The organism is Thiomonas sp. FB-6 (genome assembly GCF_000377645.1).
Taxonomy (GTDB): domain Bacteria; phylum Pseudomonadota; class Gammaproteobacteria; order Burkholderiales; family Burkholderiaceae_C; genus Thiomonas_A.
Map to the genome: position 1 here is coordinate 1 of NZ_KB898483.1, position 53362 is coordinate 53362.

Here is a 53362-nt window from a genome sequence, read left to right on the forward strand (position 1 = left end):
CAGACCTCCCCGGGTATTGCGCACCCACCGTCACGCTTATGCCTGTCGGATCTACGCCGCATCGTTCCGTGCAAGTTTCGGGCTTTGATGATCTTGGGCACCTCACCCCGATGCGTCGCCTCGTATCCGCTTCCTGTTCGTCAGGCCAGCGCTTTGCCATCCGGCTTCCTCCAGACCCGCGGTCGCCCGCGAAACCCTTGCCTTCGGCTAACCGTTCCCCTTGCCGGGCCGGTAGAGGACTTCCACCTCCAAGTAGGTGCGCCCTGCCGGGCGCACCATGAAAATGCCCGCTTGCGCGGGCATTGAAATCCTGGCGGAGAGAGGGGGATTCGAACCCCCGAAGGGCTATTCACCCTTACACGCTTTCCAGGCGTGCGACTTAAACCGCTCATCCATCTCTCCGGGAAGCCCGACATCGTAGCAGCAGGCGGCCCGGGTGTGGCGGACGAAGCGTTCCCCGAGGCTCAGGATTCGGTAGCGTCCAGGGCGTCGGCGAGTTCGCCGGCGCGGCGGGCCGCGGCCTGCAAGGCCTGGTCGAAGGCGCCGGCAACGTCGCGCGCGGTCAACACCTCCAGCGCGGCGGCGGTGGTGCCGCCCTTGCTGGTGACCTGCTCGCGCAACTGCCCCGCGCTCAGCGGGGAGGATTCGGCCAGCGCCGCGGCGCCCGCGATGGTGCCCAGCGCCAGGCGCCCGGCGGTCGCCTCGGGCAGGCCCAGGCGCACGCCGGCGGCGGTCATCGCCTCGAGCACGTAGAACACGTAGGCCGGGCCGGAGCCGGACACCGCGGTCACGGCGTCGAGTTGCTGCTCCGCGTCCACCCAGGCGAGTTGCCCGGTGGCGCCGAGCACGCGCTCGGCCAGTTCGCGTTCGGCCGCGCCGCAGGCCGGGTTGGCGTACAGCCCGGTGACGCCGCGGCCGATCAGCGCCGGGGTGTTGGGCATGGTGCGCACCACGCGCGCGGCCCCGCTGCGCGCGGCGATGGCCCGGCAACGCACCCCCGCCATGATGCTCAATTGCAACGCTTCGGCGCTCCGCGGACTGCGTTCGCGCAAGACTTGCGCCGCCTCGGCGAATTGTTGCGGTTTGACCGCCCAGACCAGCACGTTCACGCTTTCCAGGCTCGCATCGGGCTCGGCCAGGGCCTCGATGCCGAACTGTTCACGAAGCCGCCGGCGCTGGGCCTCGAAGGGTTCGACCACGCGCAGGCTCGAGGCCTCGACGCCCGCGGCGCGCAGGCCGCCGATGATGGCGCCGGCCATGTTGCCGCCGCCGATGAAGCCGATGGTGAGGGGTTGCATGGGGCGCATTATCACCGCTGGCGCGCAGCGCCAGGAAGCCGCGTACGCGCGCGGCTCGCCCAACATATAGAAACCTTAAGATACCTATGGTTTCGTTCTGGAAATGAACATTCAATTCATAATCGTTGACTTTTTCACGAATTCTTCAAGGCGTTGGCGCAACTCCTCGACACATCGGCTGGATCCGCGCGAAACTGGCTTCGCCAGTGCGGGCGCATCGCCGAAGCGCGCACCTGCGGGTGCCGAGGTGCAATCGTGTGCCGATGGCCCACCCCCCGACGCCCCCGTGCTACACCCGGCAAGATGGCGAAATGCCCCATAAGGGCACACATTGCACAGGCTCAATATGTCGCTGGACTGATTCGTGGGCGACAATGCATGCTTGCTCTTGTCGCCGCCGTCTTCGGGCGGCGCGCGGTCAGGCGGCCTGTACGGCCCTTGCGCTCGGCCTCAGGGGCCGGCGGTTCCGCCCTGACGTGATAAACCGACTTCCGGAGGTTGCCCACCATGAAAGATGCCGCCAGCGCCCTCGATCGCGTCGACCGGCGCATTCTCGCCCTGCTGCAGGACGATGGCCGCATGTCCAATCTGGCACTGGCGCAGGCCGTGCACCTGTCGCCCACGGCCGTGCTCGAGCGCGTGCGGCGCCTGGTGCGCGAACAGTACATCCTGGGCTACGAGGCGCGCCTGAACCCCCACAAGCTGGGCGCGTCCCTGCTGGTGTGCATCGAGGTGCTGCTCGACCGCAGCAGCCCGGAAGCCTTCGACCGCTTCAAGGAAGCGGCCCGCGAGCGCCCCGAGATCCTCGAGTGCTACATGGTGGCCGGGGGCTTCGACTACCTGCTCAAGACCCGTGTCAGCGACATGGACGCCTATCGCGAGTTCCTCAACAAGGTGCTGCTGGCCCTTCCCGGCGTGCGCGAAACCCGCACCTACGTGGTCATGGAGGAAATCAAGAACACCCAGGCACTGCAGGTGGAGTAGTTCAACCCGCCCGGGCAGGAGCCCGCGCGGGCTCCTGCGGTGCCGCGGGCGGCGCATCGGCGTGGGAAGCGGGATGTGAACCGGGACGTGAACCGGGATGTGAATCGGGCAGCGCCTGGTCGATCTTGCGCACCCCGGGAAGTTCGCAATCCAGCACCGCGCGCCGCAGTGCCTCGATGGCCGCGGTGCGCGTGAAGGTCTTGCGCCAGGCCAGCACCACGCGGCGCGTGGGCACCGGCTCGAGGAAGGGCACGTAGCAGATGGGCCCCGCTCCCTTCGCGTCGGCCTCGACCTGCGCCGACATGCGCGGCAGGATGGTGATGCCCATGCCCGAGGCGACCATGTGCTTGATGGTCTCCAGCGAAGACCCCTCGAAACTCTTGCGGATGCCGTCCGAGCCCGGCGAGAACCGTGCGAACTCGGGGCACACCTCCAGCACGTGGTCGCGGAAGCAGTGCCCGGTGCCCAGCAGCAGCATGGTCTCGTCGCGGATCTCTTCGCTGCGCACCGGCTTGGCATGCGCCAGGCGGTGCCCGCGCGGCACCGCCACCAGGAAGGGTTCGTCGTACAGCGGCGTGGTGGCCAGCCCGTGGTCCGGGAAGGGCTCGGCCAGCACCGCCACGTCGAGCTCCCCGTTGCGCAGCATTTCCAGCAGGCGCACCGTGAGCTGCTCCTGCAGCAGCAAGGGCATCTGCGGGGTCAGCTCGATCACCCGGCGCACCAGCGGCGGCAACAGGTAGGGCGCCACCGTGTAGATCACGCCCACGCGCAAGGGCCCGGCCAGCGGGTCCTTGCCCCGCTTGGCGATTTCGCGGATCGCCGAGGACTGCTCCAGCACGCGCTGCGCCTGCTCGATGATCTCCGCCCCGATGGGGGTGATGCTGACCTCGCTGCCACCGCGCTCGAACAGCTTCACGTCGAGCTCTTCCTCGAGCTTCTTGATGGCCACCGACAGCGTCGGCTGGCTCACGAAGCAGGCCTCCGCGGCGCGCCCGAAATGGCGCTCCCGGGCGACGGCGACGATGTAACGCAGTTCGGTCAGAGTCATAGCTTCCATTAAAGCACAATTCGTGCAGAATGCTTGAAAGCTATCGGCGCGCCCTCAGGCCGCGAGCCAGTCCATGCCCCCGCCCAGCCAGCGCTGCAGGTGCTCGCGCGCGGCCTGCGGATGTTCCCGCAGCAGCGAGGCCGCGGCTTCGCGTGCCAGCTCCAGCAGGTCCTCGTCCTCGCGCAGGTCGGCGTGGCGCAGCCCCTGCAGGCCCGACTGGCGCTGTCCCAGCAGTTCGCCCGGGCCGCGCAGCTCCAGGTCCTTCTGCGCCAGCACGAAGCCGTCGCTGGTCTCGTGCATGGCCTGCAGGCGCGCCCGCGCGGTCTGCGACAGCGGCTCGGAGAACAACAGCAGGCATTGCGCGGCCTGGCTGCCGCGCCCCACGCGCCCGCGCAACTGGTGCAGCTGCGACAGCCCGAAGCGCTCGGCGTGCTCGATGACCATCAGGCTGGCCGAGGGCACGTCCACCCCCACCTCGATCACCGTGGTGGCCACCAGCAGGCGCAGGCGTCCGGCCGCGAAATCCGCCATCACCTGCGCCTTGAGCGCCGCCGGCATGCGCCCGTGCAACAGCCCCACGCAGTCGGCCTGCGCGCCCAGCAGCTCCTGCAGTTCGGCGTGGGCGTCCAGCGCGGCGCGCAGCTCGGGCTGGCCGCCGCGCGGGCCGCTCCCCGCCTGCGCGGCCCCCTCGCCGCCTTCGCTGGGCTCGCTGGGCTCGATCAGCGGACACACCCAGTAGGCCTGGCGCCCCTGCAGCACGAGCTCGCGCACCCGTTGCTTGACGGCTTCGCGCCGCTGGTCGGAGAACACGCGGGTGCGCACCGGCTGGCGTCCCGGAGGGGAATGCGCGATGGTGGAAATGTCCAGGTCGCCGAACACGGCCATGGCCAGGGTGCGGGGAATGGGCGTGGCGGTCATCATCAGCAAATGCGGCTGGCGCTGCTCGCCCGTGCCCTTGGCGCGCAGGCTCAGGCGCTGGGCGACGCCGAAACGGTGCTGCTCGTCCACCAGCGCCAGGCCCAGGCGCGCGAACTGCACCTTGTCCTGGATCACCGCGTGGGTGCCGATGACCAGCGCGGCCTCGCCGCTGGCGGCGCGGGCCAGCTCCGCCTCGCGCTCGCGCTTGCGCTGCGCGCCGCTGAGCCAGGCCACCCCCACGCCCAGCGGCTGCAGCCAGCCGGCCAGGCGCTGCAGGTGCTGCGCGGCGAGGATGTCGGTGGGCGCCATGAGCGCGCACTGGAAGCCGTTGTCGATGGCCTGCGCGGCGGCCAGCGCGGCCACCACCGTCTTGCCGCAACCCACGTCGCCCTGCAGCAGCCGGTGCATCGGCTGCTCGCGCTGCAGGTCCACGGCGATCTCGGCCACGCAGGCCGCCTGGTCGGCGGTCAAGGCGAAGGGCAGCGCCGCCAGCAGGCGCTGCACCAGCCCGCCGCCGCGCTCGGGCATCGGCCAGGCGCGCTGCTCGGCGCGGCGCGAGCGCGCCATCTGCTGCGCCAGTTGCTGGGCCAGCAACTCGTCGAATTTCACGCGGCGCCACGCCGGGTGGCTGCGCTGCTCCAGCTGCTCCAGCGGCAGCTCGGGCGGCGGCGCGTGCAGCTGTTGCAAGGCCTGCGCGATCGGCGGCAGGCGCAGGCGCTCGAGCAGCTCGGCCGGCAGCCATTCGCGCGCGTCCAACCGGCGCAGCGCCGCCGCCACCGCCTTGCGCAGCCAGGCCTGGCTGATGCCGGCACCGGCCGGGTAGATCGGCGTCAGACTCTGCGGCAGCGCGTCCGCGGGGGTGGCGACGCGGCACACCGGGTGCACCATCTCGAAGCCGAACAGGCCGCGGCGCGGCTCGCCGCGGATGCGCAGCTCCTTGCCCGGCGCGTACTGGCGCGCCCAGTTCGGATAGAAGTGGAAAAAGCGCAATTCCAGGCGCGCGCCCTCGTCCTCCACGCTCACGCGCAACACGCGGCGCCGCGCCGCCATGAGTTCGGCCTGCACCACGCGCGCCTGCACCACGGCCACGCGCCCCTCGCGCAGTTCGGCGATGGGGGTGATGCGGGTTTCGTCGACGTAGTGCAGCGGCAGGTGCAGCGCGAAATCCCAGTCGCTGCGCAGCCCCAGGCGCTCGCCCGGCGAGACTGGCGCCGCCTGGCCGCCGGCGCGCGCCGGCGCCGCGCGCTTGCGGGGGGGAGCAGGAGCGGCGGCGGACATCGGCGGCTCGGTCGGCGCGTGGAAGGCGGGCTCAGTGCAGCTCGGGGTCGGCCACCCGCCCGGCGCTCAGCAGCAAGGCGCCCACGCGGGCCAGCGCGTCCAGGGTCTGCTCGAACACCTCGGCCGGCGTCCGCCCGGGCCAGAAGCGGCGCACGGCACGCTGCACCATGGCCGTGTCCTCGAACCAGCGCGCCAGTTGCTCGCGCGCCGGCGGCGCGGCCAGTTCCATGACGTGGAACTTGAGCAGCACGCGCAGCGCGTGGGCGGCGTGGCGCTGCGGGTCGCCCTCGAACACGTCCAGGCGCGTGTGCGCGCGCTCCAGCGCGGCGCCCGGCTGGGCGAACACGGGGCCGTGGCCGGGGATCACCAGGCGCGGCGCCAGTTGCTCGATGCGCCGCAAGGTCAGGCGCTGCGCGGCGAAGCCGTCGCCGCCGTCGATCTCCGGGAACAGCACGCCGAAACCGTGTTCCCACAGCGCATCGCCGCTGATCAGCACGCGCGCGTCGGGCTGGAACAGCATCAGCGCGTGGTCGTCGTGGCCGCCCGCCGCGTGCGCCTGCCAGGGCAGGCCGCCCAGCCACAGCGTGTCGCCCGCCGCGTAACCGGCGTCGGCGCGGAAGGGCTCGGCCTGCTGGCCGGCCTGCGCCACCGCCGAGTCCGCCTGCTCCCAGGCCCCGGCGCCGGGCAGTTCCCCGGCCGGCACCAGGATCGGGCAGGGGGCACCGGCGCCGTGCTCGCGCTGCAGCGGCGCGTTGCCGCCGCAGTGGTCCGAATGCAGGTGGGTGTTGACGATGCGCCGCAGGCGCCGGCCGCCCAGCGCGGCGCGCACGCCCTCGCAGGTGGCGCGCGCGCGGCTCACGTGCCCGGTGTCCACCACGCTGGCCGACTGCGCGTCGTCCCAGGTGACGACGGCGTTGGCGCTCAGCCAGTCGTGCACCAGCACGTGGATGCCGGGGGGAAGCAGGGATTGCGGACTGGAATTCATGGCGATTTCGCAGCATACGGCGGCGCGCACGCCCCCGTCGTGCGCGCCGGGTTTGGCGTCGCGCCGCGCCTGACGCAGTGGACTAGCATTGGACAAGCCCTCGCCCCCACGGCCGCTCGCGCGGCAAGCTCGCATGGAACGCGCCCAGCCCTTCTCGTCGGATTTGCATGCCGTCTACGCGCAGCAACGCGACGCGTTCCGCGCCGATCCCTACCCATCGTGGGATTTGCGCGCCGACCGCCTGCAACGCCTGCTGGCCCTGCTGCGCGACGGCGAGACCCGCATCTGCGAGGCCATCGACTCCGATTTCGGCCAGCGCGCCCATGCCGAGACCCAGGCGCTGGAACTGGTGCCCTCACTGTCGGCGCTGCGCCACGCCTTGCGCCACGGGCAGGGGTGGATGCGCACGCGGCGCGCCAGCCCCGGCATCTGGTTCCGCCCGGCCGGCGCCCGCGTGCTGCCGCAGCCTCTGGGCGTGGTGGGCATCATCGCGCCGTGGAACTACCCGCTGTACCTGGCCGTCGGGCCGCTGGCCTCGGCGCTGGCGGCCGGCAACCGGGCCATGCTCAAGCTGTCCGAGTACGCCCCCGGCTTCGCGAGCCTGTTCGGCGAACTCGTGCGCGAGCGCTTCGATCCGGATGAACTGGCCGTGTTCAGCGGCGGCGCCGAGCAGGCGGCGGCGTTTTCTTCGCTGCCGCTGGACCACCTGCTGTTCACCGGCTCCACTGCGGTCGGGCGCCAGGTGATGAGCGCCGCCAGCGCCCGGCTCGTGCCGGTGACCCTGGAACTCGGCGGCAAGTCGCCCGCGGTGCTGGCGCCCGGCGCCGACCTGCGCCTGGCGGCGCGGCGCATCGTCTACGGCAAGCTGGTCAACGCCGGCCAGACCTGCGTGGCGCCGGACCACGTGTACGTGCCCCGAGCGCAGTTGCAGGCCTTCGCCGAGGAATGCGTGAAGGCGGCGCGGGAGATGTACCCGCAGGGCCTGCTCAGCCCCGATTACTGCAGCATCATCGACACCCGCCACTATCTGCGCCTGGGCTCCATGCTCGAGCAGGCGCGCGAGGCCGGCGTGGCGCTGCAGCCGCTGTTCGAAGGCGAACAGGCGCAGGACACGCGCCACCGCCTGGCGCCGGCGCTGCTGCTCGACCCGCCCTCGCGCCTGCAGGCCATGCAGGAGGAGATCTTCGGCCCGCTGCTGCCGCTGCTGAGCTACGACTGCACCGACGAGGTGATCGCGCGCATCAACGAACAGCCGCGCCCGCTGGCCCTGTACTGGTTCGACGAGGACGCGGCCCGCATCGAGCGCATGTTGCGTACCACCCACTCGGGCGGCGTGACCCTGAACGACACCCTGATGCACGTGGCGCAGGACGAACTACCCTTCGGCGGTGTCGGCCCCTCCGGCATGGGCCACTACCACGGCCGCTGGGGCTTCGACACCTTCAGCAAGCTCAAGCCGGTGCTGACCCAGCGCCGGCTGGCCGGCACCACGCTGGTGCGCCCGCCCTACGGCAAGACCTTCGCGCGCCTGATCGCGGTGATGAAACGCTGGGCCTGAGCCGTCCCTCGCACAGGGGGAGAAGCCGGCGCTTGGGGATTGCGGACAAATTCGCGTAGAATGGAAAGTTCCGGTTTTTGGCCACCGGAAAATGGCTTTGGAACTTTGCGGCGGACGATGCCTCTGGCACCGGCCGGCCGCACGCGAAACGGCTTCCTGCCCGCCGGTTCGCGCGACTCCGAGGCTCCGGGCAGAGCCCGCCTTCCCAAGAGCGGGACAAACGGCCCCATCGAACCATCGTATCCACCACCATGAAAACCTTCAGCGCCAAGCCGGCCGAAGTGAAGCATGAATGGTTTGTGATCGACGCCACGGACAAGGTCCTCGGTCGTGTCGCCAGCGAAGTGGCGCGCCGCCTGCGTGGCAAGCACAAGCCCATCTATACGCCTCACGTCGACACGGGTGATTTCATCATCGTCGTCAACTCCTCGAAGATCCGCGTCACCGGCAACAAGGCCGAGGACAAGGTGTACTACCGCCATTCGGGCTACCCGGGCGGTATCCACGCCACGCGCTTCAAGGACATGCAGGCGCGCCACCCGGGCCGCGCGCTGCAGCTGGCGGTCAAGGGCATGCTGCCCAAGGGCCCGCTGGGCTACGCGATGATCAAGAAACTCAAGGTCTATGCCGGCGCCGAGCATCCGCACAGCGCGCAGCAACCCAAGACCCTGGACCTGTAAAGGAACGGCGATGATCGGCAACTGGAATTACGGCACCGGCCGCCGCAAGAGTTCGGTGGCGCGCGTGTTCATCAAGAAGGGCAGCGGCAACATCACGGTCAACGGCCGTGCGCTGCAGGAGTACTTCGGGCGCCAGACCTCCATCATGGTGGTCAAGCAGCCCCTGGTGCTGACCGAGAGCGAAGCCCTGTTCGACATCAAGGTCAACGTGCGCGGCGGCGGCGAATCGGGCCAGGCCGGCGCGGTGCGCCACGGCATCACCCGCGCGCTGATCGACTTCGACGCCGCGCTCAAGCCGGCGCTGTCCAAAGCCGGCTTCGTGACCCGCGACGCCCGCGAAGTGGAGCGCAAGAAGGTCGGCCTGCACGGCGCCCGCCGTCGCAAGCAGTTCTCCAAGCGCTGATGCCCCTGGCGGGGCCCGTTCCCCGCCTCGCATCCCGGCGAAAGCCCGCCTCCCTCAAGGAAGCGGGCTTTTTTGTATGCGCGAGGGTTTGCGCGCGGCCGCGCCGGGCCTAAGATGGGCCGTGCTCAACCATCACTGGCCGGCGCCCGCGGGTACCGGCCGCCTGTGCGAGGGGGAAATGCATGGGAATGCTCGCGTGGCTGCGCAGGCACGTGCAAGGGGTACCGGGCGCGTCCGATCCCGCGCTGGACGCCGACAGCGCCTTCGCCGAGGCCGGTCCGCAGACCCGCTTCGGCATGCGCCCCGGGGCCACCGTCTCCGGGCTGGATTTCTACCAGGCCATCGAGTTCCAGCGCCGCTGGAAGCTGCGCCTGTCCGCCTACGTGCGCGGCGAGGCCTGCGCGCGCCAACCCTGGCGCGACATCGCGCGCGACGACCGCTGTGAACTCGGGCGCTGGCTGCAGCAGGCCGGCTCGCTGCAAGGGCGCAACGCCGTGCTGGTGCAGCGCCTGCGCGAACAGCACGCGCAGTTGCACCGCGCGGCCGCGGAGATCGTGCGCCTGGCCGACGCCGGACAGCGCGACACCGCGCTGCAGGCCTTGCGCCACGGCGACTTCGCGCACGCCTCCCACGCGACCGTGGCGGGGCTGAGCGAGCTGTTCATCGCGCTCAACGAACCCGCCGGCGAAGCCGACCGGCGCCACTGAGTCCCGCATTCGTGGGCAGGCTCGCGCTTGCGCCGCTACCATTTTCCTTTCGGCCGCCCGATGCCGGCGGCCCGCAACCAGGAATTCGCGAGGGAATCGGCTCATGGGCGCTGTAAAGGTCGGAATCGTCGGCGGCACCGGGTACACCGGGGTGGAACTGCTGCGCCTGCTGCTGGCGCACCCGGACGTGGAACTGCGCGCGATCACCTCCCGCAAGGAGGCGGGCCTCGCCGTCAGCGACATGTACTCCAGCCTGCGCGGCCACACCGAGCTGCGTTTCACCACCCCCGACGAGGCGCCGCTGCGCGAGTGCGACGTGGTGTTCTTCGCCACCCCCCACGGCGTGGCCATGCAGCAGGCGCGCGATCTGCTGTCCGCCGGCGTGCGCATCGTCGACCTCGCGGCCGATTTCCGGCTGCGCGACACCGCCACCTTCGAGCGCTGGTACGGCGTGCCCCACGCCTGCCCCGACATCCTGCGCGAGGCCGTCTACGGCCTGCCCGAACTCAACCGCGAGGCCATCCGCGGCGCGCGTGTCGTGGGCAACCCGGGCTGCTACCCGACCACCGTGCAGATCGGCTTCGCGCCGTTGCTGCGCCGCGGCCTGGTCGATCCCGCGCACCTGATCGCCTCCTGCGCCTCGGGCGTGTCGGGGGCCGGGCGCAAGGCCGAGATCGGCTACCTGTTCTCCGAGGATTCGGACAATTTCAGGGCCTACGGAGTCAAGGGCCACCGCCACGGCCCCGAGATCGAGCAGGAACTGCGCCGCCTGTCCGGGCTGGACGACGCAGACGCCTCGCTGCGCTGCGTGTTCCTGCCCCACCTCGTGCCGATGATCCGGGGCATGCACAGCAGCCTGTTCGCGCGCCTGAACGACGCCGGCCAGGCGGCCGACCTGCAGGCCCTGTACGAGGACTTCTACGCCGGCGAACCCTTCGTGGACGTGATGCCCGCGGGCAGCGCGCCGGAAACCCGCAGCGTGCGCGGTGCCAACCTGCTGCGCGTGGCCGTGCACCGTCCGCAGCCCGACACGGTGGCCGTGCTGGTGGTGCAGGACAACCTCACCAAGGGCGCCTCCGGGCAGGCCGTGCAGAACATGAACCTGATGCTGGGGCTGCCCGAGACGGCCGGGCTGCGCGGCATCGCGCTGATGCCCTGAGCGGCCCGCGCCTGAAAGCCCCTTTTAGCAACATGGACGCTCGCGCGGCAGGCGCGGCGCCGGCGCCCTAAAATAGAGGCGTCAACAGGAGAAGTCCCCATGAGCGCAGTGATCCAGGATGCCCAATCCGTCGCAGCCCCCGAGCCGCTTTTGTTCACCGAAAGCGCCGCGGCCAAGGTCAAGGATCTGATCGACGAGGAAGGCAACACCGCGCTGAAGCTGCGCGTGTTCGTGCAGGGCGGCGGCTGCTCCGGCTTCCAGTACGGCTTCACCTTCGACGAAGCGGTCAACGAGGACGACACCCAGATGGTCAAGGGGGGCGTCACGCTACTGATCGACGCGATGAGCCTGCAATACCTGGTCGGCGCCGAGATCGACTACAAGGAAGGCCTGGACGGCGCCCAGTTCGTGATCAAGAACCCGAACGCCACCACCACCTGCGGCTGCGGCTCCTCGTTCTCGACCTGAAGCCCGGCCGCAAGGCCGCCGCAGTCCCGAAAGCCGCCCAAGGGCGGCTTCTTTGCGTGCGCCACGGCCCACCGGCGCACGCCCCAGATGCTCAGGCCGGATCTCAGGCCGGATAGATCGCCCCCAGCACCCGCGGGCCCCGCGCGCCGGTGACCGCCGGCAGGTTGCCGGGCAGCCCGTCCAGCGTGCGCGCGGCCAGCCAGGCAAAGGCCGCGGCTTCCACCTGCTGCGGCTCCAGGCCGCGCGAGCGGGTATCCAGCAGTTCGCAGCCGGGCAGCAGCCCGCGCAGGCGCCGCAGCAGGTCCAGGTTGCCGGCGCCGCCTCCGCAGACCAGCAACTCCCCGGCCCGCGGCATGTGGCCGCGCAGGTCGGCCGCCACGCTGGCGGCCACCATCTGCGCCAGCGTGGCCTGCACGTCGCGCGCCTCGGCGGCCTCGAAGCCTTGCAGGCGGCGCTCCAGCCAGGCGGCATCGAAGTACTCGCGCCCGGTGCTCTTGGGCGCGGCGGCGCGGAAGTAGTCGTCGTCCAGCAGGCGCCGCAGCAGTTCGGGCAGCAGCTCGCCGCCCTCCGCCCAGGCGCCGCCGGCGTCGAAGTCACACCCCAGGTGGCGCTGCGCCCACAGGTCGAGCAACGCGTTGGCTGGGCCGCAGTCGAAACCCAGCACGCGGCCATCCGCGTAGAGCAGGCTGAGGTTGGCGATCCCGCCCAGGTTGAGCACGGCCAGGTCGGCGCCGTCGCGCCCGAACACCGCGCGGTGGAAGGCCGGCACCAGCGGTGCGCCCTGCCCGCCGGCCGCCACGTCGCGGCTGCGGAAATCGGCCACCACGGTGATGCCGCAATGTTCGGCCAGCCAGGCCGGAGCCCCCAGTTGCAGGGTGTAGCCCCGTTCGGGGCGATGGCGCACGGTCTGCCCGTGGGCCCCCACCGCGGCCACGTCGGCGGCGCGCACGCCGGCCTGGCGCAGCAGCTGTTCCAGCGCCTGCGCGTACAGGCGGCTCAGCTCGATACCCGCCAGCTGGGCGCGGTGCAGTTCATCGGGGCCGGCATGGTGCAGCGCGGCGAATTCCTCGCGCAGCGGCCCCGGCATCGGCAACTGCACATGCCCGAGCGGGTGCATGGCCTGCTCGGCGGCACTTGCGGGTGCGCCCGGTCCGGGCCGCGGCCCGAGCTCCAGCAGCACGGCGTCCACGCCGTCCAGCGAGGTGCCGGACATGAGCCCGGCGTACAGCCTGGGCGCGGCCATCGCGCTTGCCGCGCCGGGGTTCAGCCGCGCGGCGCGGAGCGGCCGGCCTGGGCCAGATCCGCGTCCTGCGGCAGCAGCGCCAGCAGACGGGTGCTCGGCGCGGTGCTGGCCAGGAACTGCGAACGCAGCCCCTCGGGCAGATGCGTGCCCTTCGGCGTGTAGTGCGCGATGTCCAGCGGGTTCTCGGGCTTGCCATGCACGAAGAACTGGAAGTACAGGTGCGGCCCGGTGGACCAGCCGGTGTTGCCCGACAGCGCCACCACCTCGCCCTGCTTGACCGGCTCGCCCACGTGCACCTCGAAACGGCTCAGGTGGGAGTAGAGGGTCGCGAAGCCGCCCGGGTGCTCCACCTTCACGTACTTGCCGTAGCCGGTGCCCCAGCCCGCGTAGACCACGCGGCCGTCGGCGATGGTGCGCACCGGCGTGCCCACCGGAATGGCCAGGTCGATGCCCTTGTGGAACTCGGGCTTGTGGAAAATCGGGCTGATGCGCCAGCCGTAGCCCGAGGTCAGGCGGTCGTAGGGCAGCGGCGACAGCAGGAAGGCGCGCGTCAGGCTGCTGCCGTCGGGCGCGTAGTAGGCCGCGGCCTGCGCGTGCCCGCTCGGATCGAACCAGACGGCGCCGTGCTCATGTCCGTCCACCGAGACCTGCGCGGCCAGGATGCGTCCCACGCGCACCACGCGGTTGCCGGCCGTGTACACGCGCCAGGCCACCGTGAAATGGTCGCCGGGACGCAGGTCCTTGCGGAAATCCACTTCGCCGCCGAACAGGCCCACCAGCTGGGAGGCCACCTGGTCCGGCACGCCGGCGGCGTCGGCAGCGCCGAACAGCGAGGAATGCACCATGGCGCTGGCCACGCGGGTCTGCGCCTGCGCCTGCTGGGTGAGCAGCTGGTCGTCGAAGCCGCCGCCTTCACGCGCGCGGATGCTCAGCTCGCGCCAGGCCACGGCGTCGCCGGCCACGTGGGGCTCGCGCGGCGCCAGGCCCGGCAAGGCGGCCGTCAGCGATTGCAAGGTACCCAGCGAATCCACTTCGGCGCTGACCATGGTGCCGCGGTGGAGCAGCAGTTCCTGCAGATGGCGGTCGCGCGCCAGCACCCGAAGTTGCGACGGGTCGGTCACCTGCAGCCTGCGCAACAACGAAGCGGCCGAATCGGAAGCCTCGACGTAGGCCGTCGAATACAGCGTGCGCGGCGCGCTCTCCAGCGCCTGCACCTGCGAGGACAGGTCGATGGCCACCGGCTGCTGCACCAGGCTGGGCGCCGGCAGCTGCGGCTGCGGGCCGTATTCGACCAGGGCGAAGGCGCTGACGCTGCTGAGCAACAACACGCCACCGACGCCGGCCGCCACGCGGCCCGGGTGGGTTTCCACGGACTCGCGCACGCGGGCGAGCACCTGGCGCAAGCGAGAGGAGGTCTGAATCCAGAACGACGACATGCGCACTCCTGCCATTGCGAGTCGCAAACCAAAAACCATCCGCCCCCGGGGGCTGCACGCAAAGGCGTCGCAGCGCGGCCGAGGCCGGGTCCAATACACTTCATGCGGCGCCTGCGTCGGCGCGAAGCCTTCCGCCAACGGAGCGGCGTCGAAAACGACCCGCCCGCAGGGCCTGCGATCCCAGGGATGCAGCCAGGCCCGATGCGCACAAGGGGCCAAGTCTAACAGCGGGGCCCGGCCCAAATGTCAAAAAATTCCTATGTCCTCTACGCCCAGCCCTGACCTGCACGAATCCGAAGCCGCCCGGCTGCCCGACGCGGTCCGCCACGCCCTCGCCGTGACGCGCCGCGGCTGCTCCGAATTGCTGGTGGAAAGCGACTGGATCGCCAAGCTGCAACGCAGCCAGGCCAGCGGCAAGCCGCTGCGCATCAAGCTGGGCCTCGACCCCACCGCTCCCGACATCCACCTGGGCCACACGGTGGTGCTGAACAAGCTGCGGCAACTGCAGGATCTCGGCCACACGGTGATTTTCCTGATCGGGGATTTCACCTCGCGCATCGGCGACCCCTCCGGGCGCAACACCACGCGGCCGCCGCTGACCATCGAGCAGATCCAGGCCAACGCCCAGACCTACTACGCGCAGGCCAGCATGGTGCTGGACCCGCAGCGCACGGAAATTCGTTACAACTCCGAATGGAGCGAGGCGCTGGGCGCCGACGGCATGATCCGCCTGGCCGCGCGCTACACCCTGGCGCGACTGCTCGAGCGCGAGGACTTCACCCAGCGCTTCCGCGCGGGCATTCCCATCGCCATGCACGAACTGCTCTACCCGCTGATGCAGGGCTACGATTCGGTGGCCCTGCAAAGCGACCTGGAACTCGGCGGCACGGACCAGAAGTTCAACCTGCTGGTCGGACGCGACCTGCAGAAGGAATACGGCCAGGAGCCGCAGTGCATCCTGACCATGCCCCTGCTCGAGGGCCTGGACGGCGTGGACAAGATGTCCAAGTCCAAGGGCAACTACATCGGCATCCAGGAAGCGCCGGCCAGCATGTACGCCAAGCTGCTGTCGATCAACGACACCCTGATGTGGCGCTACTTCGAGCTGCTGTCCTTCCGCCCGCTGGAGGAGATCGAGCGCCTGCGCGCCGAGGTGGAAGCCGGACGCAACCCGAAGGACGCCAAGGTGCTGCTGGCGCGCGAGATCGTCACCCGCTTCCACGATGCGGCGGCCGCCGACGCGGCCCAGGCCGATTTCGAGCTGCGCGCGCGCGGCGGCGTGCCCGAGGACATCGCCGAGATGCGCATGAGCCTGCCCGAAGGCGGGCTGGCGCTGCCGGCCGCGCTCAAGCAGGCCGGGCTGGTGCCCTCCACCGCCGAGGCGCTGCGCATGCTCGAGCAGCGCGGCGTGCGCGTGGACGGCACGGTGGCGGAAGACCGCAACCTGCGCCTGCAGGCCGGCACCTACGTGCTGCAGGTGGGCAAGCGCAAGTTCGCGCGCGTGGTGCTCGGCGCCTGATCAGAGCATCGGCGCGGCGGGGCGGTCCAGCGCGCGCTCGGCCACCAGGCCCGCCGCTCGATGCTCCTGGAAGCCCAGCTCGGGGTGGGCGTGCAGTTCACGCCGAAGGCGGGTCAACTCCGCATGGCAGGCGTTGAGAAAGGCCAGCGGAGCGTCTGAATTCCACATCGGCAGGCGTCGCGGCCCTGCAAACCACCGGGGCTCCGGCGCGGTTCGTGCGTCGCGCCGGCGCGCCACGGCGCCGCCGGGCGCGGCTGGTCCGTGGCGGCACGGACCTTGTCTATGATGTGCGTCCCATCGCCGTGCCTTGCATCGGGCATCTCCCGCCGCGCCTTGAAACCCGCCGCCCCGAAGCCTTCCGAGCCGCCCGCCGCGGACCTGGCCGCGCGCAGCCTGCGCAGCGTCTGGCATCCGTGCACCCAGATGAAGCGGCACGAGTCAGCACCGCCCCGTGTGATCGTCGGCGGCGAGGGGGTCTGGCTGGTCGACGCGCAGGGCCGGCGCCTGATCGACGCCGTCAGTTCCTGGTGGGTGAACCTGTTCGGACACGGCCAGCCGGACATCAAGGCCGCCATCGCCGCCCAGATGGAGCGCGTGGAGCACGTGATGCTGGCCGGGCTCACCCACGAAGGCGTGGTGCGCCTGTCCGAGCGCCTGGCCGCGCGCACCGGCCTGGGCCACGCGCAATACGCCAGCGACGGCGCCTGCGCCAACGAGATCGCCCTCAAGCTCAGCGCGCATTACTGGCGCAACCTCGGCCGCCCCGAGAAAAACCGCTTCGTCTCGTTGGGCGGCAGCTACCACGGCGAGACCGCCGGCGCACTCGGAGTCACCGACGTGGAGCTGTTCCGCTCCAGCTACGCGCCGCTGCTGCGCATCGCCGCCACCGTGCCCGCGCCGCGCCTGCGCGGCCTGGAGGACGCCGCCGCGGTGCGAGCCGAGGTGGACCGCGCCTGTGAGGCGCTCGAGTCCTGGCTGCGGCGCGAGGCCGCGCATACGGCGGCGCTGATCGTCGAGCCCCTGGTGCAATGCGCGGCCGGCTTCGTGTTCCACCCGCCCGAGTACCTGGCCCGGGTGCGCGAACTGTGCACCCGCCACGAGGTGCACCTGGTGGCCGACGAGATCGCCGTCGGCATGGGGCGCACCGGCCGCTTCACCGCCTGCGAGCAGGCCGGCGTGCGCCCGGATTTCCTGTGCATCGGCAAGGGGCTCACCGGCGGCTTCCTGCCGCTGTCCGCGGTGCTCAGCACCGAGGAGGTCTATGCCGCCTTCTACGACGACGACCTCGCCCGCGGCTTCCTGCATTCGCATTCCTACACCGGCAACCCGCTGGCCTGCGCCGCCGCGCTGGCCACGCTGGACCTGCTGGACGACGCGCGCCTGGGCGCCAACGCCGAGCTGGCGCGGCGCCTGGACGCCCTGTTCGAGCCCCTGCACCGCCACCCGCGTCTGCGCCACGCGCGGCACATCGGCATGATCTGGGCCTGGGACGTGCACGAGGCCCCGGCCGATTTCGCGCGCCGCTTCGGCCTCGAGGCGCTGGAGCGCGGCGCGCTGCTGCGCCCCATCGGCTCCACGCTGTATTTCATGCCGCCCTACGTGATCGACGAGGCCGCCGCCGGGCAGTTGCTGCGGGCCACGCTGGGCGCGCTGCAGGCCAGCCTGCGCGACGGCGCCGCCGCCGGTGCGCAGGGCGGACAGGCGCTGGCCTGAAGCCCTTGCCCCGCCTCCACCGAGGTCGCCCCTCCCATGCTCCCTAGCCCCTGCCCCGCCTGGCTGGTCGCCGGCACCGACACCGAGATCGGCAAGACCCTGGCCGCCTGCGCACTGCTGCACCTGCTGCGCCAGCGCCATGCCCGCGTGGTCGGCGCCAAGCCGGTGTCGGCCGGCGCCGGTGCCGGCGGGGTCAACGAAGACGTGGCCCGGCTGCGCGCCGCCAGCACCCTGGCCGTACCGCCCGAGCTGGACAACCCCTACGCGCTGGAACAACCGATCTCCCCGCACGCCGCGGCCATGCGCGCCGGCACGCACATCGACCTGCGGCGCATCGCCGAGGCGGTGCGCAGCCTGCGCGAGCAGGCCGACGCCGTGGTGGTGGAGGGCGTCGGCGGCCTGCTCGTGCCCCTGTCCATGCAGGAAGACGGCGGCGACCTCGCGCGCATGCTGCGCCTGCCGGTGATCCTGGTGGTGGGGCTGCGCCTGGGCTGCCTCAACCACGCGCTGCTCACGCAGGAAGCCATCGCCGCGCGCGGCCTGCCGCTGGCCGGCTGGATCGCCAACCGCATCGACCCCTCGATGCTGGCGCCCGAGGACAACGTCGACCTGCTGCGCGCACGCCTGCGCGCGCCCTGCCTGGGCGTGATCGAGCACATGCCGCGCCCCGACCCCGCCGCCGCCGCGCGCCAGCTGCTGTGGTCGCCGTGATGCCGGAAGACTCCCGCAGCGCCTGGGATTTCGGCGCCGAACTGCGCGCGCTGGACGCCGCGCAACTGCGCCGGACCCGCCGCGTGGTCGAGGCCTACGACGGCGCGCGCCTGCGCATCGACGGGCGCGACATGCTCGCCTTCTGCGGCAACGACTACCTGGGCCTGGCGCAGCACCCGGCGCTGGTGCAGGCCGCGCGGGAGGCCGCCGGGCGCTGGGGCGTGGGCGCCACCGCCTCGCCCCTGGTGTGCGGCCACAGCCGCGCGCACGAGGAATTGGAGCGCGAACTGGCGGCTTTCGTCGGCCTGCCCCGCGCGCTCTACTTTTACGCCGGCTTTCCCGCCAACGCCGGGCTGGTGCCGGCGCTGGCCGGGCGCGGCGACGCGGTGTTCTCCGACGCGCTGAACCACGCCTGCCTGATCGACGGCGCGCGCCTGTCGCGCGCCGAAGTGCAGGTCTACGCCCACCGCGACGTCGAGGACCTGGCGCGGCGCCTGCAGGCCTGCACCGCACGGCGCCGCCTGATCACCACCGACGCGGTGTTCAGCATGGACGGCAGCGTCGCCCCTTTGCGCGAGTTGCTCGAACTGGCCGAACGCTTCGATGCGCTGCTGCTGGTCGACGACGCGCACGGCTTCGGCGTGCTCGGCCCGGGCGGCGCCGGCAGCGCGGCCGCCTGCGGGCTGCGCAGTCCGCGCCTGCTGTACATGGCCACGCTGGGCAAGGCCGCCGGCGTGGCCGGCGCCTTCGTGGCCGGCTCCGACGAGGCCGTCGAATTCCTCATGCAGCGCACGCGCAGCTACATCTTCGCCACCGCGGCGCCGGCGATGATCGCCGAAACCCTGCGCGCCAGCCTGCGCGTGATCGCCGACGAATCCTGGCGCCGCGAGCGCCTGCGCGAACTCGTGGGCATGGTGCGCGGGCACGCGCACTGGCCGGCCTCGTGGCGCCTGGGCGATTCCGGGACCCCCGTGCAGCCGCTGATCCTCGGCTCCAACCAGGCCGCGCTGGAAGCCATGCGCGAGCTCTGGGACCAGGGCCTGTGGGTTCCGGCGATCCGCCCGCCCACCGTGCCGGAAGGCAGCGCCCGCCTGCGCCTGAGCCTGTCGGCCGCGCACGAGCCCGAGGACCTGCGGCGCCTGCTGCGGGCCGTCGAGCGCATCGGCGGCTGAAGCGCATCGGCGCCCGGGCAGGAGCGGCGCCCGAAGCGCGCGCCGCTCAGGGCTCCAGCACGCGCTCGATGCGCCGGTCGGGCACCAGCCACATCAGCGCCACCAGCACGTACAGGGACTGCGCCAGCGGCGGCAGGCGCAGCGACAGCGCGATGCCCGCCAGGTACAGCAGCGGCGATACCTTGCCCTTGAAGTCCCGCCCCACCGCGCGCTGCAGGACCTGGCCGCCGGCGGCGATGATGGCCCGCTGCAGCACCCAGTAGGCCACCGCGGCCATCAGCAGCACCACCCCGTACAGCACGGAGGGCGCCGAGGCGAATCGGTTCTCGCCCATCCAGCCGGTGGCGAAGGGCAGCAGCGACAGCCAGAACAGCAGGTGCAGGTTGGCCCACAGCACGGCGCCGCTGACCCGCCCGGCCACGTGCAGCAGGTGATGGTGGTTGTTCCAGTAGATGCCCACGTAGACGAAGCTGAGCACGTAGCTCAGCAGCACCGGCAGCACCGGGCGCAGTTCGGCCCAGTCGGCGCCGTGCGGCACTTTCAGCTCCAGCACCATGATGGTGATGATGATCGCGATCACCCCGTCGCTGAAGGCTTCCAGACGATTCTTGCCCATGGCGCGATCTCCGCCGTCCCCGTTGCGCCCAGGCCCCGCCCCCGCGCGGGCTCAGGCCTCGTCCCCGCTGCGCGGCCAGGCCAGCACGTCGCGCTCGGCCAGACGCAGGCCCACCGTCGCGCCCGGGCCCAGCGCGCGCCGCTCGACCTCGCTCCAGCTCGCACCCAGCCACAGCAGCGCGTGGCCGCTGCGCACGCCCAGCAGCGCGTGCCCGGCCTGCGCGACGAGCTGCTCCACGCGCCCGGGCAGCAGTTGCACGCGCGCGCCCGGCTCCGCGCCGCGCTGCGCTCCATCCAAGCCGCCGTCCAAGCCCCGATGCGCGCCGGCATCCCCTGCGCCATCGGCCAGGCGCAGGCTTTCCGCGCCCACCGCCCAATCCACCACCGTGCCGGGCGCCGTCCCCGCGGGCAGCGCGGCGCGCAGCGCCCGCCCGCCCTGCTCCCAGTCGAGCAGCGCGATACCCTCGGCGTCGGGGGCCGCCTGCACCCGCGCCTGGAATCGGTTGCGCAGGCCCAGCAGCGCGGCCGCGCGCAGGCTGGCAGGGCGTGCGAACACTTCGCGCGGCCGCCCCTGCTGCAGCACCCGGCGCGCGCCCAGCAGCACCACCCAGTCGGCCATCGCCGCCACGTGCGCATCGTGCGTGGCCGCCAGCGCCGGCATGTCCAGCGCGTGCATGCGCGCCACCAGCTCGGCCAGCACCTCCTCGCGCGTGGCCGCGTCCAGCGCCGAGGTGGGTTCGTCCAGCAGCAGCAAGCGCGGCCGGCGCGCCAGCGCCCGCGCCAGCGCCACGCGCTGCTGCTGCCCGCCGGAAAGCTCTCCCGGCCTGCGCTGGGCCCATTCCGCCAGGCCCACCGCGTCCAGCAGCTCCAGAGCCTGCGCGCGGTGCCCGGCCAGCGAGCCGCCCAGCGCGTAGGCCACGTTCTCCCAGGCCCGCAGGTGCGGGAACAGCGCATAGCCCTGCGGCAGGTAGCCCACCGGGCGGCGTTGCGGGGGCAGCGAACCGAAGGGCTCGCCGCGGCTGGGCACCAGCCCGGCCAGCGCCTTCAGCGTGGTGCTCTTGCCCTCGCCGCTGGCCCCGAGCAGCGCGGTGAAGCCCTGCACGTCGAAATCCAGGCGCAGCGCCAGTGGCTGGCGGATCTCCAGGCTCACCTTCATGCGCGCACCCCCGCGCGGCGCGACCACAGGCCGCCGAGCAGCGGCAGCGGCAGGCCCACGGCGAAGAACAGCCACAGCAGCGGATACACCGCCGACATTCCCGTGTCCTGCAGATTGACCCACAGGCGCACCGGGATGCCCTGCGGGTAATAGGCCATGATCAGCACCACGCCGAACTCGCCCAACGCGCGCACCCAGGCCAGCGCCAGCGCCGCGCCCAGGCCCAGCCCGGCCAGCGGCAGGGTGATGCGCACGAAGGTGCGGCTGGCCGACTGCCCCAGGCTCAGCGACATCTGTTCCAGCTCGCGCGGCACCCCCTCGAAGGCCGCGCGCGCGGCGACGATGAAGTACGGCGCGCTGGCGTAGACCTGCGCCAGCACGAAGGCCGCCGGCGTGTTGGTCAGCGACAGTCCGGCGCGGGCCAGCGGCCCGCCGAGCCAGCCGTAGGGCCCGAAGCTGATGCTCAGCAGCAGGCCCATGGCCAGCGGAGGGGTCAGCAAGGGCAGCAGCACCAGGATCTCGCACGCCCACTTGCCGCGGAACTCGCGCCGTGCCAGCAGCCAGGCCGCCGGGGTGCCCAGCAGCGCCACCACCACCATCGCCAGCGCCGTGTACACGAGCGAGGTGGCGACCGCCGCGCCGTCGCCCGGCTGCAGGTGCAGCCCCGGCCAGGGCGTGCTCAGCACCAGCCCCGCGAAGGGCAGCGCCAGCGTGGCCAGCGCCGCCAGGCCCAGCGCGGCCACGAACAGCGCGCGCCGTGGCATCGCTGCGGAATACGGAGACGGGTGGAGCGGACTCACGTCGGGGCGGGCGCAGGGCGGCGGACGGCGGGCGGACGGGCAAGGGGAAGGCCCGGCCATCATAAGCAAGCGCGACGCGCGGGCAGCGGCACGCGAAGCGGCGCCCCCTTGCCGACGCTCAATCTCCGGCGCTCAGGTCGGTGCCTCGGGTCTCCGGCAGCAGCAGTGCACCGATCAGGAAACTCCCGGCGGCCACGATCACCGGGTACCACAGCCCGTGGTAGATGCCGCCGTCGTGCGCCACCAGCGCGAAGGCCACGGTCGGCACCAGGCCGCCGAACCAGCCGTTGCCCAGGTTGTAGGGCAGGCCCATCGAGGTGTAGCGGATGCGCGTGGGGAACAGCTCAACCAGGCTGGCCGCGATGGGCCCGTACACCAGCGCCACGTCGGCCACCAGCAGGGTCAGGATCAGCACCACCAGCGGCCGGTTCACCTCCCTCGGATCCGCCTGGCGCGGGTAGCCGGCCGCGCTCACCGCGTCGCGCAAGGCCTGCTGCAGCTGCTGCTGGCGCCGCGCCAGTTCGGCATCCGACAGGCCGCGTGCGTTGAAGGCCGCCACGCTGCGCCCGCCCACCTCGATGCGCGCCGGGCCGCGCGCGTCGCGGCGCCGGTAGTCCACCGCCACGTCGCTCAGCGCCTGCTTGGCGATGTCGCAGGAATGCGTGAACGGCCGGCCGCCGTCCGAGCGCAGCGGGAAGCTGCAGTCGGCCGGATCGGCCAGCAGCACCACCGGGTGGAGCGCCATGGCGCGCGCCAGCGCCGGGTTGGCCGCCGCCGTCAGCGCATGGAACATGGGGAAATAGCCCAGCGCCGCCAGCAGGCAGCCCGCCAGCATCACCGGGCGCCGGCCGACGCGGTCCGACAGGCGCCCGAACACCCAGAACAGCGGAATCGCCAGCACCAGCGAAATACCGATGAGCACTCCGGCCAGACCTCCGTCCACCTTCAGCGTGTGGGTCAGGAACACCAGCACGTAGAACTGGCCCGTGTACCAGATGACCCCCTGCCCGGCCGTCATGCCGAACAGCGCCACCAGCACCCGCCGCAGGTTCGGCCCGCGCCCCAGCGCCTCCGACAACGGCGCCTTGGAGGTGCGCCCGGCGCGCCGGATGCGCACGAAGGCGGGGGATTCGTTCAGACGCAGGCGCATCCACACCGACACAGCCAGCAGCGCGCTGGAAGCCAGGAAGGGAAGGCGCCAGCCCCAGGCGGCGAAGGCCTCGTTGCCCAGCAGCCGGCGCAGCCCCACGTTGACCAGCAGGGAGAACAGCAGGCCCAGCGTGGCGGTGGTCTGCAGCCACGAGGTGTAGGCTCCGCGCGCCATGCGCGGCGCGTATTCGCCCACGTAGGTGGCCGCGCCGCCGTACTCCCCGCCCAGCGCCAGGCCCTGCAGCAGGCGCAGGGCCACCAGGATCATCGGCGCGGCCACGCCGATGGCCGCGTAGCCCGGCAGCAGGCCCGCGATGAAGGTGGACAGCCCCATCAGCAGGATGGTCACGAGAAAGGTGTACTTGCGCCCGATCAGGTCGCCCAGCCGTCCGAACAGCAGCGCGCCGAAGGGGCGCACCAGGAAGCCCGAGGCGAAGGCCAGCAGCGCGAAGATGAAGGCCGAACCCCGGTCCAGCCCGGCGAAGAACTCGTCGCCGATGATCCCCGCCAGGGATCCGTAGAGGTAGAAGTCGTACCACTCGAACACCGTGCCCAGCGCCGAGGCCACGAGCACGCGGCGCTGCTCCGGGCTCAGCGCAGCCGGCGCGGCGGGCGACGGGGACGGCGGCGGGTTCAAACGCCCCACACCACGGGAGTGTCGGCTTCCAGGCTGCGCTTGAGCAACTGCACGAAGGGCCAGGCGCGCTGGCGCAGCGAGATCGCCTGCCCCGAGGCCGGCGCGCCGCCCTGCGCCGCGGCCTGCGCGCCGCCGCGCCCGCCCTCGTCCTCCTCCACCGCCGCCTCCAGCGCGGCGATGGCGCGCGCCATGTCGGCCGGCTCGATGATGCCCTTCGGGCCCGGCTGCTTGCCGATGATGCCGAGGATGCGCTCGGCGGGGCCCTGGTTCATGAACAGGTCGGAGTCGGCTCGGGATCGGAACTTGTACATCATGGCGGGAAGCGGCGCGGCCGCGGTAGCTGGGAAGGCATGTGCGCAGCATAAGGGCCTTGCGCCGCGGCAACCAGCGGCGAGAACCCGGCGCGCCGCGCGCGCCCGGAACCCACGCACCCGTGTCGGGATCCAGGGCACTCGGGGAGCCCGCTGCCGGCGCGGCCGATCCGCCCTAAGGTGCGCCGAAGGCCCGCCCGCCGCCCCTCCCCCACTGCTGCCCCTGCCCCGCCGATGATCGACCCCGACGTGGTGCTGCTATCCCGCTGGCAGTTCGCCGCCACCGCCCTGTACCACTTCCTGTTCGTGCCCCTCACGCTGGGGCTGGGCTTCCTGCTCGCCGCCATGGAGACGGCCTACGTGCTCGGCGGGCGCGAGCTGCACCGGCGCATGGTGGAGTTCTGGAGCAAGCTGTTCCTGGTGAACTTCGCGCTGGGCGTGGCCACCGGGCTCACGCTGGAGTTCGAGTTCGGCACCAACTGGTCCTTCTACTCCAGCTTCGTCGGCGACATCTTCGGCGCCCCGCTGGCCATCGAGGCGCTGATGGCCTTTTTCCTGGAATCCACCTTCATCGGCCTGATGGTCTTCGGCTGGAAGCGCCTGAGCCGCATGCAGCATCTGGTGGTCACCTACCTGGTGGCGCTGGGCGCCAACCTGTCGGCGCTGTGGATCCTGGTGGCCAACGCCTTCATGCAGGATCCGCAGGGCGCCCACTTCAACCCGCTGACCATGCGCATGGAACTGGCCAGCCTTCCAGCGCTGCTGTTCAGCGAGGAGGCACAGGCCAAGTTCGTGCACACCAGCCTGGCCGGCTACGTCACCGCCGCGGTGTACGTCATGGGCATCAGCGCCTGGTACATGCTGCGCGGGCGCCACCTGGACCTGGCACGCCGCTCCTTCCGCGTGGCCACGCTGTTCGGGCTGCTGTCCTGCGCCGGGCTCATCACGCTGGGCGACGCGCTGGGCTACGTCGGCGGCCACGCGCAGCCCGCCAAGCTGGCCGCCATGGAAGCCGCGTGGACCACCGAGCCCGCGCCCGCCGCCTTCAACGTCGCCGCCTGGCCCGACCAGGCGCGCCAGGACAACCGCTTCGCGCTGCGCATTCCCTACGTGCTCACCCCGCTGGTCACCCACAGCCTGGACCAGCCGGTGGCCGGCGCGCGCGACCTCGCCGCCGCCAATGAACAGCGCGTGCGCGGCGGCCTGCTGGCCCTGAGCGCGCTGCGCGAGCTGGCCGCCGACCCGCGCGACGCGCGCGCGCTGGACGCCTTCGAGCAGCACCAGCGCGACCTGGGCTTCGGCCTGCTGGCCCAGCGCTACGCCCCCGGCGGCGACCCCGCGCGCCTGGGCGAGGCCGACGTGCGCCGCGCCGCGCTCGACAGCGTGCCCAACGTGTTCGCGGTGTTCTGGAGCTTTCGCCTGATGGTGGCCATCGCGCTGGCGCTGTTCGCCTACTTCATGCTGGCGCTGGTGTTCACGCTGCGCGACCAGGTGCAGCGGCGCCGCTGGTTCCTGCGCATCGCGCCCTGCATGATCCCGCTGCCCTTCCTGGCCAGCGAGTTCGGCTGGCTCACCGCCGAGCTCGGGCGCCAGCCCTGGACCGTGTACGAACTGCTGCCCACGTGGATGAGCGCCTCCGGCCACCGCGTGGGCGAGCTGGCCTTCTCGCTGGCCGTGTTCGCCGCGCTGTACACCGGCTTCCTGGCGGTCGACGTGATGCTGCAGCTGCGCCTCGTGCGCAACGGGCCGCACGAAGGCGACGCAGCCACGCCGCTGCAGGGTGCTCACTGAGCCCGCCCCTAGCCCGCCATCGAGCCCGCCACCGAACCCTCCACGAAGCCGCCCCATGGATCTCTACGCCACCCTCGAAGTCGCCTGGTGGGGCGTGCTCGGCATCGTGCTGGCCGGCACCGCCGTGCTCATGGGCGGCGACATGGGCGTGGGCGCGCTGCTGCGCCTGGTGGCACGCGACGACGCGCAGCGCCGCGCCTGCCTCAACGCCATCGGCCCGCACTGGGAAGGCAACCAGACCTGGTTCGTCGCGGCCGGGGGCGCCAGCTTCGCCGCCTTCCCGCTGCTGTACGCCACCGCCTTCTCCGCGCTGTACCTGTTGATGATGCTGCTGCTGTGGTCCATGCTGCTGCGCCCCGTGGGCTTCGAATACCGCAGCAAGCTGCCCCAGCGCGCCTGGCGCGAGACCTGGGACTGGGCGCTGGTGCTCGGCGGCGCCGTGCCCATGCTGGTGTTCGGCGCCGCCTTCGGGCAGCTGCTGCTGGGCGTGGCCTTCGACCTGGACTGGAACCTGCGCTCCAGCTACGGCCCCAACGCCTCCGGCCTGCTGCGCCCCTTCGCGCTGCTGTGCGGCGCGCTGGCGCTGGCGCTGGCCGCGCTGCAGGGCGCCGCGCTGCTGATGCAGCGCTGCGAGCGGGAGGTGGCCGAGCGTGCCCGCGCCTGCGCGATGGCCGCCGCGGGCGCGGCGCTGCTGCTGTTCGGCGCCGCCAGCGTCTGGGCCGGGCGCATCGAGGGCTGGGAACTGCTGCGCCACCCCGGCCCCGGCACCGTGCAGACCCCGTTGCAACAGGCCGTGGCCGTGTACCCCGGAGCCTGGCGCCTTGCCTTCGCGCGTCATCCCGCGCTGTGGCTGCTGCCGGCGCTGGCCGCGCTGTCCCTGCTCGGCGCGCTGGTCGCTCTGCGCGCGCGCCGCGCCGCCGCCGCATGGCGCCTGGGCGTGCTGGCCTGGGTGGGCGTACTGGGCACCGCCGGAGCCAGCCTGTTTCCCTTCCTGCTGCCCTCGCGCACGGTGCCGGCGCACAGCCTGACGGTATGGAACGCCGCCTCCAGCCGCGACACCCTGCTGTGGATGAGCGGTTTCGCGGCCGTGCTGCTGCCCACGGTGGCCCTGTACACCCGCTGGTGCTTCCGGGTCATGCGGGGCAAGGTACGCCAGGAAGAGATCCAGTCCAGCGACCACGCCTACTGAACGCCGCGGGCCCGCCATGCGCACCCTGCTCGAATTCCTCGCCCTCATGCTGCTCGGCGCGCTGCTGGTGGTGCTGGGCGTGATCCTGGGCGACTACGCCTCGTGGTATTTCGCATGGATCGTCGGCACCGCGATGATCGTGCTGGTCAGCGCCGCGGGCCTGGCCTGGCTGGATGCGCAGGAGGCCGCGCGCGCCGCCGCCGGCCCCCATCCGCCCAGCCCGCGAACCGCTTCCTTGCCCCCCGACAAGTCCTGAGCCCGCGCCTGCGAGCACATGGGCCGCCGAGGTCCTAGACTGCGCAGCCAGACGTGCGCGCGATGGCCCGCGCACCCGCAACCGCGAGGAACACCATGTCCGACGAAGCCGAACACCGGATCACCCTGCGCCAGCGCCACGATTACCAGTTCGAGGTCGATTTCGGCGCCGGCAAGCCCGTGCTGCTGGCCGACGAACCGCCGCCGCTGGGCGAAGGCGCCGGCCCCTCCCCCGTGCACATGCTGCTGGGCGCCGTGGGTGACTGCATGAGCTCCAGCCTGCTGTTCGCGCTGCGCAAGTTCAAGAACGACCCCGGCACCCTCACCACCGAGGCCCATGCCCACGTCGGGCGCAACGAGGCCGGGCGCCTGCGGGTGCTGCGCATGGAAGTCAAGCTGCGCCTGGGCCGCCCCGCCGCCGAACTCCAGCACATGGACCGCATCCTCGGCAGCTTCGAGGCCTTCTGCACCGTCGGGGAAAGCGTGCGCGCGGGCATCCCCACCGAGGTGTCGGTGTACGACGCCGACGGCACGCGCCTGCACTAGGAGACCACGTTGAGTTCCGACACCGGCAAGGCCGCCCCCGCATCCGGCGGCTTCGACGACCCCCAGGCCCATTGGGACCAGCGCTTCTCGCGCCCGGGCCTGCTGTTCGGCGAACAACCCAATCGTTTCCTGGAGCGCGAGGCCTCGCGCCTGCCCAGCCACTCCCGCGTGCTCAGCGTGGCCGACGGCGAGGGGCGCAATGCGCTGTACCTGGCCTCGCTGGGCCACCAGGTCACGGCCTTCGACATCTCCCCGGTGGCGGTGGCCAAGGCCCGTGCACTGGCGGAGCAGCGCGAGTTGCAGGTGGACTGGCACCTCAGCTCGGTGGACGCCTGGAACTGGGACGGCCCGCCCTGGGATGCCGTGGTGGCCGTGTTCGTGCAGTTCGCCGACCCGCCCACGCGCCGGCGCATGTTCGAGGGCATGTGGAAATCCCTGGTGCCCGGCGGCCTGCTGCTGGTGCAGGGCTACACCCCGCGCCAGCTGGAGTTCCGCACCGGCGGCCCCGGCAAGATCGACAACCTCTACACCGCCGACATGCTGCGCGCCTTGCTGCCCGAGGCGCAGTGGCTGCTGCTGCGCGAGTACGAGGACGAACTCGCCGAGGGCAGCGCCCACGTCGGCCGCTCGGCCCTGCTCGACGCCGTGGCGCGCAAGCCCGGCTGAAGCCCGGGCAAGCCCCGGCACGCGGCCTCGTGAGGCTCAGCGCCGCTGCCAGTGGCCGGGGCGCTCACGCCAGGCGCCGCCGTGCGGCTCCCAGCGCGGCGCCGTCCAGTTGTACCCGGGCCTCGGCGCCGACCAGCGCCCCGGGTGCCACACATACTGCGCGCCGCCCCAGCCCCAATATCCGGAAAGCCAGATGTATCCCGGCACGGGCGCCACGCCCACCACGTCCACCCGCGGCGCCGGCGGCGGCCCCGGAACGACCACGTAGCCCGGGTAGCCCGCCGCGTACGGAGCCGGCGCCACCACGCAGCCGGACAGCAGGCCGCCCGACAACAGGCCCGCCGACAGCAGGGCCGCGCAACGCACGAGGGAACGCATGATGAAACACTCCTTCCTGAATCGGTTTCGGGATTTCGCGCTACTCCCTCCATTCAACGCTTCCGGAGCGCCGGCGGCGACAAGCAAGACGCTGAAAAAGTAACGAAACGAAACATTCGATCACATCCCGAAGGACGGCTTCCGGAGAGCGGAACTGCATCAACCGGGAAATCCGGTCAGATCAATTCAAAAATTATGTTTTGTCGCTCGGAGTCCTGCCGGGATACTCCCGCTCACGAGCCCCCGACACAGGGGGCCGTATCGGCCGCGCCAGACGCGGCACCCACCCCAGGAGGAGACATGATGCACATCCGCAAACCCACCCCCGGCAAGATGCTGGCCGCGCTGAGCCTGGCCTTGGGCCTCGCCGCGAGCGCGCAGGCCGCCGAAGGCTTCGCCGGAGCCCAGGCCACGCGCGAGCACTACGGCGCGATTTTCCAGATCGACGCCGGCGGCCAGGGCGCCATCAAGAAGACCCTGAACAACATCGAGAACCTGCTGCACGACCCGCGGCTCAAGGGCAAGCTCACCGTCGAGCTGATCGCCAACGCCCAGGGCTTCGACGTCTACGTGAAGAACAACGGCTTCGAGGACAAGCTCAAGGCGCTGCAAAAGCAGGGCGTGATCCTCGCCCAGTGCTCGAACACCCTGCGCGAGCTCCACGTCGACCGCAAGGATCTCTACCCCTTCATCAACGTCGTCCCCTCGGGCATGGGCGAGATCACCCTGCGCGAATCCCAGGGCTGGGCCTACATCCACCCCACCCCGCCGGGCGAGAGCCTCTGAGGCGCGGCAAGACCCTGAAAGCCCGGCGCGAGCGCCGGGCTTTTTCATGGCGCGGCGGGAACGCGGACAGACTGACCAGGGCCGCGCGGCCCGAAAGCCGTCATTCGGCGACGATCCACTCCAGCGCCTGCACCGACAGATCCCCGTCGAGATGGGCGTCGATGTAGGCCAGAACGGCGTCGAAGCGCCTGGCGTAGGCGGCGCGGGCCGCGGAGGTCTGGGAAGGCATGGCGAGATGGTCGCCGACGCCGGCGCGCTGCTCGCGGCGGCCGCTATGCTGCCGGCAACGGCCCCACGGTCACCTCACCCGACATGGAATCCTCCCGACCCGCCGAGCGCATGGCGACATCCAGCCCGCAGTGGGCTTGCGAAGCGGAACAAATCCGGCGCGGCATGCGCCTGGCCGCGGAGATCAACAAACTGGGCATCGACGATGCGCCACGCATCCGGGAACTCTTCGGCGAATTGACCGGACAGCCGGTCGACCAGACCTTCACGCTGCTGCCGCCCTTCTACACCACCGGCGGGCACCGCATTCGGGTCGGGCACAAGGTGTTCATCAACCAGTGCTGCACCATCTACGACCTGGGCGGCGTGGAAATCGGCGACCTGGTGATGATCGGGCCGAACGTGAACCTGATCACCACGGGCCACGCGATGGTCCCGTCGCAGCGCCGCAAGACCATCGAGTCGCGGCCGATCGTCATCGGGCGCAACGTATGGATTGCCACCGGCGCGACGATCCTGGGCGGCGTCACCGTCGGCGACAACGCGGTGGTGGGTGCCGGCGCCGTGGTCACGCGTGACGTGCCGCCGAACACCTTCGTGGCCGGCGTGCCCGCGCGAGTCCTGCGGCACCTGGAAGCGGACGAAGACCTTGAAGCGCCTTCCATGACCTGAGCGCCCCGAAGCGCGCTGAACGGGACCGTGAGCGGCGCAAGCTTGCAACGAACTTCGGGTCAGTGATAGTCCTGTTCGCGCTGATGGCGCACCGCCAACACCACGACTTTCGGCGCGCAAGGTCGGCGGCTGCCTCGCGGCATGGCGCGAAAGGCCGCTCAAGCGCGTTCGGGTGCCGCGGTACAGCGCAGAATCAGCTGGCGCATCCACACATGCGCAGGATCCGAATGGTCGCGCGGATGCCAGGCAAGGTGCAGCGTGAAGTTTTCGGTCGCGAAGGGGAGCTCGAAGGCGTCCAGGATATCGGCATGCCGGGCGACGAGGCGACTCGGCAGCGCGGCCACGTAATCGGTCTCTCGCAGGATCGCAGGTGCCAGCATGAATTGCTGGATGGAGAGCACTACGTTGCGACGCAAGCCGAGGCGCAGCAGATACTCATCCATCACTCCCTCGAAGCTGCCGCCACTGGTGGACACGAGCAGGTGCTCCAGCCGGTCGCAGTAGGTCTCCAGATCGACCGCGCCGCGGCCGCGGGGATGTCCCTTGCGCTGCGCCATCACGAAGTGCTCGGACACAAGGCGCACGGCTCGAAGATGGGGAGGGAGCGCATGTTCAGACCCGATCAGGAAGTCCACCTCGCCGAGTTCCATCTGCGTCGCGATGCGCGAAGTGTCTGCGTGCCGAAAGGCCAGGCGAATACCGGGGCCAGCCTCGCGGCGCAAGGCCTCCATCACTGGCAGACCCGCCGCGACCATGCTGTTGTCGCTGCCGGCGATGGCGAAACGGCGCTCGGCCGTCCCTGGATCGAAGTCGGCACGATCGCGCAGAAGGGCACCGGCGTCGGCCAGGAGCTTGTGCAACGGATCCTTCAGCTCCAGCGCGCGGGCGGTCGGCAACATGCCCCGGCCCTTGACCGCGGGCACGAGCAGCGGATCGCCGAGCAGCGCGCGCAGGCGCGCGAGCTGCGCCGACAGCGCAGGCTGACTCAAATGCAGGCGATGCGCTGCCCGCGTGACGCTGCGCTCCCGCAGCAGCACGTCCAGCGAGACCAGCAGATTGAGGTCGAAGCTTCGCAAATCCATGGAATGGATGCATGGTATATGAAGAATCCATTGGAATGATGCGTGAAAGGTTTCTAGAGTCCTTCCACGACCTTGTGGAGATTCCTCATGTCTTTGTCCCTCGACAGATCCGTACGGCGTTCCCTGAGCGCGTTGGCGTCGGCCTACTTTGCCATGGGGGCGAGCGCGCTCGCGGTCATCGGATCGATTCGCGCCATCGCCGACGGCCTGGGCATCGGCACCGGCGCCGTGGCCCATCTGGTGGCGATCTACGCGATCGTGTTTGCCGTCACCGCGCCCCTGCTCCAGGTGATTGCGTCAAGGCTTCCTCAGAGAACGCTATTGCTGGCGGGTCTCGCGGCAAGCGCGGCCGGCTCGCTGGCGTCGGCGCTCGCCACCGGCTACGCCCCGCTGTTCGCCGCACGCATCCTGGTAGCCGTCGGCGGCGCCGCGATCGCTCCGGTGGCCTCGGCGCTGGGTGCGGCACAGGTGCCGCGCGAACAGCAGGGCTCCGCGCTGGTCAGGGTATTCAGCGGCATGACTGTCGCCTCGATCGTGAGCACTCCGGCTGCCCAGTGGATCTCGTCGCAGTTCGGATGGCGCTTCCTGTTCTGCGCCATCGGCCTGCTGAACCTGGCGGTTGCGGCCGCGGTGGCGCTGTGGGTCAAGGACGGGCGCCGCGGACAGGCTCTGTCGCTGCGTTCGATGATGGCCGAACTTCGACGGCCGGGTATCGCCCCCGCGATCGCCGTCATCTTCGCCTACATGGCAGGGATGTTCGCAAGCTTCACGATGATCGTGCCGATCCTGCAGAACCACTTCGGCATTGCGCCGCGCTGGACCTCGTCCGCTTTGCTGGTGTTCGGGCTTGCCGGGATGGGGGGCAACGTGCTGGCGCGGCGCCTGGCCACCCGTTTCGATGCCGACCGGCTGATCGCCTTTGCGCTGGCGGTGCTGATCGCGATGTTCGCAGCGATGGATCTGCTGCCCGGGCGGCCCATTGCTGCCTTGGCCGCGCTCCTCGTATGGGCCTGTTCGCACGACGTGTTCATGCCCTCCCAACAGCGCCGCATGGCGGAGATCGCACCGCACGCGCGCTCACTGGCCCTGGCCCTGAACTCCTCGGCCCTGTACGTGGGCATGTCCGCGGGCTCCTACGCTGCGGGTGTGCTCGCCACCCGCCTGGGCACGGGGGAGTTGCCGCTGGTGTCCGCGGCGGTGCTGGCCCTCGCCCTGCTGGCGCTCTGGATGTCGCGTCGATCGTTGGTGGACGCCGTTCCGACCGCGCATGTCGAGCTTCGCGAGGTCGCGCAGCACCACGACATCCATGACGCAAGGAAAGTGGCCCTGGGCGAACTCCGAGATTAGATCGCGGCCCTGCCACGGCTCCCGTCGAAGGAGCGTCACGGCATCGGCAAGCCTGTCCGGATCGTGTTGACTGGCGCTGCGGCATTGCGCAGCCGCGTGCTCGCCTGGAACTTGGGATGGAAGAGCGGCAGCCCTTGCTCATCGGGGAGCATCGGGGAGCATCGGCACCCGCGCGCCGCCAGACTGCACAGGAATGGAAATCCGAGGCTGCGGGGCTTACACCGTCATCCGCGACACTGAGGGACCGCTCCTCGGCCTGAGCTGTCACTGGACCTGTTGTCAGCAGCGTCTGTTGCCGGCCAGAAGCGGCCGGTCGGGCCGGAGGCACAAAGCGGACGATCAAAAGCGCGGCGCTGGCGAGAAACCGTTCAGCGCGAGGATCATCTGCTTGCCGTTGCCAAGCAGGTCGTGGAATCCATGGTGTCTGTAGAACGCAGCCGCAGCGTCGTCCTTGGCGTCGACCACGAGCGCGAACACGCCGATTTCCGAACGCAATGCACGCACCGCCGCATCAGCGAGCAGGGACCCGCCGAGTTTGCATCCTTGAAAGCTCCGGTCGACCGCAAGGCGGCCAAGCCTGACGATGGGCACGGACGGATACCGGGGCAGACGCCTGGCCAAATCTTCCGGCAACCCCGACAAGAGCACACTTCCGGCGGCGAGCGTGTAATACGCAGCGACCCTGCCGCTGGCGTCGTCCACCGCGACGTAGCAGACGCTGACCCGACGACGCACGTCCTGCCCGGCCTGGTGCGCAAGGTAGCGATCGAGTGCTTCGTTCCCGCAGGAGAAATCGCTGCGGCGATGTCCAGGCCCCAAGACCTCGACCCGAAAACGAGCTGTCACTGCGCCCCTTCGATGAGGCGCTTGCGCTGCGCGAGAGCTCGCTCCATGGCCGGCGCCAGCGGCGGCGGATTCAACAGGACTTCGACAAATCGGCGTTGCTCCTCGACCGAGAGCCGAAGGATCTGCGCCTCCTCGATCGTGCGCTGGGCATCTCGAAGCGCGGCGGTGACCAGGAAGTCGCTGACGCTGCGCCCTTGCAATTCAGCGGCGCGCCGCACCACCGCAAGAGCGTCCGGCGCAATGCGGGCTTCGACCCGCGTCGTGCGTGGAGACTGGGGTGCTCCCATGACAGGTCCTCCGGAGGGGCATTTTGTACGTAATTTTACCGTACTTATGGCTTCAGCGGTATTCCCTCGATGGAAGCACGGCGAGGAGGCGATCGATGTCCGGCCCGGCTATTCCTGGTGCCTGCAACGGGTCGACTGCGGCCTCTCGCATTGTCCACGTGAGCGGCGGCAAAGGCCGAGTAGCGGCCTCTCAGCCCATTACGCACCCAGGCCCCAGCAGGAAAAAAGCCCGCTACGTGCGGGCCTTTTTCACGACTCCACCAACCGATCCCCGTCCTCTCAAGAAAACGCCGGGCCGCCCCAAGTTTTCTTGACCCCCACGGGGGGCGGGCTGGGCGCAGCCCGGCCCTGGGGGCGCTCAGAACGGAATATCGTCATCCATATCGTCAAAGTCCCCCGCCGCCGGCTTGGCCGGCGCGGGCGCGCGGGATCCGCCACGCGGCGCCGAGTCCCGGCTCTCGCGGCTTTCGCGGGGTTCCGGGCGGGAGGGTTCCCGGCCGCGGCTGTAGCCGCCGCCTTCCTCATCGCCGCCACCGTCACGCGAGCCCAGCAACTGCATTTCTGTCGCGATGATGTCGGTGGTGTAGCGCTCCACGCCTTCCTTGTCGGTGTACTTGCCGTACTTGAGGCGGCCTTCGACGTAGACCGGGCGGCCCTTTTTCAGGTACTCGCCGGCGATCTCGGCCAGGCGGTCGTAGAACACCACGCGGTGCCACTCGGTTTCTTCCTTGCGCTCGCCGGACTTGTCCTTCCACTGGCGGGTGGTGGCGATGGAAACGTTGCAGACGGCGGCGCCCGACGGCGCGTAGCGCACCTCGGGGTCGCGCCCGAGGTTGCCCATCAGAATGACTTTGTTGACGGAGGCCATGAATTGTCCTGGTGAAAGGGGCGCGGCTTCCCGCGGCGCCGATGCATGAACGCGAAGAATAGCGCGAAGGGACACCCCACCGGCTCGGCGCGGGGCTGCGGCCCCGCCGGTCGCCCGGGTTCGCCGGGTGGGCTGGAGGCGCGTCGGCGCGCCGAGGCCTTTATAGTTGCGTGTTGCCCGCGAATCCGCCATGACCGCCCCAGACCTCGCCGCCCCGTCCGATTCCCTGCCGAAGGAAGCCGCCACGGCAGCGATCCGCGTGCGCGGGGCGCGTACCCACAACCTGAAAAACATCTCGCTGGACATCCCGCGCAACCAGCTGGTGGTGCTCACCGGGCTGTCGGGTTCGGGCAAGTCCTCGCTGGCCTTCGACACCCTCTACGCGGAGGGGCAGCGCCGCTACGTGGAAAGCCTTTCCGCCTATGCGCGCCAGTTCCTGCAGCGTATGGAGAAGCCCGACGTCGACCTGATCGAAGGCCTGGCACCGGCCATTTCCATCGAGCAGAAATCGGCCAGCCACAACCCGCGCTCCACCGTGGGCACGGTGACCGAGATCCTGGATTACCTGCGCCTGTTGTGGGCGCGGGCGGGCACGCCGCATTGCCCCCAGCACCCGCAGCAGGCGCTGCGCGCGCAGACGGTGTCGCAGATGGTGGATACCGTGCTGGAGCGCCCGGCCGGGCAGCGCCTGGCGCTGCTGGCGCCGGTGGTGCACGCACGCAAGGGCGGGCACGCCGAGCTGCTGGCCTCCCTGCGCGCGCAGGGCTACGTGCGCTTTCGCGTGGACGGGCAGGTGCTGGAGGCCGAGAACATTCCGGCGCTGGACGACGGCTCCCGCCATGACGTGGAAGTGGTGGTCGACCGCGTGAAGACCGGCGGCGACCTGCGCCAGCGCCTGGCCGAGAGCCTGGAGGCCGCGCTGCGCCTGAGCGACGGGCGCGCGCTGGCGCTGGACCTGGACAGCGGCGAGCTGCAGAGCTTCAACAGCCGCTTCGCCTGCCCGATCTGCGGCACCTCGCTGCCCGAGCTGGAGCCGCGCCTGTTCTCCTTCAACAACCCCGCCGGCGCCTGCCCGGAATGCGACGGCCTGGGCCACGTGGAGGTGTTCGACCCCGCGCTGGTGGTGGCCCACCCGGAACTGGGCCTGGCCAGCGGCGCGATCCGCGGCTGGGACAAGCGCAACCGCTTTTATTTCGAGCAGTTGCAGGCGCTGGCCGCGCACGACGGCTTCGAGCTGGACACCCCATTCGAGCAATTGCCCGAGACGGTGCGCCAGCGGGTGCTGCACGGCACCGGGGACGAACGCATCGCCTTCGCCGCGGTGGACGCGAAGGGGCGCAGCAGCACGCGGCGCCACCCCTTCGAGGGGGTGCTGCCCAACCTGCAGCGCCGCTGGCTGGAAACCGAGACCCCGGCGGTGCGCGAGGAACTGGCGCGCCTGCGCAGCGTGCATAGCTGCCCGGCCTGCTCGGGCACCCGGCTGCGCCCGGAGGCGCGCCTGGTGCGCGTGGGCGAGGCCAGCCTGCCGGAGGTGTGCGCGCTGACCCTGCAGCAGGCGCAGGCCTGGTTCGACGAGCTGGAGCTGGACGGGGCGAAGGCGGAGATCGCGGCGCGCATCCGGCGCGAGATCGCGTCGCGCCTGCGGTTCCTGAACGACGTGGGGCTGCGCTACCTGAGCCTGGACCGCAGCGCCGACACCCTGTCGGGCGGCGAGGCGCAGCGCATCCGCCTGGCCTCGCAGATCGGCTCGGGGCTGACCGGGGTGATGTACGTGCTGGACGAGCCCAGCATCGGGCTGCACCAGCGCGACAACGACCGCCTGATCGCCACCCTCAAGCACCTGCGCGACCTGGGCAACAGCGTGCTGGTGGTGGAGCACGACGAGGACATGATCCGCGCCGCCGACCACGTGGTGGACATGGGGCCGGGCGCCGGCATCCACGGCGGCGAGGTGGTGGCGCAGGGCACGCCCGAGGCGGTGGCCGCGGACCCGGCCTCGCTGACCGGGCAGTACCTTTCCGGGCGGCGCCACGCGGCCGCCACGGCCTCGCGCAGCGCGCCGGGCGAGCATTGGCTGGAACTGGCGGGCGCGCGCGGCAACAACCTGCGCGAGGTGACGGCGCGCATTCCGCTGGGGCTGCTGACCGTGGTCAGCGGGGTGTCGGGCTCGGGCAAGTCCACGTTGGTCAACGACACGCTGTACGCGGCGGCGGCCGCCGCGCTCAACGGCGCGCACACGGAGCCGGCGCCCTTCGAGGCGTTGCACGGGCTGCAGCTGCTGGACAAGGTGATCGCGGTGGACCAGTCGCCGCTGGGGCGCACGCCGCGCAGCAACCCGGCCACCTACACGGGGCTGTTCACGCCGCTGCGCGAGTTGTTCGCGCAGACCAACCTGGCGCGCGAGCGCGGCTTCGACGCCGGGCGCTTCTCCTTCAACGTCAAGGGCGGGCGCTGCGAGGCCTGCCAGGGCGACGGGCTGGTGAAGGTGGAAATGCACTTCCTGCCCGACATGTACGTGCCCTGCGACGTGTGCCACGGCAAGCGCTACAACCGCGAGACCCTGGACGTCACCTGGCACGGGCTGAACATCGCCGAGGTGCTGGAGCTCAGCGTGGACCAGGCGCTGGAGCAGTTCAAGAGCGTGCCGGCCATCGCCCGCAAGCTGCAGACCCTGCGCGAGGTGGGGCTGGGCTACATCCGCCTGGGGCAGAGCGCGACCACCTTGTCGGGCGGCGAGGCGCAGCGGGTGAAGCTGGCGCTGGAGCTGTCGCGGCGCGACACGGGGCGCACGCTGTACATCCTGGACGAGCCGACCACGGGGCTGCATTTCGCGGACATCGACATGCTGCTGGACGTGCTGCTGCGCCTGCGAGACGCCGGCAACACCATCGTGGTGATCGAGCACAACCTGGACGTGATCGCCAGCGCCGACTGGGTCATCGACCTGGGCCCCGAGGGGGGAGCCGGCGGCGGGCGCATCGTGGCTTTCGGCACGCCGGAGCATCTGGCCACGCAGGGCGAATCGGCCACAGCGCCCTACCTGGCCCGGGTGCTGGAGCAGCGCTCGGGGAACTGAGCGGGCTGCGAGCGAGCGCCCCCCGCGCCCCGCCCGAATGTCGCCTTGCCGGGCGGAGCGCGACCGGGCGGAGCGCGCCGCGGCGCCTCCTGCAGACTTGGGGCATCCACTTGTACCATGGCCCGCGTCACCTGCCGCCGCGCGGCGGCAGCTGTGCGAGCCGGGCGCCGTGCATGCGGCCGCGCGGCCCTGGCGGCGGCACCTGCGCGAGGCGCGGCGCGCCCCGACCTCCCGAGAACGATCACGTACAACCCTACGGAGAACTTGTCATGGGCAAGAACATTACGTTGCAACTCAAGGATGGAACCCGCATCGGCGCCTACGTCGCCGAGCCGGCCGGCACGCCCAAGGCGGGCCTGGTCGTGGTGCAGGAAATCTTCGGCGTGAACGCGCACATCCGCAGCGTGGCCGACCGCTACGCGGCGCAGGGCTACCTGGCCATCGCGCCGGCGCTGTTCGACCCGGTGCAGCCGGGCGTGGAACTGGGCTATGACCAGGAAGGCGTGACCAAGGGCCAGGACTACGTGGGCAAGCTGGGCTTCGAGCGCGCGCTGGCCGGCGTCGAGGCGGCGGCGCAGGAAGTGCGCGGCGCCGGCAAGGTGGCCACGGTGGGCTACTGCTGGGGCGGCACGGTGAGCTTCCTGTCGGCCATTCGCCTGGGGCTGCCGGCGATCAGCTACTACGGCGGACGCAACGTGCAGTTCGCGGGGGAGCCGGCGAAGGCGCCGCTGATGTTCCATTACGGGCTGAAGGACGCGCACATCAGCGAAGCCGACCGCGAAGCGGTGCGCAAGGGCAACCCCACGGCCGAGTTCCACGTCTACGACGCCGACCACGGCTTCAACTGCGACGCCCGCGGCAGCTACGACGCGGACTCGGCCAAGCTGGCCATGGAGCGCTCGCTGGCCTTCCTGGCCAGGCACGTGGGCTGACAGCCCGGCCCCGGGGCGGCACGCCGTGCCGCCCACGCCTAGATGGCGCGCAGGCGCCCGCCGTGGTTGAGCACCTCGGCCCAGTCCTCGAGCTGGCGCGGCTCGCCGAACAGGTAGCCCTGCATCACCTGCAGCCCGAGTTCGCGCAGGGCCTGCGCGTCCTCGGGGCGCTCCACCGCCTCGGCCACCACCTGTACGCCCAGGCGCTGCGCCAGCGCTGTGACGCTGCGCACGATCTCGCGGTTGCGCGGGTCGCGCTCCAGGTTTCCGGTGAAACCGGCGGGCAGCTTGATCAGCGCCGGGCTCAGGCGCTTGAGGTATTCGAAGGAGGCGTAGCCCTCGCCGAAATCGTCCATGGCCAGCTGCACGCCGGCCTGCTGCAGGGCCTGGATGTTGCGCACCACGCTGGGGTAGACGGGGATCTGGCGCCGCTCGGTCACTTCCAGCGCCAGGCGCTGCGCGGGCCAGCGGCTCTCGGCCAGCACGCTCTGGATGTGGGGCACCAGTTCCGGGTCACCGAGCTGGTCGGCTTCCAGGTTGACCCCCACCATGCCTTCCCAGCCGGTCCAGTTGGACAGCACGCGCGCCTCGGCCACGGCGGTGTCGACCACCCAGAAGAACAGCTGGCTGGTCTGCGACACCGACAGGCGCGGCAGGAAGGCCAGCGGGGAATGGCGCCGCGGCGCGGTGTCGGCGCGCCAGCGGAACAGGGCCTCCAGGCCGACGACTTCGCCGCTGGGGTAGCGCACCTGCGGCAGGTACACCAGAGACGGCGAACCGGAACCGGTATGCACCGCGATTTCGCTGAACACGTCTCGTTCCAAGGCCGATCTCGCGAGTTTTCCTGGGAAGGCTGGATAGGTCCCGCGCAGCCTGCGCGGGGCTTGGCGCACCGGAGCACCCGGGGCGCGGCTGGGCAGATTAGCATGAAGCCCGATTCCACTGCCCGCACGCCATGCCACCCTCCGCCCAGGCCACGCCCGCCGCGCGCAAGCGCGCCAAGGCCGCCCCGACCGCCTCGGTCGGGCCCCGCTACCGCGTGCGCATGCACAAGCTGCACGCGCATGTGTTCGACGTCGAGCTCGAGCTGGCGCGCCCCGACCCTGCGGGCCAGGAGCTGTGGCTGCCGGTGTGGGTGCCGGGCAGCTACCTGGTGCGCGAGTTCGCGCGCCACGTGCTGGAGATGCGCGCCTTCTGCGGGCGCCGGGAACTGGCGCTGCGCAAGACGGCGAAGAACCGCTGGCGCATCGAGCCCTGCGAGGGGCCGCTGAAGGTGCAGCTCGGCGTGTACGCGCACGACGCCTCGGTGCGCGCGGCCTGGCTGGACCCGTCGCGGGGGTTTTTCAATGCCAGCAGCCTGCTGCCGGCGGCCGCCGGCTTCGAGCACGTGGAGCAGGAGCTCAGCCTGGAGCCCCCGCCGGGGCTGCGCTGGAGCGTGGCCACCACGCTGGCTCCGCGCAAGGTGGACGAGCGCGGCTTCGGCAGCTACGCGGCGCGCGACTACGCGGATCTGGTGGACCACCCCGTGGCCTGCGGCGACCATCTGCGCATCGCCTTCCGCGCCTGCGGGACGCCGCACGAGATGGTGGTGGAACACGGCACCCGCCTGCGCGAGCAGGTGGACGCCAAGCGCCTGGCGGCCGACCTGCGGCGCATCTGCGAAACACAGATCGCGCTGTTCGAGCCCGAGGCGCCGCGCGCGCCCTTCCGGCGCTACGCCTTCCTGCTGGCGCCCTCGCCCACCGGCTGGGGCGGGCTGGAGCATGCCGACAGCAGCGCGCTGATCTGCGCCGAGGCGGACCTGCCGCATCCGCGCGACGGCGCCGACGCCGGCGCCGGCTACCGGCGCCTGCTGGGCCTGTGCAGCCATGAGTACTTCCACGCCTGGAACGTCAAGCGCATCCGTCCGCAGGCGCTGACACCGCTCGACCTGGAGCGCGAAAACCTCACCGGCATGCTGTGGCTGTTCGAGGGCTTCACCTCCTACTACGACGACCTGGTGCTGCGCCGCGCCGGGCTGATCAGCCCGCAGCAATACCTGCAGCTGCTGGCCGAGGCCATGCGCGCGGTGCAGGCCACGCCGGGGCGCCACCTGCAAAGCCTGGAGGAGGCGAGCTTCGACGCCTGGATCAAGTTCTACCGGCCCGACGAGAACACCCCCAACGCGACGGTGAGCTACTACACCCTGGGCGGGCTGTTCGCGCTGGCGCTGGATCTGCATCTGCGCAGCCGCGGCAAGGGCTGCCTGGACGACGTGATGCGCCTGCTTTGGCGGCGCTACGGCCGCGCCGACGCGCCGCTGCGCGAGCAGGGCGTGCCCGAGGACGCGCTGCCCGCGCTGGTGCGCGAGGCCTGCGGCGCCGACCTGCGCGCCTGGTTCGCGCGCCACGTGCAGGGCCGCGAGGAATTGCCCCTGCAACGCCTGCTGGCCGGTTTCGGCGTGGAACTGGGCCATGGCGCGCCGGAGCCGGTGGACGCGCTGGGCCTGCGCCTGGACGGCGTCTCCAGCTGGCCGCTGGTGCGCTACGTGCGCAGCGGCTCGTGGGCCGAGCAGGCCGGGCTGTGCGCGGGCGACGTGCTGGTGGCCGTGAACGAACAGCAGGCGGGCGCGGCCGCGCTGGCGCGCCAGTGGCGCCGCGCCCAGGCCGGCCAGACGTGGAGCGCCCACGTCATGCGCGACGGCAGGCTGCTGCAGCTGCGCGCGCCGCTGCCCCAGCCGGCGCCGGGCCCGGTGCAACTGCAACTGGCCGCGCGCCCCACGGCCGCCGCGCTGCGCCTGCGCCGCGCCTGGCTGGACGCCTGAAGCCGACGCCGCGGCGCGCCGCCCCCCTCACAACCCGACCTACCCAGGAGACTCCGATGAACCCCGAGAACCTGCTGCTCGAAGTCCACGACCAGGTGGCGCTGATCCGGCTGCACCGGCCCAAGGCGCTCAACGCACTGAACGATGCGTTGATGGACGAGCTGGGCCAGGCGCTGGCCCTGTACGAGGCCGACGACGCCATCGGCTGCATCGTGCTCACCGGCAGCGAAAAGGCCTTCGCGGCCGGCGCGGACATCGCGGCCATGGCCACCAAGGACTACATGCAGGCCTACCGCGAGGACTTCATCACCCGCAACTGGGAGCGCATGCGCAGCATGCGCAAGCCGGTGATCGCAGCGGTGGCCGGCTACGCGCTGGGCGGCGGCTGCGAGCTGGCGATGATGTGCGACTTCATCATCGCCGCCGACGACGCGCGCTTCGGCCAGCCGGAGATCCGCATCGGCATCATCCCCGGCGCCGGCGGCACGCAGCGCCTGCCGCGCGCGGTCGGCAAGAGCAAGGCCATGGACCTGGCGCTCACCGGGCGCATGATGGACGCGGCGGAAGCCGAGCGCGCCGGGCTGGTGTCGCGCGTGGTGCCGGCGGCGCGCCTGCTGGACGAGGCGCTGGAAGCGGCGCGCGCCATCTGCGCCTTCCCGCGCCAGACCGTGATGCTGACCAAGGACTGCGTGAACCGCGCCTTCGAGGTGCCGCTGGCCGATGGCCTGATGTACGAGCGCCGCGTGTTCCACAGCCTGTTCGGCACCCACGACCAGCGCGAGGGCATGGCCGCCTTCCTGGAAAAACGCAGCCCGAAGTTCGAGAACCGCTGAGGCCTTCCGGCGCGACGCAATGCCCCGTGGCTGGCAGGGGGCTTGAACGCCCGGCGCGCTCGCGTATAATGTCCTGCTTTTGGCGCTTTAGCTCAGTTGGTTAGAGCGACGGAATCATAATCCGCAGGTCCGGGGTTCGAGTCCCTGAAGCGCCACCAGAGTTTCCGAAGCCCCGGAGTCGCGAGACTTCGGGGCTTTTTCACATGGGCCGGAGTGCAGGCATGCTGGCCTGCCTGTCACAAGCCCCCAAGGCCCCGCCGCGATTCAAGGCTGCCTACCATGAGGACCGGGGCCAACGTCCTCGCCTCGGTAGCCCCAGGTCGCAGCGGCAACCGCCTTCCTTCCCAAGACCCTCCACCCATCCGTCGCTTTCGCGGACGATGACAGCATGATCGACGCCTTGCGCCTGCTTGCCTGCGGCGTGTGCGCGGCAGCGTTGGCCTGGGGCCTTTGGTACTGGCTCGGCGAACGCCTGTTCGGCGTGCTCACCATCACGGCCATCGTCTACCTGCTGCTCGAGAACCGCAGACTGCGCAAAAGCCTTCGGACTCAGGAGACGGTGCAAACGCGCCGCGGCACCCGCGAACCCTGACGGGCCTGATCCGAGCGCTACCTTTCCAGCCAGTTCTCCACCTTGAGGCCTCGGATGCGGCTGAATTCGCGCATGTTGTCCGTGACCAGGGTGAGGCCCAAGGCGAGGGCGTGCGACGCGATCAGCAGATCATTCATGCCGATGGGCTTGCCAACGCCTTCCAGTTCGGCGCGGATGCGGCCGTACCGGGAATCGGCAGGACACTCCAGCGGCATGATGGGGATGGTGGCAAGGATCTCCCCCACCCTGGCGCGCAGCTTGGCGGAACCCTTCCTTGCGCAGCCATAGTGCAATTCCGCTGCGACGATGATGCTGGTGACGATAGCAGCCGTCGGGCCGAATTCTTCGAGATGCCGCGCCACGATCCCGTCCGGGCTGCGGATCACGTCGCCGATGATGTTCGTGTCCAGCAGATATCCGGTCAAAAAATATCCTCCGGTTCGGCGGGCGTGTCCTCGATCCGCGGAAACTGGTCTTCAGGGCCAAGCGGCGCCTGCCGCCTCCACTGCGCAAGAAGTTCGACCAGATTCGTCGGCCGCGTCACCGGTTCAAGAATGAGTTTGCCGCCTTCCCGGTGGATCAGCACGCGGTCGCCCGGCAATTCGAACTCCACCGGTATCCGCACTGCCTGACTACGGTTGTTGCGGAACAGTCTGGCCTCCTTGGGGCTGGATGGCCGCGATCGGCTGGGCATGGCATGGGGTCTCGAGTTGTATATGCCGAATTGAATATCCCACGAGCTCCTCGAGAGCTCACCCCGGCAAAGAGACGAAGCGGCCGTGGGCGGCCGGCCCTGCGTATCATGCCCGCTGGCCAGTTCCAGGCGCTCGAGCGCGGTTTCCGATGACCCAGTCCGCCGCCCGCAAGGGCATCATCCTCGCCGGGGGCTCCGGCACCCGGCTGTACCCGGTCACGCAGGCGGTGAGCAAGCAGCTGATGCCGGTGTACGACAAGCCGATGGTGTACTACCCGCTGTCGACCCTGATGCTGGCCGGCATCCGCGAGGTGCTGGTGATTTCCACGCCGCAGGACACGCCGCGCTTCCAGCACCTGCTGGGCGACGGCAGCCAGTGGGGCCTGGATCTGCACTACGCGGTGCAGCCCAGCCCGGACGGGCTGGCGCAGGCCTTTGTCATCGGGCGCGATTTCCTGGGCGGCGCGCCGAGTTCGCTGGTGCTGGGCGACAACCTGTTCTGGGGTCACGACCTGCAGCCCCTGCTGATGCAGGCCAATGCGCGCGCCGACGCGGCCACCGTGTTCGCCTACCACGTGCTCGACCCCGAGCGCTACGGCGTGGTGGAGTTCGACGCGCAGGGCCGCGCGGTGAGCATCGAGGAAAAGCCGGCCAGGCCCAAGAGCAGCTATGCCGTCACGGGGCTGTATTTCTACGATGCGCAGGCGCCCGAGATCGCCGCCTCGCTGCGCCCGTCGCCGCGCGGGGAGCTGGAGATCACCGACCTGAACCGCATCTACCTGGAACGCGGGCAGTTGCAGGTGTGCACGCTGGGGCGCGGCTACGCCTGGCTGGACACGGGCACCCACGAGAGCCTGCTGGACGCCGGGCAGTTCATCGCCACGCTGGAAAAGCGCCAGGGCCTGAAGGTGTCGTGCCCGGAGGAGATCGCCTGGCGCCAGGGCTGGATCGACGACGCGCAGCTGGAACGGCTGGCCGAGCCCATGCGCAAGAACGGCTACGGCCAGTACCTGCTGCGCCTGCTGAGTTCCCCGGGATTCTGAGGCCATGCCCTACACCGCGACCCCCACCGCGCTGCCCGAGGTGCTGGTGCTGGAACCCAAGGCCTACGGCGACGCCCGGGGCTGGTTTTTCGAGAGCTACAACCGGCGCGATTTCGCCACCGCCACGGGCATCGACGTCGAGTTCGTGCAGGACAACCACTCGCGCTCGGCGCTGGGGGTGCTGCGGGGACTGCACTACCAGATCCGCCACCCGCAGGGCAAGCTGGTGCGGGTGGTGGCGGGGCGGGTGTGGGACGTGGCCGTGGACCTGCGCCGCTCCTCGCCGCGCTTCGGCCAGTGGGCGGGGGTGGAGCTTTCGGCCGAGAACCGGCGCCAGCTGTGGATTCCCCCGGGTTTCGCGCATGGCTTCCTGAGCCTTTCCGAGGGCGCGGAATTCCTGTACAAGACCACGGACTACTGGTTTGCCGAGCACGAGCGCTCGCTGCTGTGGAACGACCCGCGCCTGGGCATCGCCTGGCCGCTGCAGGGCCTGCAGCCGGCCCTGGCCGCGAAGGACGCGGCGGCCCCGGCGCTGGAGCGGGCGGAGTGCTTCGACTGATTCCATGGCTCGCCGGCGGGCAAGCCGCGCGGCGGCCCCGGCGCGCCATGGGGCCATTAGAATCCGGGAAAGCTTCCCCCCCACCAGGAACCCGCGGATGCGTGTGGCCGCCCCGAACCTGCCGAGCCTGAGCCTGGCCGCCGCGCTGGCGCTGGGCGGCGCTTGCGCTCCGGCGCTCGCCCAGGTGTTGCCCACCGCGCCGGCACGCGTGTACCCCATGGGCAGCCTGATGGGCTATGCCACATTCGGCGCCGGGCCCACGCTGAGCGTGAATTGCGTGAGCTACCCGCTGGGCCCGGGGCTGCGCGTGGAGAACACGCAGCAGCGCGTGGTCCTGCTGGGCCAGCTGCCGGGCCTCAAGGGCCCGGTGGTGTTCCAGCGCGACTCCATGGGCAACGTGTTCCGGGTGTGGTTGCTGCGCGATAACCAGGTCGTCGGCGGAGTGACGGCCGCCCCCAATCGCTGCCTGTTCCGGCAGTTCTGAACGCCCTGCCCGCCCGCGGGCGGGTACGGCCCCCGCGCCGGCGCGCCCGCCGTGCCGCTCCCCGATCATGAAAAAGCTCTACATCAAGACCTTCGGCTGCCAGATGAACGAGTACGACTCGGCCAAGATGGCCGACGTGCTCGGCGCCGCCCAGCCCTGGGAGCCCACCGACACCCCGGAGGACGCCGACCTCGTGTTGCTCAACACCTGCTCCATCCGCGAGAAGGCCCAGGAGAAGGTGTTCAGCGACCTCGGGCGCCTGCGCCTGCTGAAGGCCGAGCGCCCGGGCCTGCGCATCGGCGTGGCCGGCTGCGTGGCCAGCCAGGAAGGCGCGGCCATCGTCGAGCGCGTGCCCTTCGTCGACCTCGTGTTCGGCCCGCAGACCCTGCACCGCCTGCCCGAGTTGCTGGAGGCGCGCGAGCGCACCGGGCGCGCGCAGGTGGACGTGAGCTTCCCGGAGATCGAGAAGTTCGACCACCTGCCGGCCGCGCGCGCCGAGGGGGCCACCGCCTTCGTGTCCATCATGGAAGGCTGCAGCAAGTACTGCAGCTATTGCGTGGTGCCCTACACCCGCGGCGAGGAGGTCTCGCGTCCGCTGGAGGACGTGCTCACCGAGGTGGCCGAGCTGGCCTCCCAAGGGGTGCGCGAGGTCACGCTGCTGGGCCAGAACGTCAACGCCTGGCGCGCCGAGGTGGACGGCCAGCCGGGGGATTTCGCGCTCTTGCTGGAGTACGTGGCGGAGATCCCGGGCATCGAGCGCATCCGCTACACCACCAGCCACCCCAACGAGTTCACGCAGCGCCTGATCGATGCGCATGCGCGCATCCCCCAGCTGGCGGCCCACGTGCACCTGCCGGTGCAGCACGGCTCGGATCGCGTGCTGGCGGCGATGAAGCGCGGCTACACGGCGTTGCAGTTCAAGCAGATCGCGCGCAAGCTGCGCGCGGCGCGCCCTGGCATCAGCATCGGCTCGGATTTCATCGTGGGCTTTCCCGGCGAGACCGAGGCCGACTTCGAGCAGCTGATGAAACTGGTGGAGGACCTGCGTTTCGACGCGAGCTTCAGCTTCGTGTTCAGCGCCCGCCCCGGCACGCCGGCCGCGGCGCTGCACGACGACACCCCGCAGGAGATCAAGCTGCAGCGCCTGCAACGCCTGCAGGCGCGCCTGGAGCAGTTCGCGCGGGAGATCTCCGAGGCCATGGTGGGCAGCACGCAGCGCGTGCTGGTGGAAGGCCCCAGCCGGCGCGACCCCGAGGAACTGCAGGGGCGCACCGAGAACAACCGCATGGTGCACTTCGTGGGGCCGCGCGAGCTGGTGGGGCGCATGGTGGACATGCGCATCTCGGCGGCCTACCCGCATTCGCTGCGCGGCGAGTTGCCCGCCGCGCAGCCCCTGGCTACTTGATCGCCAGGCGCAGCGCGTCCCACATGCGCTTGAAGAAGCCGGCCTGGCGCACCGGCGCCAGCACCTGCAGCGGGTAGCTGCCCATGGGCTTGCCGGCCAGCGCCACGTTCAGCGTGCCCACGCGCTGGCCCGCATCGAGCGGCGCCACCAGCGGGTCGTTGCGCTGCATCGTGGTCTGGATGCGCGCGGCGTCGCCGCGCGGCACGGTGACCACCACGTCCTGCAGGCTGCCCAGCGGCACGGTGGAGACGGCGCCCTTCCACACCGGCGCCTGCACCAGCGCCTTGCCGGCCTGCAGCAGGTGCACGTCGTCGAAGTTCTGGTAGGCCCAGTTCAGCAGCACGGCGCTTTCGGCCACGCGCGCATGCTCGGTGGGCGTGCCCATGACCACGGTGAGCACGCGGCGCGGCCCGGTGGGGGTCTTGCGCAGCGCGGTGGTGATCATGCAGTAGCCGGCGTTCTCGGTGTAACCGGTCTTCATGCCGTCCACCGAGGGGTCGGTGAACAGCAGGCTCACGCGGTTGGGCTGCGTGATGTGGTTGTAGGTGAATTCCTTGACCTTGAAGTAGCGCGCGAAATCGGCCGGGAAGTCGCGGACGATGTGGGTGGCGATGACGGCCAGGTCATGCGCGCTGCTGTGGTGCCCCGGGTCGGGCAGGCCGGTGGGGTCCATGAAGTGGGTGTCGTGCAGGCCCCACTGCTGCGCCTGGTTGTTCATCATGGACACGAAGGTGGCCTCGGAGCCGGCCACCGTCTGCGCCAGGGTCATGGCGGCGTCGTTGCCCGACTGCACGATCATGCCCATCAGCAGGTCGTCCACCGACACCGGCACGCGCGGGTCGACGAACATGCGCGAGCCGCCGGTGTGCCAGGCCTTCACGCTTTCGTGCACCATCTGGTCGCGCTTGACGGTGCCGTCCTTGATCGCCTTGAAGGTGAGGTAGGCGGTCATCAGCTTGGTCAGCGAGGCCGGCGCCTCCACCTGGTGGGCGTCGTGCTGGGCCAGGACCTGGTTGCTGGTGAGGTCCAGCACCAGCCAGCTGCGCGCGTCCAGGTTGGGCGGCGTGACGGTCTGCAGCAGCGCGGCGGTCGGGCCGTTGGGCAGGTTGCCGGGGCCGGCCGAGGCGGCGGCGGCTGCCGGGGCCGAGGCGGCAACAGGGCCAGGGGCGGCGGCCCAGGCGGCCGGCAGCGTGCCCGCGGCGAAGGACAGGACGAGCGCACCGACGGCAAGGCGCGAGGGTCGGAAAGCGGGTGGGAACATGGGCGATTCGGACAAAGCTGAAAAGCCGGCGGCATACCGGCGGATGCGCGCGCCCCGCTGACCGGGGCGCACAACCTGCAGCACCATAGCAGCGCGCGGAGGGCTTGTTGTTTCCTCAGGTATCGACGCGCGGGGGCGCGGCGACCGCGTTCAGTCGGGGAGCGTCGCGTGCCACGCGCACACCCATTGTTTCAGCGGCGTGAGCATGCCGTGAAAGAAATGCCCGGCGCCGGGCACCACCAGCACCGGCTGGGCCTGCGGGCGCGCCCAGTCCATGGTGGCGGACAGGGGCACGACGTCGTCGGCCTCGCCGTGCACCACCAGCATGCGCCGCGCCAGCGTGGCGCCGGCCTCGTCGCGCAGCGCCGGCACCGCGAAACTCGCCACCGCCGGCGCCACCAGGCACAGGTGGTGCACGTCGCGCGCCTGTTCGCGCAGTTGCGCGCACAGGCGCGCGGCCACGAAGCCCCCGAAGGAAAACCCGGAAATGGCCAGCAGCACGTCCTGCGCCAGGCCCAGTTCGGCCTGCGCGTGCAGCATCGCGGCGCGCAGGTCCTCGGTCTCGCCCAGGCCTTCGGTGTAGCGGCCCTCGCTGGCGCCCACGCCGCGGAAGTTCGGGCGCACCGCGGCGTAGCCCAGCTGCACCCAGGCCCGCGCGAGGGTCTGCGCCACCTTGTTGTCCAGCGTGCCGCCCTGCAACGGGTGGGGGTGCGCGACCACGGCCAGGCCGCGCGGCGCCTGCGCCGGCAGGTCGATGGCCAGCTCCAGCGTGCCGGCCGGGCCGGCGATGCGCTCGCGCCGGGTGGAGCTGTTCATGCCGCGGGCTCCTCGGGCACCAGCAGGCGCTCGACGATCTCGCCGTGCTTGAGGTGGCGCTCGACGATCTCGTCGATGTCGTGCTGGTCCACGTAGGTGTACCAGGTGCCCTGGGGGTAGACCACGCACACGGGCCCCTGCTCGCAGCGCTCCATGCAGCCGGCGCGGTTCACCCGCACCTTGCCGGGGCCGGCCAGGCCGGCCTGCTTGACGGCCTTCTTGCAGTGGTCGAAGGCCGCCTCGGCGCCTTGTGCCGCGCAGCAGGGGCGGGGCCCGTCGCGCTGGTTCAGGCAGAAGAACACGTGGTACTGGTAATGGCTCATGGAAGGCGCAGGGTTCAGAAGGGCTTGACCACCACCATGGGCACGATGACGAACAGCGCGACGGTGGGAATCTCGTTGAACCAGCGGTACCAGCGGTGGCTGTGCCGGTTGCGCCCCTGCTCGAACTGGCGCAGCAGGCGCCGGCAGAGGTGATCGAAGGCGATCAGCACGAGGACGAAACCGAGTTTCACGTGCATCCAGCCATTGCCGGGGCCGCGCAGCCCCACGCCGTAGACCAGCCAGAGCACGAGGCCGAAGCCCAGCGCCGGCACCATCAGGATGGTCATGAAGCGCAGCAGCTTGCGCGCCATCAGCAGCAGGCGCTCGCGCTCGGCGCGCGCCTCGGGCGCATCGCCCACCATGGCCAGGTTGACGTAGATGCGCGGCAGATAGAACAGGCCGGCGAACCAGGAAACGACAAAAATGACATGCAGGGCCTTGATCCACAGGAACATCGGGACTCCTCGGGGGTTGGCGGCAGCCCTGCATTGTGCCTGCGCACCCAAAAAAACGCCCCGGCCGGGGCCGGGGCGAACAGCCTTGGTCGAAAACACAAGGCGCCCGCTCAGGGAGGAGAAGCGGGAGGGACCCCCTCGCGGAGGCCACCTGGAGGAATAGACTGGCGTAAGCTCCAAAAGTTCCCGCGGCGCGACAAATTCCTCTTTCGCGATGCGTGTATTTCTCTCCTGCCATGACCCAGCCTCCGTTTCCCGCAACCCGCATGCGGCGCCTGCGCCGCGATGACTTCACCCGGCGCCTGGTGCGCGAGCACCGCCTGAGCGTCGACGACCTGATCCTGCCGGTGTTCGTGCTCGACGGCGAGCGCAAGCGCGAGAGCGTGGGCTCGATGCCCGGCGTGGAGCGCCTGAGTCTGGACCAGCTGCTGCCGGTGGCGCAGGAATGCGTGGAGCTGGGCATCCCGGTGATGGCGCTGTTCCCGGTCATCGACCCGGCGCTGAAAACCCCCGACGGCCTGGAGGCCGCCAACCCGGAGGGCCTGGTGCCGCGCGTGGTGCGCGCGCTCAAGCGCGAGTTCCCGCAACTGGGGGTGCTCACCGACGTGGCGCTGGACCCCTACACCTCGCACGGCCAGGACGGCCTGCTGGACGAGAGCGGCTACATCGTCAACGAGCCCACGGTGCAGATGCTGGTGCGCCAGGCGCTGGTGCAGGCGCAGGCGGGCGTGGACGTGGTGGCTCCCAGCGACATGATGGACGGGCGCATCGGCGCCATCCGCGACGCGCTGGAGAACGCCGGGCACATCCACACCCGCATCATGGCCTACAGCGCCAAGTACGCCAGCGCCTTCTACGGCCCCTTCCGCGACGCGGTGGGCTCGGCGTCCAACCTGGGCAAGGCGGACAAGAAGGTCTACCAGATGGACCCGGGCAACTCCGACGAGGCCTTGCGCGAGGTGCGCCTGGATATCGCCGAGGGCGCCGACATGGTGATGGTCAAGCCCGGCATGCCCTACCTGGACATCGTGCGGCGCGTGAAGGACGAGTTCCGCATGCCCACCTTCGTCTACCAGGTCAGCGGCGAATACGCGATGCTGCGCGCCGCGGCGCTCAACGGCTGGCTCGACGGGCCGGCGGTGATGATGGAATCGCTGCTGGCCTTCAAGCGCGCCGGCGCCGACGGCATCCTGACCTACTTCGCCATCGAGGCGGCCCGGGCGCTGCGCGCGCGCTGAATAACCGGCAAGACCCTGGCCCGGCAACGGGACGGACCGGCCTCCCATAATCCTGACGACGTTCTGCACGGCCTTCCCGAAGGGGCGTGCAGCTGCCTCGGGGCCCTCGTGCCCCGCCTGCCACTCGTCCGCCAGGAGTGCCGATGCCCCCCGAATCCTGCTCGCCGCCCCCAGGGCAGCTGCCTCGCCCGTCAACGTCACGCCGAGGCCGCGCCGGCCTCGGCCACGCGCTCCGCGGCGCGGCCCTGGCCTGCGCCGGGCTGCTCGGCCCGGCCACACCGGCTGCGCAAGCGGCGCCGACCGGCGCCCCGGGCTCCGGCTACGCCATGCTGCAGATCGTGCCGCTGGGCGCCGGGGACACGCTTGCATTCACCGCGGTTCCCGGCAAGGACAACCCCCTCGGCTTTGCGGTGCAATGCCACACGATGCCGCCCGGCCGCGTCTGCGACGGCGGCACCCTGGCGGGAAGGTTCCCCGCGCGCGAGACGCAGAGCCTGCTGCAGGTCACGACCGAGGGCATCGCGCCCTGCGTCAACAGCCCGTACTACTTCTCCTGCCCCATCGCGCCCTTGCCGGACCAGGGCGCGCAGCGGGTGTCTTACACCTTGCGCGTGGCGCCCGGGGACTACGCGACCAACGTCGCGACCGTGGAAGGCAGGGACGGCCTTCATCTGGCCACGGGCACCCTGGTCACCACCATGCAAGGCGAGGGCACGCTGAGCCTCGCGCCGGCGCCGGACGTGATCATTCCCGACGACTCGCGCAATGCGATCGCCACCCTGCACTACAGCAACGCCGGTCCGTCGGTGAACCGCGGCGTTCGCCTGCGCATCGGACCGTTCCCGGATTACCTGCAGCCTTCGGTCATGAGCGATGAGCCGGACTGCGTGTTCGAAGGGAACATGCTGGAGTGCAGGCCTCCCGACCTGCCGCCAGGGGTCATGCGCGACGTGGCGATCACCATCTACGCCGACATCCAACGCGCTCCGCCGCTGCCGGCCAAGTCCGATATCGAGGTCGAGGCCAGCAGCGATCTGGGCCACAGCCAGACGGTGTTCTCCGTCGTGGTGATGCACGTCCAGTAGCCTTGCGCTGGCGTCGTCCGGCAGGGCGAGCCGCTACAGCAGCACGACCAGCGCGATGGCCAGCCAGCCCAGCGCGAAGTTGAGTTGCACCAGCCGGTGGATGCGCTGCAGCGCGGCGCCCGCCTCGGGCCAGCGGGCCTCACGCGCGGCGCGGCAGGCGCGCCGGTAGGGGGCGAAGTAGAGGTAGGCGAACACGGCCGTCATCAGCAGGCCGATGCCCAGCATGGCGTGCCAGCCCGGCGGCGCGGCCGCCATGCCCACGCTGGCCAGCGCCCAGGCGCCGCTGCCCAGCAGCAGCGCGATGCTCAGCCACACCAGCGGGAAAAAGCCTCGCAGCACCTGCAGCATCAACTGCTGGCGCAGCGGCGGCTCCAGCACGCGCAAGGCGGCCGGGCGCAGCGCCAGCAACACCAGGCTCATGCCGCCCATCCAGACGATGGCACCGATCAAGTGTATGAAAAGCAACAATTTGTTCACGACAACCCCCTGGGGCCGAGCATAGCCCAAACGCCGTGCCGCCCCTGGCGGCGCATGTCCGCACTGCGCCTTGCCTTGCTCTGGCGCAAGGCAAGCCCGAGGCCAGCTACGAAAATACTGGATTGCTGCCTAGGGGTTTACGTATACTTCCGCCGTTTGGCCACGAGCGATTTGTTACAACGCTTGGCCGGGATGTTGACTGGATGGTGGCCCCAGGGCGCGCGCTGCGCACCTCGACGGGGCCCAGCGCGCGAAGTCCGCGTGCCACGACCGCGGCAGCAGGATGCTCGGCGCACCGTGAGGGTGCGCCGGCTGGTCCGCGGTGGCACGGGCCAGCCACCCATCCCGCAGCAGCAGAACCGCAAGACCTCATCAGCAAAATCTAGCAAAAAACGTG

Annotated in this window: 56 protein-coding genes, 2 tRNA genes and 1 pseudogene (1 of these 59 cut by a window edge); 32 read left to right on the plus strand and 27 right to left on the minus strand. The window is 70.9% G+C overall.

Annotated features, from left to right (window positions below; translation table 11 throughout):
* Nucleotides 1–311 precede the first annotated feature (311 nt).
* A tRNA-Ser gene (locus tag D466_RS0111390) sits at nucleotides 312–402 on the minus strand.
* Between the two features lie 62 nt (nucleotides 403–464).
* A complete protein-coding gene (gene proC / locus D466_RS0111395) occupies nucleotides 465–1307 on the minus strand; it encodes a pyrroline-5-carboxylate reductase (RefSeq protein ID WP_051083747.1) in 843 nt (280 codons plus the stop codon).
* 498 nt (nucleotides 1308–1805) lie between these two features.
* On the opposite strand from proC, the gene D466_RS0111400 reads away from it, so the two are divergent.
* Nucleotides 1806–2282 (plus strand): Lrp/AsnC ligand binding domain-containing protein, encoded by a 477-nt coding sequence (locus D466_RS0111400; RefSeq protein ID WP_018913845.1) that lies wholly within the window; start codon nucleotides 1806–1808, stop codon nucleotides 2280–2282.
* Nucleotide 2283: 1 nt separating this feature from the next.
* Here D466_RS0111400 and D466_RS0111405 read toward each other — a convergent pair whose 3' ends face one another.
* The 3 genes from D466_RS0111405 to D466_RS0111415 are packed head-to-tail and all read right to left on the minus strand — an operon-like array spanning nucleotide 2284 to nucleotide 6511.
* The gene (locus tag D466_RS0111405; RefSeq protein WP_018913846.1) at nucleotides 2284–3330 is read right to left on the minus strand and encodes a hydrogen peroxide-inducible genes activator; all 1047 of its coding nucleotides are present in this window, start codon (nucleotides 3328–3330) and stop codon (nucleotides 2284–2286) included.
* A 54-nt stretch (nucleotides 3331–3384) separates the two neighbouring features.
* A complete protein-coding gene (gene recG / locus D466_RS0111410; protein WP_018913847.1) occupies nucleotides 3385–5526 on the minus strand; it encodes an ATP-dependent DNA helicase RecG in 2142 nt (713 codons plus the stop codon).
* 31 nt (nucleotides 5527–5557) lie between these two features.
* Nucleotides 5558–6511, minus strand: coding sequence for an MBL fold metallo-hydrolase (locus tag D466_RS0111415; protein ID WP_018913848.1), 954 nt, complete (start codon nucleotides 6509–6511; stop codon nucleotides 5558–5560).
* A gap of 133 nt (nucleotides 6512–6644) precedes the next feature.
* On the opposite strand from D466_RS0111415, the gene D466_RS0111420 reads away from it, so the two are divergent.
* The 6 genes from D466_RS0111420 to erpA all read left to right on the plus strand — a co-directional run bounded on the left by D466_RS0111420 (nucleotide 6645) and on the right by erpA (nucleotide 11486).
* The gene (locus D466_RS0111420; RefSeq protein WP_018913849.1) at nucleotides 6645–8069 is read left to right on the plus strand and encodes a coniferyl aldehyde dehydrogenase; all 1425 of its coding nucleotides are present in this window, start codon (nucleotides 6645–6647) and stop codon (nucleotides 8067–8069) included.
* Nucleotides 8070–8320: 251 nt separating this feature from the next.
* Nucleotides 8321–8749 (plus strand): 50S ribosomal protein L13, encoded by a 429-nt coding sequence (gene rplM / locus D466_RS0111425; protein WP_018913850.1) that lies wholly within the window; start codon nucleotides 8321–8323, stop codon nucleotides 8747–8749.
* A gap of 10 nt (nucleotides 8750–8759) precedes the next feature.
* Nucleotides 8760–9152, plus strand: coding sequence for a 30S ribosomal protein S9 (gene rpsI / locus D466_RS0111430; RefSeq protein ID WP_018913851.1), 393 nt, complete (start codon nucleotides 8760–8762; stop codon nucleotides 9150–9152).
* Between the two features lie 182 nt (nucleotides 9153–9334).
* Nucleotides 9335–9859: a CZB domain-containing protein gene (locus D466_RS0111435; RefSeq protein WP_081629931.1), complete on the plus strand. Its 525-nt coding sequence runs from the start codon at nucleotides 9335–9337 to the stop codon at nucleotides 9857–9859.
* A 103-nt stretch (nucleotides 9860–9962) separates the two neighbouring features.
* A complete protein-coding gene (gene argC, locus D466_RS0111440; protein WP_018913853.1) occupies nucleotides 9963–11018 on the plus strand; it encodes an N-acetyl-gamma-glutamyl-phosphate reductase in 1056 nt (351 codons plus the stop codon).
* 99 nt (nucleotides 11019–11117) lie between these two features.
* Complete coding sequence (erpA, locus tag D466_RS0111445) at nucleotides 11118–11486, plus strand: iron-sulfur cluster insertion protein ErpA (RefSeq protein ID WP_018913854.1); 369 nt, start codon at nucleotides 11118–11120, stop codon at nucleotides 11484–11486.
* Nucleotides 11487–11589: 103 nt separating this feature from the next.
* Here the strand turns inward: erpA and D466_RS0111450 are convergent, their stop codons facing one another.
* Together D466_RS0111450 and D466_RS0111455 are read right to left on the minus strand one after the other, a co-directional pair.
* On the minus strand, nucleotides 11590–12729 hold the full coding sequence (locus tag D466_RS0111450) for an anhydro-N-acetylmuramic acid kinase (RefSeq protein ID WP_018913855.1): 1140 nt from the start codon (nucleotides 12727–12729) through the stop codon (nucleotides 11590–11592).
* Nucleotides 12730–12749: 20 nt separating this feature from the next.
* Entirely contained in the window at nucleotides 12750–14165 is a 1416-nt protein-coding gene (locus D466_RS0111455) for a M23 family metallopeptidase (RefSeq protein WP_018913856.1), read from the minus strand.
* A gap of 259 nt (nucleotides 14166–14424) precedes the next feature.
* On the opposite strand from D466_RS0111455, the gene tyrS reads away from it, so the two are divergent.
* Nucleotides 14425–15684: a tyrosine--tRNA ligase gene (tyrS, locus tag D466_RS0111460; RefSeq protein ID WP_018913857.1), complete on the plus strand. Its 1260-nt coding sequence runs from the start codon at nucleotides 14425–14427 to the stop codon at nucleotides 15682–15684.
* A gap of 39 nt (nucleotides 15685–15723) precedes the next feature.
* Here tyrS and D466_RS23940 read toward each other — a convergent pair.
* Nucleotides 15724–15852: pseudogene (locus D466_RS23940) on the minus strand (amidohydrolase); the annotation flags it as partial.
* Between the two features lie 165 nt (nucleotides 15853–16017).
* On the opposite strand from D466_RS23940, the gene bioA reads away from it, so the two are divergent.
* From bioA to bioF, 3 genes are read left to right on the plus strand one after another with little or no spacing between them, the layout of a single operon-like run.
* Entirely contained in the window at nucleotides 16018–17397 is a 1380-nt protein-coding gene (gene bioA, locus D466_RS0111470; RefSeq protein WP_255326048.1) for an adenosylmethionine--8-amino-7-oxononanoate transaminase, read from the plus strand.
* Between the two features lie 36 nt (nucleotides 17398–17433).
* Entirely contained in the window at nucleotides 17434–18108 is a 675-nt protein-coding gene (bioD, locus tag D466_RS0111475; RefSeq protein ID WP_018913860.1) for a dethiobiotin synthase, read from the plus strand.
* The gene (gene bioF, locus D466_RS0111480) at nucleotides 18108–19280 is read left to right on the plus strand and encodes an 8-amino-7-oxononanoate synthase (RefSeq protein ID WP_026285175.1); all 1173 of its coding nucleotides are present in this window, start codon (nucleotides 18108–18110) and stop codon (nucleotides 19278–19280) included. Before bioD ends, bioF begins: the two co-directional genes overlap by 1 nt.
* A gap of 46 nt (nucleotides 19281–19326) precedes the next feature.
* On the opposite strand, the gene D466_RS0111485 is transcribed toward bioF, so the two are convergent.
* The 5 genes from D466_RS0111485 to D466_RS0111505 all read right to left on the minus strand — a co-directional run bounded on the left by D466_RS0111485 (nucleotide 19327) and on the right by D466_RS0111505 (nucleotide 23951).
* Entirely contained in the window at nucleotides 19327–19896 is a 570-nt protein-coding gene (locus D466_RS0111485; protein ID WP_018913862.1) for a TMEM175 family protein, read from the minus strand.
* Nucleotides 19897–19947: 51 nt separating this feature from the next.
* On the minus strand, nucleotides 19948–21051 hold the full coding sequence (locus tag D466_RS0111490) for an ABC transporter ATP-binding protein (RefSeq protein WP_038166101.1): 1104 nt from the start codon (nucleotides 21049–21051) through the stop codon (nucleotides 19948–19950).
* Complete coding sequence (locus D466_RS0111495; protein WP_018913864.1) at nucleotides 21048–21815, minus strand: ABC transporter permease subunit; 768 nt, start codon at nucleotides 21813–21815, stop codon at nucleotides 21048–21050. The genes D466_RS0111490 and D466_RS0111495 overlap by 4 nt, the downstream gene beginning before the upstream one ends.
* Nucleotides 21816–21969: 154 nt before the next feature.
* Nucleotides 21970–23637 carry an MFS transporter gene (locus D466_RS0111500; protein ID WP_051083745.1) on the minus strand — a complete coding sequence of 556 codons (1668 nt, stop codon included), beginning with the start codon at nucleotides 23635–23637 and terminating at the stop codon, nucleotides 21970–21972.
* The gene (locus D466_RS0111505) at nucleotides 23634–23951 is read right to left on the minus strand and encodes a DUF1840 domain-containing protein (protein ID WP_018913866.1); all 318 of its coding nucleotides are present in this window, start codon (nucleotides 23949–23951) and stop codon (nucleotides 23634–23636) included. The genes D466_RS0111500 and D466_RS0111505 overlap by 4 nt, the downstream gene beginning before the upstream one ends.
* A 231-nt stretch (nucleotides 23952–24182) precedes the next feature.
* Between D466_RS0111505 and D466_RS21545 the strand changes: the two genes are divergently transcribed.
* The 5 genes from D466_RS21545 (at nucleotide 24183) to D466_RS0111530 (ending at nucleotide 28395) form a co-directional block, all read left to right on the plus strand.
* Complete coding sequence (locus D466_RS21545) at nucleotides 24183–25739, plus strand: cytochrome ubiquinol oxidase subunit I (protein WP_018913867.1); 1557 nt, start codon at nucleotides 24183–24185, stop codon at nucleotides 25737–25739.
* A 55-nt stretch (nucleotides 25740–25794) separates the two neighbouring features.
* Complete coding sequence (gene cydB / locus D466_RS0111515) at nucleotides 25795–26928, plus strand: cytochrome d ubiquinol oxidase subunit II (protein WP_018913868.1); 1134 nt, start codon at nucleotides 25795–25797, stop codon at nucleotides 26926–26928.
* Between the two features lie 16 nt (nucleotides 26929–26944).
* Nucleotides 26945–27184 carry a hypothetical protein gene (locus D466_RS21550; RefSeq protein ID WP_018913869.1) on the plus strand — a complete coding sequence of 80 codons (240 nt, stop codon included), beginning with the start codon at nucleotides 26945–26947 and terminating at the stop codon, nucleotides 27182–27184.
* Nucleotides 27185–27279: 95 nt separating this feature from the next.
* Complete coding sequence (locus D466_RS0111525; RefSeq protein WP_018913870.1) at nucleotides 27280–27729, plus strand: OsmC family protein; 450 nt, start codon at nucleotides 27280–27282, stop codon at nucleotides 27727–27729.
* A gap of 9 nt (nucleotides 27730–27738) precedes the next feature.
* Nucleotides 27739–28395, plus strand: coding sequence for a cyclopropane-fatty-acyl-phospholipid synthase family protein (locus D466_RS0111530; RefSeq protein WP_018913871.1), 657 nt, complete (start codon nucleotides 27739–27741; stop codon nucleotides 28393–28395).
* A 36-nt stretch (nucleotides 28396–28431) separates the two neighbouring features.
* Here D466_RS0111530 and D466_RS0111535 read toward each other — a convergent pair whose 3' ends face one another.
* Nucleotides 28432–28773, minus strand: coding sequence for a YXWGXW repeat-containing protein (locus tag D466_RS0111535; protein ID WP_018913872.1), 342 nt, complete (start codon nucleotides 28771–28773; stop codon nucleotides 28432–28434).
* 303 nt (nucleotides 28774–29076) lie between these two features.
* Between D466_RS0111535 and D466_RS0111540 the strand changes: the two genes are divergently transcribed.
* The gene (locus D466_RS0111540; RefSeq protein WP_231385707.1) at nucleotides 29077–29559 is read left to right on the plus strand and encodes a DsrE family protein; all 483 of its coding nucleotides are present in this window, start codon (nucleotides 29077–29079) and stop codon (nucleotides 29557–29559) included.
* Nucleotides 29560–29659: 100 nt separating this feature from the next.
* Here D466_RS0111540 and D466_RS24965 read toward each other — a convergent pair whose 3' ends face one another.
* The gene (locus D466_RS24965) at nucleotides 29660–29788 is read right to left on the minus strand and encodes a hypothetical protein (RefSeq protein WP_018913874.1); all 129 of its coding nucleotides are present in this window, start codon (nucleotides 29786–29788) and stop codon (nucleotides 29660–29662) included.
* 83 nt (nucleotides 29789–29871) lie between these two features.
* On the opposite strand from D466_RS24965, the gene D466_RS0111550 reads away from it, so the two are divergent.
* Complete coding sequence (locus tag D466_RS0111550; protein WP_026285177.1) at nucleotides 29872–30459, plus strand: sugar O-acetyltransferase; 588 nt, start codon at nucleotides 29872–29874, stop codon at nucleotides 30457–30459.
* A gap of 158 nt (nucleotides 30460–30617) precedes the next feature.
* Here the strand turns inward: D466_RS0111550 and D466_RS0111555 are convergent, their stop codons facing one another.
* Nucleotides 30618–31541 carry a LysR family transcriptional regulator gene (locus D466_RS0111555; protein WP_018913876.1) on the minus strand — a complete coding sequence of 308 codons (924 nt, stop codon included), beginning with the start codon at nucleotides 31539–31541 and terminating at the stop codon, nucleotides 30618–30620.
* 87 nt (nucleotides 31542–31628) lie between these two features.
* Here D466_RS0111555 and D466_RS0111560 point away from each other — a divergent pair, with 87 nt between their 5' ends.
* Nucleotides 31629–32888 (plus strand): MFS transporter, encoded by a 1260-nt coding sequence (locus tag D466_RS0111560; protein ID WP_081629932.1) that lies wholly within the window; start codon nucleotides 31629–31631, stop codon nucleotides 32886–32888.
* Between the two features lie 339 nt (nucleotides 32889–33227).
* On the opposite strand, the gene D466_RS21555 is transcribed toward D466_RS0111560, so the two are convergent.
* The 3 genes from D466_RS21555 to D466_RS0111575 all read right to left on the minus strand — a co-directional run bounded on the left by D466_RS21555 (nucleotide 33228) and on the right by D466_RS0111575 (nucleotide 34889).
* Nucleotides 33228–33734, minus strand: a complete 507-nt coding sequence (locus tag D466_RS21555) for a GNAT family N-acetyltransferase (protein WP_018913878.1) — start codon at nucleotides 33732–33734, stop codon at nucleotides 33228–33230.
* Entirely contained in the window at nucleotides 33731–34021 is a 291-nt protein-coding gene (locus D466_RS0111570) for a DUF1778 domain-containing protein (RefSeq protein ID WP_026285179.1), read from the minus strand. Before D466_RS0111570 ends, D466_RS21555 begins: the two co-directional genes overlap by 4 nt.
* A gap of 358 nt (nucleotides 34022–34379) precedes the next feature.
* Complete coding sequence (locus D466_RS0111575) at nucleotides 34380–34889, minus strand: single-stranded DNA-binding protein (protein WP_018913880.1); 510 nt, start codon at nucleotides 34887–34889, stop codon at nucleotides 34380–34382.
* 190 nt (nucleotides 34890–35079) lie between these two features.
* Between D466_RS0111575 and uvrA the strand changes: the two genes are divergently transcribed.
* Both uvrA and D466_RS0111585 read left to right on the plus strand, forming a co-directional pair.
* Nucleotides 35080–37965, plus strand: a complete 2886-nt coding sequence (uvrA, locus tag D466_RS0111580; protein WP_018913881.1) for an excinuclease ABC subunit UvrA — start codon at nucleotides 35080–35082, stop codon at nucleotides 37963–37965.
* A 269-nt stretch (nucleotides 37966–38234) separates the two neighbouring features.
* Nucleotides 38235–38897, plus strand: a complete 663-nt coding sequence (locus D466_RS0111585) for a dienelactone hydrolase family protein (RefSeq protein WP_018913882.1) — start codon at nucleotides 38235–38237, stop codon at nucleotides 38895–38897.
* Between the two features lie 38 nt (nucleotides 38898–38935).
* Here the strand turns inward: D466_RS0111585 and D466_RS0111590 are convergent, their stop codons facing one another.
* The gene (locus D466_RS0111590) at nucleotides 38936–39709 is read right to left on the minus strand and encodes an EAL domain-containing protein (RefSeq protein WP_018913883.1); all 774 of its coding nucleotides are present in this window, start codon (nucleotides 39707–39709) and stop codon (nucleotides 38936–38938) included.
* 143 nt (nucleotides 39710–39852) lie between these two features.
* On the opposite strand from D466_RS0111590, the gene D466_RS0111595 reads away from it, so the two are divergent.
* The 4 genes from D466_RS0111595 (at nucleotide 39853) to D466_RS21560 (ending at nucleotide 43125) form a co-directional block, all read left to right on the plus strand.
* Nucleotides 39853–41700: a M61 family metallopeptidase gene (locus D466_RS0111595; RefSeq protein ID WP_018913884.1), complete on the plus strand. Its 1848-nt coding sequence runs from the start codon at nucleotides 39853–39855 to the stop codon at nucleotides 41698–41700.
* 56 nt (nucleotides 41701–41756) lie between these two features.
* The gene (locus tag D466_RS0111600) at nucleotides 41757–42533 is read left to right on the plus strand and encodes an enoyl-CoA hydratase (RefSeq protein WP_018913885.1); all 777 of its coding nucleotides are present in this window, start codon (nucleotides 41757–41759) and stop codon (nucleotides 42531–42533) included.
* An 81-nt stretch (nucleotides 42534–42614) separates the two neighbouring features.
* Nucleotides 42615–42691 (plus strand) — tRNA-Met (locus D466_RS0111605).
* A gap of 230 nt (nucleotides 42692–42921) precedes the next feature.
* Complete coding sequence (locus tag D466_RS21560) at nucleotides 42922–43125, plus strand: hypothetical protein (protein WP_018913886.1); 204 nt, start codon at nucleotides 42922–42924, stop codon at nucleotides 43123–43125.
* A gap of 17 nt (nucleotides 43126–43142) precedes the next feature.
* Here D466_RS21560 and D466_RS0111615 read toward each other — a convergent pair whose 3' ends face one another.
* Nucleotides 43143–43550 (minus strand): type II toxin-antitoxin system VapC family toxin, encoded by a 408-nt coding sequence (locus tag D466_RS0111615; protein ID WP_018913887.1) that lies wholly within the window; start codon nucleotides 43548–43550, stop codon nucleotides 43143–43145.
* Nucleotides 43547–43819: an AbrB/MazE/SpoVT family DNA-binding domain-containing protein gene (locus tag D466_RS0111620; RefSeq protein ID WP_026285182.1), complete on the minus strand. Its 273-nt coding sequence runs from the start codon at nucleotides 43817–43819 to the stop codon at nucleotides 43547–43549. Before D466_RS0111620 ends, D466_RS0111615 begins: the two co-directional genes overlap by 4 nt.
* A 149-nt stretch (nucleotides 43820–43968) precedes the next feature.
* On the opposite strand from D466_RS0111620, the gene rfbA reads away from it, so the two are divergent.
* The 4 genes from rfbA to miaB all read left to right on the plus strand — a co-directional run bounded on the left by rfbA (nucleotide 43969) and on the right by miaB (nucleotide 47310).
* Complete coding sequence (gene rfbA, locus D466_RS0111625) at nucleotides 43969–44862, plus strand: glucose-1-phosphate thymidylyltransferase RfbA (RefSeq protein WP_018913889.1); 894 nt, start codon at nucleotides 43969–43971, stop codon at nucleotides 44860–44862.
* A gap of 4 nt (nucleotides 44863–44866) precedes the next feature.
* Nucleotides 44867–45421 carry a dTDP-4-dehydrorhamnose 3,5-epimerase gene (rfbC, locus tag D466_RS0111630; protein WP_018913890.1) on the plus strand — a complete coding sequence of 185 codons (555 nt, stop codon included), beginning with the start codon at nucleotides 44867–44869 and terminating at the stop codon, nucleotides 45419–45421.
* Nucleotides 45422–45518: 97 nt separating this feature from the next.
* Nucleotides 45519–45905, plus strand: coding sequence for a hypothetical protein (locus D466_RS0111635; RefSeq protein WP_018913891.1), 387 nt, complete (start codon nucleotides 45519–45521; stop codon nucleotides 45903–45905).
* A gap of 67 nt (nucleotides 45906–45972) precedes the next feature.
* Nucleotides 45973–47310, plus strand: coding sequence for a tRNA (N6-isopentenyl adenosine(37)-C2)-methylthiotransferase MiaB (gene miaB / locus D466_RS0111640; protein WP_018913892.1), 1338 nt, complete (start codon nucleotides 45973–45975; stop codon nucleotides 47308–47310).
* Here the strand turns inward: miaB and D466_RS0111645 are convergent.
* The 4 genes from D466_RS0111645 to D466_RS0111660 all read right to left on the minus strand — a co-directional run bounded on the left by D466_RS0111645 (nucleotide 47303) and on the right by D466_RS0111660 (nucleotide 50165).
* A complete protein-coding gene (locus tag D466_RS0111645) occupies nucleotides 47303–48571 on the minus strand; it encodes a D-alanyl-D-alanine carboxypeptidase family protein (protein ID WP_156004234.1) in 1269 nt (422 codons plus the stop codon). The two genes, miaB and D466_RS0111645, sit on opposite strands and share 8 nt — an antisense overlap.
* Before the next feature lie 150 nt (nucleotides 48572–48721).
* Complete coding sequence (locus D466_RS0111650) at nucleotides 48722–49387, minus strand: alpha/beta hydrolase (protein WP_018913894.1); 666 nt, start codon at nucleotides 49385–49387, stop codon at nucleotides 48722–48724.
* Entirely contained in the window at nucleotides 49384–49710 is a 327-nt protein-coding gene (locus tag D466_RS0111655) for a ferredoxin (protein ID WP_018913895.1), read from the minus strand. The genes D466_RS0111650 and D466_RS0111655 overlap by 4 nt, the downstream gene beginning before the upstream one ends.
* Nucleotides 49711–49724: 14 nt before the next feature.
* Nucleotides 49725–50165, minus strand: coding sequence for a CopD family protein (locus D466_RS0111660; RefSeq protein WP_018913896.1), 441 nt, complete (start codon nucleotides 50163–50165; stop codon nucleotides 49725–49727).
* Nucleotides 50166–50401: 236 nt separating this feature from the next.
* On the opposite strand from D466_RS0111660, the gene hemB reads away from it, so the two are divergent.
* Nucleotides 50402–51403 (plus strand): porphobilinogen synthase, encoded by a 1002-nt coding sequence (gene hemB / locus D466_RS0111665; protein ID WP_026285185.1) that lies wholly within the window; start codon nucleotides 50402–50404, stop codon nucleotides 51401–51403.
* A 326-nt stretch (nucleotides 51404–51729) separates the two neighbouring features.
* On the plus strand, nucleotides 51730–52488 hold the full coding sequence (locus D466_RS0111670) for a hypothetical protein (RefSeq protein WP_018913898.1): 759 nt from the start codon (nucleotides 51730–51732) through the stop codon (nucleotides 52486–52488).
* 33 nt (nucleotides 52489–52521) lie between these two features.
* Here the strand turns inward: D466_RS0111670 and D466_RS0111675 are convergent, their stop codons facing one another.
* Complete coding sequence (locus D466_RS0111675) at nucleotides 52522–52908, minus strand: CopD family protein (protein WP_231385709.1); 387 nt, start codon at nucleotides 52906–52908, stop codon at nucleotides 52522–52524.
* 451 nt (nucleotides 52909–53359) lie between these two features.
* Between D466_RS0111675 and D466_RS0111680 the strand changes: the two genes are divergently transcribed.
* Nucleotides 53360–53362, plus strand: partial view of an ATP synthase subunit I gene (locus tag D466_RS0111680; protein ID WP_026285186.1) — the beginning only. Its footprint extends 471 nt past the window's final position; 3 of the gene's 474 nt are visible here — the first part of the coding sequence; its start codon is at nucleotides 53360–53362; its stop codon lies beyond the right edge, outside the window.

Coding starts and splice junctions, on each gene's coding strand:
- proC (WP_051083747.1), bottom strand. CDS start 1,307: ATGCGCCCCATGCAACCCCTCACCATCGGCTTCATCGGCGGCGGCAAC.
- D466_RS0111400 (WP_018913845.1), top strand. CDS start 1,806: ATGAAAGATGCCGCCAGCGCCCTCGATCGCGTCGACCGGCGCATTCTC.
- D466_RS0111405 (WP_018913846.1), bottom strand. CDS start 3,330: ATGACTCTGACCGAACTGCGTTACATCGTCGCCGTCGCCCGGGAGCGC.
- recG (WP_018913847.1), bottom strand. CDS start 5,526: ATGTCCGCCGCCGCTCCTGCTCCCCCCCGCAAGCGCGCGGCGCCGGCG.
- D466_RS0111415 (WP_018913848.1), bottom strand. CDS start 6,511: ATGAATTCCAGTCCGCAATCCCTGCTTCCCCCCGGCATCCACGTGCTG.
- D466_RS0111420 (WP_018913849.1), top strand. CDS start 6,645: ATGGAACGCGCCCAGCCCTTCTCGTCGGATTTGCATGCCGTCTACGCG.
- rplM (WP_018913850.1), top strand. CDS start 8,321: ATGAAAACCTTCAGCGCCAAGCCGGCCGAAGTGAAGCATGAATGGTTT.
- rpsI (WP_018913851.1), top strand. CDS start 8,760: ATGATCGGCAACTGGAATTACGGCACCGGCCGCCGCAAGAGTTCGGTG.
- D466_RS0111435 (WP_081629931.1), top strand. CDS start 9,335: ATGGGAATGCTCGCGTGGCTGCGCAGGCACGTGCAAGGGGTACCGGGC.
- argC (WP_018913853.1), top strand. CDS start 9,963: ATGGGCGCTGTAAAGGTCGGAATCGTCGGCGGCACCGGGTACACCGGG.
- erpA (WP_018913854.1), top strand. CDS start 11,118: ATGAGCGCAGTGATCCAGGATGCCCAATCCGTCGCAGCCCCCGAGCCG.
- D466_RS0111450 (WP_018913855.1), bottom strand. CDS start 12,729: ATGGCCGCGCCCAGGCTGTACGCCGGGCTCATGTCCGGCACCTCGCTG.
- D466_RS0111455 (WP_018913856.1), bottom strand. CDS start 14,165: ATGTCGTCGTTCTGGATTCAGACCTCCTCTCGCTTGCGCCAGGTGCTC.
- tyrS (WP_018913857.1), top strand. CDS start 14,425: ATGTCCTCTACGCCCAGCCCTGACCTGCACGAATCCGAAGCCGCCCGG.
- bioD (WP_018913860.1), top strand. CDS start 17,434: ATGCTCCCTAGCCCCTGCCCCGCCTGGCTGGTCGCCGGCACCGACACC.
- bioF (WP_026285175.1), top strand. CDS start 18,108: ATGCCGGAAGACTCCCGCAGCGCCTGGGATTTCGGCGCCGAACTGCGC.
- D466_RS0111485 (WP_018913862.1), bottom strand. CDS start 19,896: ATGGGCAAGAATCGTCTGGAAGCCTTCAGCGACGGGGTGATCGCGATC.
- D466_RS0111490 (WP_038166101.1), bottom strand. CDS start 21,051: ATGAAGGTGAGCCTGGAGATCCGCCAGCCACTGGCGCTGCGCCTGGAT.
- D466_RS0111495 (WP_018913864.1), bottom strand. CDS start 21,815: ATGCCACGGCGCGCGCTGTTCGTGGCCGCGCTGGGCCTGGCGGCGCTG.
- D466_RS0111505 (WP_018913866.1), bottom strand. CDS start 23,951: ATGATGTACAAGTTCCGATCCCGAGCCGACTCCGACCTGTTCATGAAC.
- D466_RS21545 (WP_018913867.1), top strand. CDS start 24,183: ATGATCGACCCCGACGTGGTGCTGCTATCCCGCTGGCAGTTCGCCGCC.
- cydB (WP_018913868.1), top strand. CDS start 25,795: ATGGATCTCTACGCCACCCTCGAAGTCGCCTGGTGGGGCGTGCTCGGC.
- D466_RS21550 (WP_018913869.1), top strand. CDS start 26,945: ATGCGCACCCTGCTCGAATTCCTCGCCCTCATGCTGCTCGGCGCGCTG.
- D466_RS0111525 (WP_018913870.1), top strand. CDS start 27,280: ATGTCCGACGAAGCCGAACACCGGATCACCCTGCGCCAGCGCCACGAT.
- D466_RS0111535 (WP_018913872.1), bottom strand. CDS start 28,773: ATGCGTTCCCTCGTGCGTTGCGCGGCCCTGCTGTCGGCGGGCCTGTTG.
- D466_RS0111540 (WP_231385707.1), top strand. CDS start 29,077: ATGCACATCCGCAAACCCACCCCCGGCAAGATGCTGGCCGCGCTGAGC.
- D466_RS24965 (WP_018913874.1), bottom strand. CDS start 29,788: ATGCCTTCCCAGACCTCCGCGGCCCGCGCCGCCTACGCCAGGCGCTTC.
- D466_RS0111550 (WP_026285177.1), top strand. CDS start 29,872: ATGGAATCCTCCCGACCCGCCGAGCGCATGGCGACATCCAGCCCGCAG.
- D466_RS0111555 (WP_018913876.1), bottom strand. CDS start 31,541: ATGGATTTGCGAAGCTTCGACCTCAATCTGCTGGTCTCGCTGGACGTG.
- D466_RS0111560 (WP_081629932.1), top strand. CDS start 31,629: ATGTCTTTGTCCCTCGACAGATCCGTACGGCGTTCCCTGAGCGCGTTG.
- D466_RS0111570 (WP_026285179.1), bottom strand. CDS start 34,021: ATGGGAGCACCCCAGTCTCCACGCACGACGCGGGTCGAAGCCCGCATT.
- D466_RS0111575 (WP_018913880.1), bottom strand. CDS start 34,889: ATGGCCTCCGTCAACAAAGTCATTCTGATGGGCAACCTCGGGCGCGAC.
- uvrA (WP_018913881.1), top strand. CDS start 35,080: ATGACCGCCCCAGACCTCGCCGCCCCGTCCGATTCCCTGCCGAAGGAA.
- D466_RS0111585 (WP_018913882.1), top strand. CDS start 38,235: ATGGGCAAGAACATTACGTTGCAACTCAAGGATGGAACCCGCATCGGC.
- D466_RS0111595 (WP_018913884.1), top strand. CDS start 39,853: ATGCCACCCTCCGCCCAGGCCACGCCCGCCGCGCGCAAGCGCGCCAAG.
- D466_RS0111600 (WP_018913885.1), top strand. CDS start 41,757: ATGAACCCCGAGAACCTGCTGCTCGAAGTCCACGACCAGGTGGCGCTG.
- D466_RS21560 (WP_018913886.1), top strand. CDS start 42,922: ATGATCGACGCCTTGCGCCTGCTTGCCTGCGGCGTGTGCGCGGCAGCG.
- D466_RS0111620 (WP_026285182.1), bottom strand. CDS start 43,819: ATGCCCAGCCGATCGCGGCCATCCAGCCCCAAGGAGGCCAGACTGTTC.
- rfbA (WP_018913889.1), top strand. CDS start 43,969: ATGACCCAGTCCGCCGCCCGCAAGGGCATCATCCTCGCCGGGGGCTCC.
- rfbC (WP_018913890.1), top strand. CDS start 44,867: ATGCCCTACACCGCGACCCCCACCGCGCTGCCCGAGGTGCTGGTGCTG.
- D466_RS0111635 (WP_018913891.1), top strand. CDS start 45,519: ATGCGTGTGGCCGCCCCGAACCTGCCGAGCCTGAGCCTGGCCGCCGCG.
- miaB (WP_018913892.1), top strand. CDS start 45,973: ATGAAAAAGCTCTACATCAAGACCTTCGGCTGCCAGATGAACGAGTAC.
- D466_RS0111645 (WP_156004234.1), bottom strand. CDS start 48,571: ATGTTCCCACCCGCTTTCCGACCCTCGCGCCTTGCCGTCGGTGCGCTC.
- D466_RS0111650 (WP_018913894.1), bottom strand. CDS start 49,387: ATGAACAGCTCCACCCGGCGCGAGCGCATCGCCGGCCCGGCCGGCACG.
- D466_RS0111655 (WP_018913895.1), bottom strand. CDS start 49,710: ATGAGCCATTACCAGTACCACGTGTTCTTCTGCCTGAACCAGCGCGAC.
- D466_RS0111660 (WP_018913896.1), bottom strand. CDS start 50,165: ATGTTCCTGTGGATCAAGGCCCTGCATGTCATTTTTGTCGTTTCCTGG.
- hemB (WP_026285185.1), top strand. CDS start 50,402: ATGACCCAGCCTCCGTTTCCCGCAACCCGCATGCGGCGCCTGCGCCGC.
- D466_RS0111670 (WP_018913898.1), top strand. CDS start 51,730: ATGCTGCAGATCGTGCCGCTGGGCGCCGGGGACACGCTTGCATTCACC.
- D466_RS0111675 (WP_231385709.1), bottom strand. CDS start 52,908: ATGAGCCTGGTGTTGCTGGCGCTGCGCCCGGCCGCCTTGCGCGTGCTG.